This is a genomic window from Sedimentitalea sp. XS_ASV28, assembly GCF_041224545.1.
GTDB lineage: Bacteria > Pseudomonadota > Alphaproteobacteria > Rhodobacterales > Rhodobacteraceae > Sedimentitalea.
This window is the reverse complement of the sequence record NZ_JBGFGP010000049.1, coordinates 1-47,392: the sequence shown is the minus strand read 5'-3', so window position 1 is coordinate 47,392 and position 47,392 is coordinate 1. Positions and strand designations below refer to the sequence as shown.

Annotated in this window: 58 protein-coding genes; 23 read left to right on the top strand and 35 right to left on the bottom strand. The window is 60.5% G+C overall.

The window, feature by feature from the left end:
- The 7 genes from AB9K34_RS01545 to AB9K34_RS01515 all read right to left on the bottom strand — a co-directional run.
- A partial coding sequence (locus AB9K34_RS01545; protein ID WP_369952697.1) for a lytic transglycosylase domain-containing protein occupies nucleotides 1-1,086 on the bottom strand: 1,086 nt, incomplete at its 3' end.
- Nucleotides 1,083-1,292 (bottom strand): hypothetical protein, encoded by a 210-nt coding sequence (locus AB9K34_RS01540; protein WP_369952696.1) that lies wholly within the window; start codon nucleotides 1,290-1,292, stop codon nucleotides 1,083-1,085. The genes AB9K34_RS01545 and AB9K34_RS01540, both read right to left, overlap by 4 nt.
- A complete protein-coding gene (locus AB9K34_RS01535; RefSeq protein WP_369952695.1) occupies nucleotides 1,289-3,682 on the bottom strand; it encodes a type IV secretion system protein B4 in 2,394 nt (797 codons plus the stop codon). The genes AB9K34_RS01540 and AB9K34_RS01535 overlap by 4 nt, the downstream gene beginning before the upstream one ends.
- Entirely contained in the window at nucleotides 3,657-3,935 is a 279-nt protein-coding gene (locus tag AB9K34_RS01530; RefSeq protein WP_369952694.1) for a type IV secretion system protein VirB3, read from the bottom strand. The genes AB9K34_RS01535 and AB9K34_RS01530 overlap by 26 nt, the downstream gene beginning before the upstream one ends.
- A 131-nt stretch (nucleotides 3,936-4,066) precedes the next feature.
- On the bottom strand, nucleotides 4,067-4,348 hold the full coding sequence (locus tag AB9K34_RS01525; RefSeq protein WP_369952693.1) for a TrbC/VirB2 family protein: 282 nt from the start codon (nucleotides 4,346-4,348) through the stop codon (nucleotides 4,067-4,069).
- A gap of 16 nt (nucleotides 4,349-4,364) precedes the next feature.
- Nucleotides 4,365-5,030: a lytic transglycosylase domain-containing protein gene (locus tag AB9K34_RS01520; protein ID WP_369952692.1), complete on the bottom strand. Its 666-nt coding sequence runs from the start codon at nucleotides 5,028-5,030 to the stop codon at nucleotides 4,365-4,367.
- Nucleotides 5,002-5,316: a hypothetical protein gene (locus AB9K34_RS01515; RefSeq protein ID WP_050524067.1), complete on the bottom strand. Its 315-nt coding sequence runs from the start codon at nucleotides 5,314-5,316 to the stop codon at nucleotides 5,002-5,004. The genes AB9K34_RS01520 and AB9K34_RS01515 overlap by 29 nt, the downstream gene beginning before the upstream one ends.
- A 132-nt stretch (nucleotides 5,317-5,448) precedes the next feature.
- Between AB9K34_RS01515 and AB9K34_RS01510 the strand changes: the two genes are divergently transcribed.
- Nucleotides 5,449-6,027 (top strand): hypothetical protein, encoded by a 579-nt coding sequence (locus AB9K34_RS01510; RefSeq protein ID WP_369952691.1) that lies wholly within the window; start codon nucleotides 5,449-5,451, stop codon nucleotides 6,025-6,027.
- Here AB9K34_RS01510 and AB9K34_RS01505 read toward each other — a convergent pair.
- Nucleotides 6,021-6,221 (bottom strand): hypothetical protein, encoded by a 201-nt coding sequence (locus AB9K34_RS01505; protein WP_369952690.1) that lies wholly within the window; start codon nucleotides 6,219-6,221, stop codon nucleotides 6,021-6,023. The two genes, AB9K34_RS01510 and AB9K34_RS01505, sit on opposite strands and share 7 nt — an antisense overlap.
- A 77-nt stretch (nucleotides 6,222-6,298) precedes the next feature.
- On the bottom strand, nucleotides 6,299-6,508 hold the full coding sequence (locus tag AB9K34_RS01500) for a helix-turn-helix transcriptional regulator (protein ID WP_369952689.1): 210 nt from the start codon (nucleotides 6,506-6,508) through the stop codon (nucleotides 6,299-6,301).
- A gap of 476 nt (nucleotides 6,509-6,984) precedes the next feature.
- On the opposite strand from AB9K34_RS01500, the gene AB9K34_RS01495 reads away from it, so the two are divergent.
- The 5 genes from AB9K34_RS01495 to AB9K34_RS01475 all read left to right on the top strand — a co-directional run bounded on the left by AB9K34_RS01495 (nucleotide 6,985) and on the right by AB9K34_RS01475 (nucleotide 14,753).
- Nucleotides 6,985-9,243 (top strand): heavy metal translocating P-type ATPase, encoded by a 2,259-nt coding sequence (locus tag AB9K34_RS01495; protein ID WP_369952688.1) that lies wholly within the window; start codon nucleotides 6,985-6,987, stop codon nucleotides 9,241-9,243.
- Between the two features lie 12 nt (nucleotides 9,244-9,255).
- Complete coding sequence (locus tag AB9K34_RS01490) at nucleotides 9,256-9,666, top strand: hypothetical protein (protein WP_369952687.1); 411 nt, start codon at nucleotides 9,256-9,258, stop codon at nucleotides 9,664-9,666.
- 109 nt (nucleotides 9,667-9,775) lie between these two features.
- Nucleotides 9,776-10,174, top strand: a complete 399-nt coding sequence (locus AB9K34_RS01485; RefSeq protein ID WP_369952686.1) for a FixH family protein — start codon at nucleotides 9,776-9,778, stop codon at nucleotides 10,172-10,174.
- Nucleotides 10,171-11,607: an efflux RND transporter periplasmic adaptor subunit gene (locus AB9K34_RS01480; protein ID WP_369952685.1), complete on the top strand. Its 1,437-nt coding sequence runs from the start codon at nucleotides 10,171-10,173 to the stop codon at nucleotides 11,605-11,607. The genes AB9K34_RS01485 and AB9K34_RS01480 overlap by 4 nt, the downstream gene beginning before the upstream one ends.
- Complete coding sequence (locus AB9K34_RS01475; RefSeq protein WP_369952684.1) at nucleotides 11,604-14,753, top strand: efflux RND transporter permease subunit; 3,150 nt, start codon at nucleotides 11,604-11,606, stop codon at nucleotides 14,751-14,753. The genes AB9K34_RS01480 and AB9K34_RS01475 overlap by 4 nt, the downstream gene beginning before the upstream one ends.
- A 49-nt stretch (nucleotides 14,754-14,802) precedes the next feature.
- Here the strand turns inward: AB9K34_RS01475 and AB9K34_RS01470 are convergent, their stop codons facing one another.
- The 10 genes from AB9K34_RS01470 to AB9K34_RS01425 form a co-directional block, all read right to left on the bottom strand.
- Complete coding sequence (locus AB9K34_RS01470; RefSeq protein WP_369952683.1) at nucleotides 14,803-15,717, bottom strand: sialidase family protein; 915 nt, start codon at nucleotides 15,715-15,717, stop codon at nucleotides 14,803-14,805.
- Between the two features lie 87 nt (nucleotides 15,718-15,804).
- Nucleotides 15,805-16,146 (bottom strand): hypothetical protein, encoded by a 342-nt coding sequence (locus tag AB9K34_RS01465; RefSeq protein WP_369952682.1) that lies wholly within the window; start codon nucleotides 16,144-16,146, stop codon nucleotides 15,805-15,807.
- Nucleotides 16,139-16,597, bottom strand: a complete 459-nt coding sequence (locus AB9K34_RS01460; RefSeq protein ID WP_353628617.1) for a cytochrome c — start codon at nucleotides 16,595-16,597, stop codon at nucleotides 16,139-16,141. Before AB9K34_RS01460 ends, AB9K34_RS01465 begins: the two co-directional genes overlap by 8 nt.
- The gene (locus AB9K34_RS01455) at nucleotides 16,594-17,898 is read right to left on the bottom strand and encodes an ABC transporter transmembrane domain-containing protein (RefSeq protein ID WP_369952681.1); all 1,305 of its coding nucleotides are present in this window, start codon (nucleotides 17,896-17,898) and stop codon (nucleotides 16,594-16,596) included. Before AB9K34_RS01455 ends, AB9K34_RS01460 begins: the two co-directional genes overlap by 4 nt.
- Nucleotides 17,899-17,906: 8 nt before the next feature.
- A complete protein-coding gene (locus tag AB9K34_RS01450) occupies nucleotides 17,907-18,440 on the bottom strand; it encodes a plastocyanin/azurin family copper-binding protein (protein ID WP_369952680.1) in 534 nt (177 codons plus the stop codon).
- Between the two features lie 106 nt (nucleotides 18,441-18,546).
- On the bottom strand, nucleotides 18,547-19,263 hold the full coding sequence (locus tag AB9K34_RS01445; protein ID WP_369952679.1) for a copper-binding protein: 717 nt from the start codon (nucleotides 19,261-19,263) through the stop codon (nucleotides 18,547-18,549).
- A 46-nt stretch (nucleotides 19,264-19,309) separates the two neighbouring features.
- Entirely contained in the window at nucleotides 19,310-20,668 is a 1,359-nt protein-coding gene (locus AB9K34_RS01440) for a multicopper oxidase family protein (protein WP_110476940.1), read from the bottom strand.
- Between the two features lie 11 nt (nucleotides 20,669-20,679).
- Nucleotides 20,680-22,143: a TolC family protein gene (locus tag AB9K34_RS01435; protein WP_369952698.1), complete on the bottom strand. Its 1,464-nt coding sequence runs from the start codon at nucleotides 22,141-22,143 to the stop codon at nucleotides 20,680-20,682.
- Nucleotides 22,144-22,437: 294 nt separating this feature from the next.
- The gene (locus AB9K34_RS01430; RefSeq protein WP_369952678.1) at nucleotides 22,438-22,854 is read right to left on the bottom strand and encodes a hypothetical protein; all 417 of its coding nucleotides are present in this window, start codon (nucleotides 22,852-22,854) and stop codon (nucleotides 22,438-22,440) included.
- A 204-nt stretch (nucleotides 22,855-23,058) separates the two neighbouring features.
- Nucleotides 23,059-23,235 carry a heavy-metal-associated domain-containing protein gene (locus tag AB9K34_RS01425; protein ID WP_231024373.1) on the bottom strand — a complete coding sequence of 59 codons (177 nt, stop codon included), beginning with the start codon at nucleotides 23,233-23,235 and terminating at the stop codon, nucleotides 23,059-23,061.
- Between AB9K34_RS01425 and AB9K34_RS01420 the strand changes: the two genes are divergently transcribed.
- The 5 genes from AB9K34_RS01420 (at nucleotide 23,195) to AB9K34_RS01400 (ending at nucleotide 27,926) form a co-directional block, all read left to right on the top strand.
- Nucleotides 23,195-23,356 (top strand): hypothetical protein, encoded by a 162-nt coding sequence (locus tag AB9K34_RS01420; protein ID WP_369952699.1) that lies wholly within the window; start codon nucleotides 23,195-23,197, stop codon nucleotides 23,354-23,356. The genes AB9K34_RS01425 and AB9K34_RS01420 overlap by 41 nt on opposite strands.
- A 43-nt stretch (nucleotides 23,357-23,399) precedes the next feature.
- Nucleotides 23,400-25,706: a heavy metal translocating P-type ATPase gene (locus AB9K34_RS01415; RefSeq protein ID WP_369952677.1), complete on the top strand. Its 2,307-nt coding sequence runs from the start codon at nucleotides 23,400-23,402 to the stop codon at nucleotides 25,704-25,706.
- A 19-nt stretch (nucleotides 25,707-25,725) separates the two neighbouring features.
- Nucleotides 25,726-26,145: a Cu(I)-responsive transcriptional regulator gene (gene cueR / locus AB9K34_RS01410; protein WP_114865730.1), complete on the top strand. Its 420-nt coding sequence runs from the start codon at nucleotides 25,726-25,728 to the stop codon at nucleotides 26,143-26,145.
- A 121-nt stretch (nucleotides 26,146-26,266) separates the two neighbouring features.
- Nucleotides 26,267-27,139 (top strand): DUF305 domain-containing protein, encoded by an 873-nt coding sequence (locus tag AB9K34_RS01405; RefSeq protein WP_369952676.1) that lies wholly within the window; start codon nucleotides 26,267-26,269, stop codon nucleotides 27,137-27,139.
- 22 nt (nucleotides 27,140-27,161) lie between these two features.
- Nucleotides 27,162-27,926, top strand: a complete 765-nt coding sequence (locus AB9K34_RS01400) for a MauE/DoxX family redox-associated membrane protein (RefSeq protein WP_369952675.1) — start codon at nucleotides 27,162-27,164, stop codon at nucleotides 27,924-27,926.
- A gap of 103 nt (nucleotides 27,927-28,029) precedes the next feature.
- Here AB9K34_RS01400 and AB9K34_RS01395 read toward each other — a convergent pair whose 3' ends face one another.
- From AB9K34_RS01395 to AB9K34_RS01320, 16 genes are all read right to left on the bottom strand, one after another.
- The gene (locus tag AB9K34_RS01395; RefSeq protein ID WP_369952674.1) at nucleotides 28,030-28,767 is read right to left on the bottom strand and encodes a cytochrome c biogenesis CcdA family protein; all 738 of its coding nucleotides are present in this window, start codon (nucleotides 28,765-28,767) and stop codon (nucleotides 28,030-28,032) included.
- A complete protein-coding gene (locus AB9K34_RS01390) occupies nucleotides 28,767-29,258 on the bottom strand; it encodes a hypothetical protein (RefSeq protein ID WP_164193029.1) in 492 nt (163 codons plus the stop codon). The genes AB9K34_RS01395 and AB9K34_RS01390 overlap by 1 nt, the downstream gene beginning before the upstream one ends.
- Entirely contained in the window at nucleotides 29,255-29,950 is a 696-nt protein-coding gene (locus AB9K34_RS01385) for an SCO family protein (protein WP_369952673.1), read from the bottom strand. Before AB9K34_RS01385 ends, AB9K34_RS01390 begins: the two co-directional genes overlap by 4 nt.
- A 72-nt stretch (nucleotides 29,951-30,022) precedes the next feature.
- Nucleotides 30,023-30,283 carry a hypothetical protein gene (locus tag AB9K34_RS01380; protein ID WP_369952672.1) on the bottom strand — a complete coding sequence of 87 codons (261 nt, stop codon included), beginning with the start codon at nucleotides 30,281-30,283 and terminating at the stop codon, nucleotides 30,023-30,025.
- 40 nt (nucleotides 30,284-30,323) lie between these two features.
- Entirely contained in the window at nucleotides 30,324-30,605 is a 282-nt protein-coding gene (locus AB9K34_RS01375; RefSeq protein WP_369952671.1) for a hypothetical protein, read from the bottom strand.
- A gap of 81 nt (nucleotides 30,606-30,686) precedes the next feature.
- A complete protein-coding gene (locus AB9K34_RS01370) occupies nucleotides 30,687-31,199 on the bottom strand; it encodes a TlpA family protein disulfide reductase (protein ID WP_369952670.1) in 513 nt (170 codons plus the stop codon).
- Complete coding sequence (locus AB9K34_RS01365) at nucleotides 31,196-31,792, bottom strand: DsbE family thiol:disulfide interchange protein (RefSeq protein WP_369952669.1); 597 nt, start codon at nucleotides 31,790-31,792, stop codon at nucleotides 31,196-31,198. The genes AB9K34_RS01370 and AB9K34_RS01365 overlap by 4 nt, the downstream gene beginning before the upstream one ends.
- Entirely contained in the window at nucleotides 31,789-32,214 is a 426-nt protein-coding gene (locus AB9K34_RS01360; protein WP_369952668.1) for a cytochrome c, read from the bottom strand. The genes AB9K34_RS01365 and AB9K34_RS01360 overlap by 4 nt, the downstream gene beginning before the upstream one ends.
- A gap of 154 nt (nucleotides 32,215-32,368) precedes the next feature.
- Nucleotides 32,369-32,512 carry a hypothetical protein gene (locus AB9K34_RS01355; RefSeq protein WP_009815475.1) on the bottom strand — a complete coding sequence of 48 codons (144 nt, stop codon included), beginning with the start codon at nucleotides 32,510-32,512 and terminating at the stop codon, nucleotides 32,369-32,371.
- Nucleotides 32,513-32,569: 57 nt separating this feature from the next.
- Complete coding sequence (locus AB9K34_RS01350) at nucleotides 32,570-32,854, bottom strand: DUF411 domain-containing protein (RefSeq protein ID WP_369952667.1); 285 nt, start codon at nucleotides 32,852-32,854, stop codon at nucleotides 32,570-32,572.
- Between the two features lie 60 nt (nucleotides 32,855-32,914).
- The gene (locus tag AB9K34_RS01345) at nucleotides 32,915-33,037 is read right to left on the bottom strand and encodes a hypothetical protein (protein WP_369952666.1); all 123 of its coding nucleotides are present in this window, start codon (nucleotides 33,035-33,037) and stop codon (nucleotides 32,915-32,917) included.
- 24 nt (nucleotides 33,038-33,061) lie between these two features.
- Nucleotides 33,062-34,408: a multicopper oxidase family protein gene (locus AB9K34_RS01340; RefSeq protein ID WP_369952665.1), complete on the bottom strand. Its 1,347-nt coding sequence runs from the start codon at nucleotides 34,406-34,408 to the stop codon at nucleotides 33,062-33,064.
- A 740-nt stretch (nucleotides 34,409-35,148) separates the two neighbouring features.
- Nucleotides 35,149-36,105: a cation diffusion facilitator family transporter gene (locus AB9K34_RS01335; RefSeq protein WP_369952664.1), complete on the bottom strand. Its 957-nt coding sequence runs from the start codon at nucleotides 36,103-36,105 to the stop codon at nucleotides 35,149-35,151.
- Nucleotides 36,095-36,850 carry a transglutaminase family protein gene (locus AB9K34_RS01330; RefSeq protein WP_369952663.1) on the bottom strand — a complete coding sequence of 252 codons (756 nt, stop codon included), beginning with the start codon at nucleotides 36,848-36,850 and terminating at the stop codon, nucleotides 36,095-36,097. The genes AB9K34_RS01335 and AB9K34_RS01330 overlap by 11 nt, the downstream gene beginning before the upstream one ends.
- Nucleotides 36,851-36,945: 95 nt before the next feature.
- Nucleotides 36,946-37,524: a cation transporter gene (locus tag AB9K34_RS01325; protein ID WP_088726088.1), complete on the bottom strand. Its 579-nt coding sequence runs from the start codon at nucleotides 37,522-37,524 to the stop codon at nucleotides 36,946-36,948.
- Nucleotides 37,525-37,627: 103 nt separating this feature from the next.
- Nucleotides 37,628-38,056, bottom strand: coding sequence for a helix-turn-helix domain-containing protein (locus AB9K34_RS01320; protein ID WP_013959865.1), 429 nt, complete (start codon nucleotides 38,054-38,056; stop codon nucleotides 37,628-37,630).
- Nucleotides 38,057-38,263: 207 nt separating this feature from the next.
- Between AB9K34_RS01320 and AB9K34_RS01315 the strand changes: the two genes are divergently transcribed.
- The 12 genes from AB9K34_RS01315 (at nucleotide 38,264) to AB9K34_RS01260 (ending at nucleotide 47,257) form a co-directional block, all read left to right on the top strand.
- A complete protein-coding gene (locus AB9K34_RS01315) occupies nucleotides 38,264-38,830 on the top strand; it encodes an SCO family protein (RefSeq protein ID WP_164687448.1) in 567 nt (188 codons plus the stop codon).
- 5 nt (nucleotides 38,831-38,835) lie between these two features.
- Entirely contained in the window at nucleotides 38,836-39,258 is a 423-nt protein-coding gene (locus tag AB9K34_RS01310; RefSeq protein ID WP_090735045.1) for a disulfide bond formation protein B, read from the top strand.
- The gene (locus AB9K34_RS01305; RefSeq protein WP_369952662.1) at nucleotides 39,255-39,914 is read left to right on the top strand and encodes a DsbA family protein; all 660 of its coding nucleotides are present in this window, start codon (nucleotides 39,255-39,257) and stop codon (nucleotides 39,912-39,914) included. Before AB9K34_RS01310 ends, AB9K34_RS01305 begins: the two co-directional genes overlap by 4 nt.
- Before the next feature lie 23 nt (nucleotides 39,915-39,937).
- Nucleotides 39,938-40,405 (top strand): copper chaperone PCu(A)C, encoded by a 468-nt coding sequence (locus AB9K34_RS01300; RefSeq protein ID WP_009503840.1) that lies wholly within the window; start codon nucleotides 39,938-39,940, stop codon nucleotides 40,403-40,405.
- Nucleotides 40,405-41,031, top strand: a complete 627-nt coding sequence (locus AB9K34_RS01295) for an SCO family protein (protein WP_369952661.1) — start codon at nucleotides 40,405-40,407, stop codon at nucleotides 41,029-41,031. The genes AB9K34_RS01300 and AB9K34_RS01295 overlap by 1 nt, the downstream gene beginning before the upstream one ends.
- The gene (locus AB9K34_RS01290; protein WP_369952660.1) at nucleotides 41,028-42,401 is read left to right on the top strand and encodes a M23 family metallopeptidase; all 1,374 of its coding nucleotides are present in this window, start codon (nucleotides 41,028-41,030) and stop codon (nucleotides 42,399-42,401) included. Before AB9K34_RS01295 ends, AB9K34_RS01290 begins: the two co-directional genes overlap by 4 nt.
- Before the next feature lie 3 nt (nucleotides 42,402-42,404).
- Complete coding sequence (locus AB9K34_RS01285) at nucleotides 42,405-42,860, top strand: DUF411 domain-containing protein (RefSeq protein WP_369952659.1); 456 nt, start codon at nucleotides 42,405-42,407, stop codon at nucleotides 42,858-42,860.
- 12 nt (nucleotides 42,861-42,872) lie between these two features.
- Nucleotides 42,873-43,655: a ZIP family metal transporter gene (locus tag AB9K34_RS01280; RefSeq protein ID WP_013959873.1), complete on the top strand. Its 783-nt coding sequence runs from the start codon at nucleotides 42,873-42,875 to the stop codon at nucleotides 43,653-43,655.
- 28 nt (nucleotides 43,656-43,683) lie between these two features.
- Entirely contained in the window at nucleotides 43,684-44,142 is a 459-nt protein-coding gene (lspA, locus tag AB9K34_RS01275; RefSeq protein WP_188479591.1) for a signal peptidase II, read from the top strand.
- Nucleotides 44,109-45,722: an apolipoprotein N-acyltransferase gene (gene lnt, locus AB9K34_RS01270; protein ID WP_369952658.1), complete on the top strand. Its 1,614-nt coding sequence runs from the start codon at nucleotides 44,109-44,111 to the stop codon at nucleotides 45,720-45,722. Before lspA ends, lnt begins: the two co-directional genes overlap by 34 nt.
- Entirely contained in the window at nucleotides 45,713-45,880 is a 168-nt protein-coding gene (locus AB9K34_RS01265) for a hypothetical protein (protein ID WP_009503847.1), read from the top strand. Before lnt ends, AB9K34_RS01265 begins: the two co-directional genes overlap by 10 nt.
- Nucleotides 45,881-45,976: 96 nt before the next feature.
- Complete coding sequence (locus tag AB9K34_RS01260; RefSeq protein WP_369952657.1) at nucleotides 45,977-47,257, top strand: penicillin acylase family protein; 1,281 nt, start codon at nucleotides 45,977-45,979, stop codon at nucleotides 47,255-47,257.
- Nucleotides 47,258-47,392 lie beyond the last annotated feature (135 nt).

The following is a 47,392-nucleotide window of genomic DNA, read 5'->3' as shown; positions in this document are numbered from 1 at the left end:
GTCGCGCTCGGCCAGCCGGTCGGCGACGAGGTGCTGCGCGTAAGCCGCCTCGCGCTGCTGGTTGGCGGCCATCAGCCGGACGCGGAGATTGAGGATGCGACCGATCTCGGCCTTGGCGTAGGTGTTGAGCTCCCAGGCCGCTTTGGCATTGGGCTGGGCATCGATCTGCAGGATGATCGCGCGCAGGCGGTTGATGACCTGCTCGGTCGTTGCCGAACTGTCGGCGGCGTAATAGACGTCCGCCTCGGAGATGCTGGCATATTCGGCGAGTGCGAAATCCGAGGGAGAGAGCGTGCCGAGCGCGTCAGCGCCGCCGACCACTGCCAAGTATTCGTTGTAGAACTTCGAGATGTTGCGGACGTAGCCTTGGGTCTCGGCAAAGGGTGGCACGCCGCCATACTCGATCACTCGGCCCGGCCCCGCGTTATAGGCAGCCAGCGCATGGGGGATATTGCCGAAGCGGCCCAGCTGCGTGGTGATGTAACGCGCGCCGCCGCGGAGGTTGTCTTTCACGTCATAGCGGTCGACTCCAAGATCGGAGGCGGTGCCGGGCATGAGCTGGGTCAGCCCATAGGCGCCGACCGGGCTTTCTGCGGCGACGTTGAAGCGGCTCTCCTGCTTGATCAGGGCCTGGAAGAGGCAGCGCCACTGGGTGGCAGAAAGGCCCGCGCGGGCCACACCGGGGGCACCTGCGAACTCGCCCGCGACCTCGACGATCATCATCTCGACCGTCTCGCGGCCCTCGCCGAAGAGACGGCTGTTCATGGGACTGAGATCGGTATTGGGATAGACCGTTGCCACCCCGAAATCCGCATTGCCCTCGAGCGCGCGGATATCGAAGCCGGGGCCGGTGATCGCGGCGGTCATCTCCTCAAGCACGCGCAACTGGTCGGCCTGGACATCGGCCAGTGTGGACTCCGTCCGATCCTTGTCCTGCTGGACGCCGAGATCTTCGGCCAGTGCCGTCACCCGTGCAATGGCGCGCCCGATCGCGGAATTGTCCTGCGTCGGCACCCCTTGGGCATGGGCGGGCAGGGCGCCAAGGCCGAGGCAGAGCCCGGCGGATATGATCGCGGCGCGTCTCATTCCGGACGGGGCAGGGGCTCGAATGTGCAGTCGGGTTTGGCCATTGCGTGAGCCGGTGCGCCCATGGTCGAGAAGGACAGGGCGGACCTTGTCACCTGCGGCTCGCCATTGCGTCCGAAGCAGGGCGAGGTTTTCTCGGTGTATTTCTCGCAAGCGGCGAGCAGGCCTGCGGCGGCGCAAAGCACGAGGAGAGGTTTCAAACTCATATCACTTGTCTCCAGAAATCGGGATTGGCGCGCCAACCGGCGGGCACACGGGCCTCGCCGGTGGCACCGCCACCAAGGATGGGAAGGAGGTTGCCCAATGCGGAGAGGTCCGCATCGACGAAGACGCTGTCGCCCGCCGAGCGAACGAGCGCGATGCGTTGGCCGATGGTCGGCTGCACGAGAAGGGCAGCCTCCTTGGCGTTCACGCGCAGGAAGTCGTAATCGGAGATCGTGGCGCGGTCGTTCGGGAAGAGGATCTGGGTTGGCACCGTCTCGACGATGGTCTTGCCGACGCGGCTGTCGCGCAGCTGGCTCGGATACTGCGTCATCATGATCACGACGCAGTTCATCTTCCGAAGCGTCACCAGCCAGTTTTCCAACCGTGCTCCGAAATACGGATCGTCGAGAAGCTTCCAGGCCTCGTCGAGCACGATGATGGTGGGGCGGCGGTCTTCGACCACGCGTTCGATCTGGCGGAAGATGTAGGAGAGCACCGCCATGCGCTCGGTGGTCATGTCGAGGATCTCGGTCATATCAAACCCGACGATGTCGCCCGTGAGCTTGAGGCCCGCGCCGCGCTCGGGTTCGTCGAACACCCAGCCATAGCGCCCACCCGGGGCCCATTCGGCGACGCGAGACTGTAGCTCGCCATCGTCATCGAGCGACTGAAACAGGGTCTCGAAACTGGCGAAGCGTCGGAGCGAGCCCTCGGCATGGGCATTTTGCAAGACCGCGCTTTGGATGTGTCGTGACTGCTCGCCCGTGAGGGTTCCATTGCGTGTGAGAAGTGTCGCAAGCCAATCCGAGAGCCAGGCGCGGCCCCGTTCGTCGATTTCGGTATCTAGGGGGTTCAAGCCCGAGGGCACCCCGGCGCGGATTTCGTTGTATCGGCCGCCGAGGGCGCGCACGGCCATCTCGAGGCCGCGATCCTTGTCGAAGAAGAAAAGCCGCGCGCCGACCCGCTGCGCTTGGGCTGCGAGGAAAGCGGTGGTCAGTGTCTTGCCGGTGCCGGTGCGCCCCAGAACCAGCGTATGGCCAACGGTCGGTTCCTTGCCGGGGCTGCCGGCCTCGTGAAAATTGAACCGATAGCCCGAGGTGCCGACCGTGGGCAGGACCGAGATGGTCTGACCCCAAGGGGATTGGTCAGGACCGCGCCCTTCGACGCTGCCATGCAGGGCCGCGAAGTCGGCGAAATTGATCGAGGAGATCGGGGTCTTCCGCGCCCGGTAGCCGAAGTTACCTGGGGATTGCGCAAAATACGTGGCTTTCAGCGCCATGTTTTCGCGCACGATTACCGACATGATCTCCTGGCCGACGCGTTTGATCTGGGCGGCGGCCCGTTCGAGCGTGTCGCGGTCCGGGGCATAGACGGCGACGGAGAGGTGATGATCGCCAAAGGCGATGCGGCCCGCTTCCTGGTCGTCGGCTGCTTGCCCGAGTTGTTCGCGCAGGGACACGGCGGCATCGTCGGAGGCATGCATCTGGCGGATGATCCGCTGGATGCGTTCGGCCATGATGTTGTTCGGGATTGGGCTGAAGGAGTTCGTCAGCACGATGTCGAGCGGCAGATCGAGCGCGTCGAGTAGCGTCACATCGGTCAATGCCGGATAGGTCTTTATAGAAAAGAGTGCGCCGTATTTTACCCGACCAGTTACGGCGTCGGTCAGGGTGACAACGTCGCCATCAAAGGTCGCGCGGCAGTTGCTCAAGGTATGCGAGATGGGCAGGGCGCTCTGCCCGAAGGCGATGGGGGAGAAGCTGCCGGCGTTCAGCGTATTGAGATAGCCCAGCCATTCGCCGCCCGACTTTGTGAGCCGCACGGGATTGGCCGCGGCAAGCGCCACTTTGAAGAAGCCCAAGACCTCGTTCAGCTCCTGCATCCGCGTCGCGCGGTCCTTGACCCAAGCCTTTCGGGCCAGCGCGCGCAGGAGCGGAATGCGGGCGGAGATATCGGGGCGTCGGATGACGCTGAGATAGAGTTGGCGCTTGGCAGGGCGGAGGTCTTTGACATGGGCCTGCCAGCGCGCGTCGATCGCGGCGGCGAAGCTGTCTCCCTCGATGGGGCGCATTCCGAGATCCTGCGGCACGGAGATGCGGTGGATGTAGAAACCGAAGGCGTTGCCGGTCTGGGCGACGATGGCCGCGACCGCGCGTTTGAGCGCGTCGAGCCGGGCGTCCTCAGTGGTCATCGGGTTCAGACCATCAAGGCGCAGGGTCGCCAGGAGATCGCCCTCGCGCAGCACCATCACATCGTCATCGGCAAGCGCGAAATACGGCAGATGCTCCGCGAGATAACTTTCCCGCGCGAACGCCCCGCCGCCAGTCTGCAGCAGAGCGGTTCCGTGAGTGGAAAGAGTGCCTGCATCAAGTGCCAAAGCTGTCGCCTCCATTCAGGGCCCGGTTCTTCGTCGGTCGCACCGATCCATAGGAGACGCGCAGCACCTCGAAGAAATGCGGCTCGCGGTCAGCGACGAACCAGAGGATCGGATAGGCAACGAGACCTACAGGCAAGAAGACCAGCGACTTGGTCCAGATGAACGGCAGAACGACCCCGGCTGCCAGCGCCACGAGGTATCCGACAGGGAGACCCAGATACTTGGGCGGACGGGCGAGGCCCAGAAAGAGGGGGGATTGTTGGGCCATTTAGTGCGTGTTTCGCTCAGCAAGAAAAGTGTATCCGGAGGCGGGTCCGAGGCAGCGTTTGCGAAGCACAACGCGTTCGGACCTGCCGAAGGATGCCTTCTTGCGAAACACGCACAGTGCTTTCCGGGTCATCACGAGAAACCTGCCACAATCGTACCGGCCGAGAAGATCAGCACGATCCCGATGATGACTGAGGCGAACCAGCCCCAGTTGAGGCGCCCCATCATACACATGAAACCGGTGCCGATGACCGCGAGCGTGGCGACAGCGATCCCGATCGGGCCGGTCAGCGCGGCCTCGACGGTTTCCAGCATAGTCTGGATCGGTGACAAGTCTTGCGCGAGAGTAGGCGTTGCGAAAGCCGCCAGGGTTGTGGCGACAGGCAAGAGGCGGCTGAGGCGATGTCGAAGCATGCGAAGTTCCCTTGTTTTACTGAAGATCGATGAGGACGGGCGCGCGGGCAGGCACGCGGGTCGCGACACGGATGTCCGGCGCGGAAACGAATGTGCCCGCCAGGCGGGACCGGATCCGGTGGATGCGCGCGATATATTCGCGGGTCTCGGTGAAAGGCGGGATGCCGGAATATTCGACCACCCGGTGTGGCCCGGCATTATAGGCCGCGAGCGCCAGGTCGATGTCCTTGAACGTTCCGAGTTGTGCGAGCAGATAGCGCGCGGCGCCGTCGAGGTTCTGGGACGGATCGCGCGGATCGACCCCCAAGACGCGGGCCGTGTCCGGCATGAGCTGGCCGAGACCATAGGCACCCTTGGGGCTGACGGCGGTCGGGTTGTAGCTGCTTTCGGCCTCGACCAGGGCCTGGAAAAGGACCAGCCAATCGTCCGCGTCGAGGCCGACCTGCCGTAAGGCGCGGTTCCCCTCGTGGCGATCTGCGGTGGCGCGGATTAGGGAGAGGATGTTGTCGCGTCCGGAAGGCGACGTGAGGTCCAGCGAAGCCAGAACGACTTCAGCCTCAGTGCTATCATCCAGCCCTGCCCAGGCAGGTCGTTCGCCATGAAAGGACCAGCCGGATGTCCGGGCCGTGCCGTCGCGGCCGAAGGCGATGACGTCAGCCGCGCTCCTCGAGGGTGAGCTCATAGTCAGGACCAAAGCGCAAGTCGCGCCCGTCACCGAACTCGAGATGATGTTTGAAGAGGCCCGGCCATATATTGAAATACCGTGGCTCCGGCCCGTGCGGGGTGATCCGGGTCGAGACCAGAATGGCTTCCGGCTCGCCCTCGCGCAGGTAGATGCACTGGTAGCGCGGCTTGCCATCGTCCGTGAACCCCACGAGTTCATACCGGCAGCGGAACGCGATGCCCTTCTCGGACAAGTCTTTGACACCATCGATGGTGATCAGGATCTGGTTGCGCGCTATCGGCATGTTCGGACTCTCCCCACGAGAGCCCTTCTACTTCACGACACTAAGGCCATAAAGCCATATGGAGTCAATACGACATATTGCATAAAAATACATATTGCACGATAGTCTGCGCAACTTTTGCGGGAGAGCGACATGAAGCGACAGGCGATGGCAGTGGCGATGGGAGTGATGGCGGCATTCGGAGCCCCTGAGAAGGCGCAGGCCTATGACATCGACTGCGCCATCATGCTCTGCATGGCGGGTGGCTTCCCGCCGAGCGCGGTCTGCGCACGGGCCTATCGCACTATGATCCGCCGCATCTCGCCCTGGCCAAGCCTGCCGCCCTTCGGGGTCTGCACCTTTGCTCATGTGCCGGTCGAGCTGGGCGGGCCCGGCGGCGAGGGCGAGCTCGATACCAACCTGCCCGAATACGAATGGCTGAACCGGACCCATGTGATCTGGTTCACCGGGCGCTCCTACGAGCCGCGCGACGAACCGCGTCAGTGGGACTGGTCGATCCGTTCCTGCGACCGCGAGAACTGGACCTGCCGCTACATCCAGCGGGTTTACGGATCCCACACGCCCTGGCCCGCGACATTCATCTCGGAAAGCGGTCAGGAGATCGCCTACCCAAGCGGTGGTGGCCTATGGCACTTCTATTCCCGCAGCATCATGGTCGAATACGGCGACTACGAGGGCAACATGGGCCACTCGGAGTGGTTCTCCTACTGATCCGGAGCGCCCGATACCTTCAGAGAGACCGGGCGCAGGTCGGCAAGGTCTGCATCAAAGCGTTCTGGATCGACATGCCAGCGGCGGCTCACCGAGCCATTATTCCAACGGTAATCGGTGAACAGGTGGATCTCCTGTGTTCCGTCGTTCAGAAACCCTTCCTGGAAAGGCCAGCCTGTCTTTCTCTTCGCCATGTACCCGCGCCACTCGTACCGTTCTTGCCGTTCGTGTCTTTCGTGTTGGGGACGGGATCAAAGCCGCAGGAAACGGACTAGCGTTTCGCGAAGAGCTCTTCGGGATCGACTTTGAGCGCCCTGGCGATGCGTTCGAGAAGGTCGAGGGAGGCCGCGAACTTGGCGTTCTCGACCTTGCCCATATGGCCGCGGCTCACGTCGGCCCGATGAGCAAGCTCCTCCTGGCTGAGGCCGCGGGCGCGTCTCAATTCCTGGATGTTCAGTGCTACACGGTCCCGCAAGTTCATGCCCGCGAAACGGACATGATGCGCGAAATATCGCCACGCGATATATGTTACATTCGGAGGTGCAGAGAAGAATTCTTGGAACGGCGCGAGATCGCCGTAATGGGATGCCTGCCGAAACGCAGGTCACGGGATGATCCGTCTCGCTAACATTATGGGCCGTTCAATCGTTCTTTCGGAAAAGGGCGGCACCGGCAATACCGGTGCCGCCAGTCGGTCGTCCACAGGGAGGTAATAGAGGACGAATTCTACACGGAAATTTGGGGTCGGCCAAAAATCGCATAATGGAGTTTATGTAATATATTAGTAGTATCAATCAGCTTTCCTTCGCTAATCAGCAATCCAAGCTTGACCTTCCAGTTGCTGGAAGCCCCATCTTAGGAGTTGGCATCATTTTGGAGGGCTAGAGCATGATACAGGTAACAGAACCGCACCCGCGAGAGCGGTCATCCGATCAGGCCAAGGATCCAGTTTGCGGCATGTCCGTCACTATGTCTCCGGAGGCCCGTCAGGCGGATTATGACGGTGAAACCTTCTACTTCTGCTCCGATAAGTGCCAGACCAGGTTCGAGGCCGATCCGATCTACTATGCCTCAGGTACGGCATCGGATCACAGCATGACCCCGAAAGCCGGGACGCAGTACACCTGCCCAATGCACCCCGAGATAGTTCGTGACGAGCCCGGCGCCTGTCCGATCTGCGGCATGGCACTTGAACCGATGGTGCCGTCGGATGAACCCAGCGAAGAACTGACCGACTTTACCCGCCGAATGTGGATCAGTGCCGCCGCGGCCGTTCCTCTGGTTATCCTGACTATGGGAGAGCTGGTCGGTTTGCCGGTCCGGGACTGGATCGGACATCGGCTGGCGACACACATCGAGTTTGTGTTGGCGACGCCGATCGTGCTGTGGGCGGCGAAGCCGTTTTTCGTGCGGGGTTGGGCGTCGATCGTGAACCGCTCACCCAACATGTGGACGCTGATCGCGATTGGTGTCGGCGCGGCATATCTCTATTCGCTGGTCGCCACGTTCCTTCCTGGTGTGTTTCCGGACGAGTACCGAATGGGCGCGGGTGTCGGCACCTATTTTGAAGCTGCCGTCGTCATCATCACTCTGATTTTCGTCGGGCAAGTACTGGAATTGCGGGCGCGGGAACGGACCGGCGATGCCATCCGGGCGCTGCTCGATCTGGCCCCGAAAACCGCGCGACGCATTCTGCCCGACGGTACGGAATACGACGCACCGCTGGAAAACATCGTTGAGGGAGATCGCCTGAGGGTTCGCCCAGGTGATGCGGTCCCCGTTGACGCCAAGGTTGTTGACGGAACGTCATCCATCGACGAGAGCATGATAACCGGCGAGCCGTTGCCGGTCGAAAAAGGTCCGGGCGATACGGTCACCGGCGGCACAATCAATAAGAACGGCTCCCTTGTCATAGAAGCCGCCCGTGTAGGTGCCGACACGATGCTGAGCCAGATCGTCGAGATGGTTTCGAACGCGCGGCGATCCCGTGCACCGATCCAGGGGCTCGCGGACCAGGTTTCTTCCTATTTCGTGCCGACCGTTGTCGTGGTCGCCATCCTTTCCTTCGCCGCTTGGCTCGGCTTCGGGCCCGAACCGGCACTCGTCTTTGCTATCGCCTCGGCGGTGTCAGTGCTGATCATCGCCTGCCCCTGTGCTCTGGGTCTGGCGACCCCGATTTCGATCATGACGGCCGCAGGTCGCGGTGCGCAGGCGGGTGTCCTGATCAAGGACGCCGAAGCGCTGGAACGCATGGCCAAGGTCGATACGCTGATCGTCGATAAGACCGGCACCCTGACCGAAGGCAAGCCGACGCTAACCGATGTGAACGCTTTGGACGACGAGTCCGAAGAAACCATTCTGACCCTCGCGGCTGCCTTGGAAAAAGGCTCCGAGCACCCGCTGGCAGAGGCCATCGTCGAAGGCGCGAAAGAGAGAGGTATCAAAGTCGGCAATGCCGAGAACTTCGAAGCCGTGACCGGCAAGGGTGTGAGCGGAACCGTCTCGGGCCGCGCCGTCGCGCTTGGTAACACCGCGATGATGCGCGACATGTCCCTCGACACCTCCGCAGCAGAGGAGGCAGCAGATGTTCTGCGAAGCGAAGGCAAGACGGCCATGTTCGTGGCCATAGAAGGAAAACTGTCCGGCATCGTCGCCGTCGCCGACCCGATCAAGGAAACGACGGCCGAGGCCATCAAGCAATTGCACGAGGCGGGCCTGCGGATAATCATGGCTACGGGTGATAACGAACGCACAGCAAGGGCCGTGGCGCAGCGTCTTGGCATCGACGAAGTACGAGCCGGCGTTCTCCCGGAAGACAAAAAGGCACTGGTGGACGAGCTTCACGCGAATGGCAAAAAGGTCGCCATGGCCGGCGATGGTGTCAACGACGCGCCTGCCCTCGCTGCAGCGGATGTCGGCCTTGCAATGGGTACGGGTGCGGACGTGGCGGTTGAAAGCGCGGGCATCACTCTCTTGCGCGGCGATTTGAACGGTATCGTCAAGGCACGGACGCTGGCCGTGGCGACGATCCGTAACATACGCCAGAACCTGTTCTGGGCCTTTGCCTACAACACGCTCGGTGTGCCCTTAGCTGCGGGCGTGCTCTACCCGGTATTCGGGCTGTTGATGTCGCCCATGTTCGCCGCCGCCGCAATGAGCCTCTCGTCGGTCTCGGTCATCGCGAACGCGCTCAGACTACGGCGATTGAGGCTTTAGACGATCCGCGTATTGAGCGTGAAGCTGGACGACACTTCTATTTCAGCAAAACGTGTATTGCTGATCTATGAGAACTTCAGCATAGCATGTTGCATGTTATTCAAAACGCGCCTTTTTCTGGTTGCTCTGTTGGTTGGCGCTGTTCTGGTGCAATTCAATCTTGCGTTCATTTCAAGTGTGGACCCAGCGCCTGCTATGGCTATGCAGAGCGATTGCTGCCCGAACGACTGCCCGGACATGCCGGAATGCGACGCTGCCTGCATTTCTACGACGCAATGTCGTGTGGCCCCGATCGTGGCCGAGCTCGAACGAGTGATCCTGGCGAACCTGCCTCGGTCCGGACGTGCCGGGTACGTGCGGACTGAGGCAACGGCGATTCTGCAACAGGCAGACGGCGGATTGCAAAGACCGCCCAAAGCATAGCGGTTCTGGTGCCTGCCGCACCAACAGCCGCGCGCCGATGTAACGTTTAGACCAGTTCCAGGTCGATACGATGGTCGGCGTTCCCGTTGCCCGTCAATACAGGCGTATCATGCCCCGTTATATTCACAGCGCCCTTGCTGCCCTCGTTGTCGCGGCCCAGCTTTCCGTGCCGGTGGCACAAGCCTCTGCATCTGATTACATTCTCGTTCTTGTCCAGACGACTTATGCCTTCGGAGACGATGCGGTTCTAGAAGTTCGTCTGATTGATACCCGCACCAATGCGCCCGTGGAGGGCGCCGTCATCTTTGCCACAAGGCTGGATATGGCGCCGGACGGGATGGAGACGATGACTTCACCGGTCTTGGCGTTACCCGGCGAAGAGCCGGGTCTCTATCGCTTCTCTGCCGATCTGACGATGGACGGAAACTGGCGCTTTTCCGTTGCGGCCAAGGTGCGGGGCGAGATGCAAACCGTTCAGGCACAGATCGTGATCGAGGTACAGCCATGAGCGCCTTTGGCAAACTGGTGCTGATCGCCGTCGTTGGCAGCGCGGCTGGATGGGTTGGCCTTGCGGCGGGCGGCAAAGGCTGGACGCCTGCGATGCTGACGGATGTGGCGCAGACGCAGCTCACAGCACTTTTGGGACGTGAAGCTGACGCGATGCCGGCCGAAATCCGATCGGCGATGGGCCCGATTATCTACTATCGACACCCTGACGGTCTTGCCGAATGGTCCGCGGTTCCGACCGACACCGTCGATGGCAAGGCGTTTCTGCCGGTGCTGGCAAGCGAAGATGTGTCGTTTGACCCAGAGGCGCCCAACCCCCTAGAGGCGAAAATTGGCGAACGAACCGTTCTCTACTACCGGCATCCGATGGGCCTGCCTGATACGTCTCCGGTGCCAAAGCAGGATTCCATGGGCATGGACTACCTTCCCGTTTTTGCCGATGAGGCAAACGATGCCGGATCGGTGACCGTATCGCCCGGCAAACTACAGCGCACCGGCGTACGTACGTCAGTTGCGGTGCTCAAGCCCATGGCAACGACGGTTCGAGCGCCGGGGATCGTCGCGCTAGATGAGCGTCGAGTTAGCGTCATTTCATTGCGTGCGGATGCTTTCATCGAAGAAGTTGAGGATGTAACGACCGGATCAATCGTTGAAGCGGGCGAACCGCTGGCGATGCTCTATTCTCCGGATATCGTCTCGGCGGCCGCACAGTATGTTTCGGACCTGCGAAGTGGTGAAGGGCGCGTGGAAGGCAGCCGTCAAAGGCTGGCAAACTTGGGTGTTCCCGTGTCAGTGATCGACAAGATCGCGGCGGACAGGCGTGCGCCGGTGCAAATCAGCCTGATGGCACCGCGGTCGGGCGTGGTTCTGGAACGAATGGCCGTCGAAGGCATGATGTCCGAGGCTGGCGAAACGCTGTTTCGTATTGCCGATACATCGGTTGTCTGGATCATGGCGGACGTGCCGGAATCTGCGCTCGCGGGCCTTTCGGATGGAAACGCTGCGACGATCACCTTCCCAGGCCTACCGGGCGAGACCTTCAGCGGTATCATCGACAAGATCTACCCTGAGGTCGATATGCAGACCCGGACGGCACGCGTCCGCGTCGACCTGTCCAACCCTGAGGGTCGCTTGCTTGTCAACATGTTCGCTGATGTGGCTTTGGCGACAGGCGACGGTGCGCCCGTGGTGCAGGTGCCGGAAACGGCGGTGATCGACACCGGCGATCGCCAGGTGGTGATCCGCGATATGGGAGAGGGGAAATTCGCCCCGCAGGATGTGGTGCTGGGGCGGCAGGCCGCCGGGATGGTGGAAGTCCGCGAAGGTATTTCCGAGGGCGACCGGATCGTCACCACCTCGACCTTTCTGATCGACGCGGAGAGCAACCTGAACGCAGCCCTGGCTGCGCTGACCGCCCCGGAGGCAGTCGAATGATCGCGCGTGGCATCGAATGGTCCGCCCGCAACCTTGTTCTGGTGTTCTTTGCCACGGCCCTTATCATCGCCTCAGGGGTCTGGTCACTACGCAATTTGCCGATCGACGCTATTCCCGATCTGTCGGACGTGCAGGTGATCGTGCTGACCGACTATCCGGGACAGGCCCCGCAAGTGGTCGAGGATCAGGTCACCTATCCGCTGACCTCGGCCATGCTGACGGTGCCGCGATCCCGCGTGGTGCGGGGCTTTTCGTTCTTCGGCATCTCTTTTGTATACATCATCTTCGAGGACGGAGTTGACCCGTACTGGGCGCGGTCGCGCGTGCTGGAATACCTCAACGCTGCTGCGGCTCGCCTGCCCGATGGGGTGACACCGGCCCTTGGTCCGGATGCAACGGGGGTGGGCTGGGTCTATCAATATGCGATCACCGGCGAGAACCTGAGCCTTGCTGAATTGCGGTCGTTGCAGGATTGGGTAGTGCGTTTCGGGGCCAGCCGCGCAGAGGGCGTGTCCGAAGTGGCCAGTGTCGGTGGCTTCGTTAAGCAATACTCGGTCACAGTTGACCCGGTCCGAATGCGCGCGCAGGGGATCACGCTGTCTGATATCGGCAAGGCCATCTCCGAGAGCAACATGGACACCGGCGGGCGCACGGTGGAGCTGTCCGAGTTCGAATTCATGGTGCGCGGACGCGGCTATCTGGCGGGGACCGAGGATATCGGCAACATCACCCTGCGCAGCATTGGCGGGGTGTCGATCAACCTGAAAGACGTCGCACGGATCGAAATCGTCCCCAACGAACGCCGCGGCATCGCCGAGTTGAACGGTGAGGGCGAGGTCGCCAGTGGCATCGTGCTTCAACGGGTCGGCGCAAATGCGCTGGATGTGATCGAAAACGCCAAGGCCGAACTGGACGTGGTGGCCCAAAGCCTACCGGATGGAGTCGACATCGTGCCGGTCTATGACCGCTCCGACCTGATCCTGTCGGCAATCGAGACGTTGAAAACAACGCTGCTCGAAGAAAGCCTCGTCGTGGCGGGGGTCACGATCATTTTTCTGTTGCACGTCCGCTCCGCCCTCGTGGCGATCATCATGCTGCCTCTCGGATTGCTGATGGCCTTCACGGCAATGAAATTTCTCGGAATCGGGGCCAATATCATGAGCCTCGGCGGCATTGCCATCGCCATCGGCGCGATGATCGACGCGGCCATTGTGATGATCGAAAATGCGCACAAACACCTCGAACGGGCCGCCCCTGACAAGCCACGCATCCAGGTGCTGATCGAAGCGGCAAGCGAGGTCGGCCCCGCGCTATTCTTCAGCTTGCTGATTATCACCGTCTCGTTTCTGCCGATCTTTGCGCTGGAAGGACAGGAGGGACGTATGTTCGGCCCGCTGGCCTATACCAAGACGTTTGCAATGGCGTCGGCGGCGTTCCTGTCGGTGACGCTGGTGCCTGCGTTGATGGTGGTTTTCGTGCGGGGTCGGATCATCCCTGAACACAGGAATCCGGTAAACCGCGTGCTGATCGCGGTCTACCGCCCGATTATCGGCGCCGTGTTGAAGGCTAAGAGCCTCACGATCATCGTGGCCATTGCGGCACTGGTAATCACCATCTGGCCCGCGCGCCAGCTGGGGTCTGAATTCATGCCCGTCCTGAACGAGGGCACACTCATGTACATGCCGACCACGCTGCCAGGGCTGTCGGTCACCAAGGCCGCCGACTTGATGCAGAACCAGGACCGCATCATCAAGACCTTCCCCGAAGTGCTGTCGGTTTTTGGTAAAGCAGGCCGCGCGCTGACTGCAACCGATCCAGCACCGACGGAGATGTTCGAGACGATCATCCAGCTCCGCCCGGAAGACGAATGGCGTCCCGGTGTGACCATTGAAAGCCTGCGACAGGAAATGGATGCCGCGCTGCAATTTCCCGGCGTATCGAACGCCTGGACGATGCCGATTCGGGCACGCATTGATATGCTGTCCACCGGTATCCGCACACCAGTGGGGATCAAGGTCTTCGGTTCCAGCCTGACCGAGATGGAAAAGGTCGCCCGTGAGTTGCAAGCCGTGGTCCGCACAGTGCCTGGAACGACCAGCGCCTATGCCGAACGGGTGATCGGCGGCTATTACCTTGACATCACCCCGGATCGTACAGCGCTCGGCCGCTACGGTCTGTCGGTGCAGGATGTGCAGGAGGTGATCGGCATGGCATTGGGGGCCAAGGCCATCACGCAGACCGTCGAGGGCCGCGAGCGCTACGACGTCGCAGTGCGCTATCCGGCGACACTTAGGTCCGATCCGGAGGCCATCGGACGCGAGGTTCAAGTGGCGCTGCCGGGCGGTGGCACAATTCCACTTGGGGACGTAGCCACCATCGAACGCACCCGTGGGGCCACGTCGATCCGCACCGAAAACGGACAGCTTGCCGTCTATATCTTCGTCGATATCGTCGGACGCGATCTCGGTGGCTACGTGGCCGAAGCGCAGGCGGCGGTCGCGGCTTCCGTCACCCTGCCACCCGGCTATTCTTTGGGCTGGAGCGGGCAGTTCGAGTACCTTGAACGTGCGAAACAGCGGCTGGCCACAGTTGTGCCGTTAACGCTGGCGCTGATCTTTCTGCTGCTTTACCTGAACTTCCGCCGTCTGACGGAAACGCTGATCGTGATGCTGTCGCTGCCCTTCGCGCTGGTGGGCGGCATTTGGCTCATGTGGTTCATGGGCTTCAACATGTCGGTTGCGGTGGCCGTCGGGTTTATCGCGCTGGCCGGGGTGGCGGCTGAAACCGGTGTGATCATGTTGATCTATCTCGATCAGGCGTTGAATGAAGCGCGTGACCGCGCGGGCGGCCGCGACCTGACCCGCGACGAACTCTACGCCGCGATCATGGTGGGTGCAGTAGATCGCGTTCGCCCCAAGATGATGACAGTTGTCGCAATCATGGCCGGCCTAATGCCGATCCTCTGGGCGCATGGAACTGGGTCCGAGATCACGCAGCGCATCGCAGTGCCGATGATCGGAGGTATGGTGTCGTCAACCTTGCTAACCCTGATCGTCATTCCGGCGGTTTATGCCATCCTCAAAGGCTGGAGCCTCAAGAAGGCCGGTACAGCGCCTGATTTGGCCCTCGGGCAGGCCGCAGAATAAGGGCAACAGCATTAAGGAGGCATTGGGAATCGAGATGAATGCTTGAAACCTATGGCGTCAGAGCGACTTCAACGACGCGAATGGTGGTACTGCCGTCCGCGCCGCTGATTGGTTGCGTCCAGGCCACAAACGCCCCGGTTCCGCCAAGCGCCATCCTCGGAAAACCGACCGATCCGCCGCCTCGATTGATGTGGAGCGCCTGAGGCGCGACACATCCGGCATCTGGCGTTACGTGGCACATGACGATCGCTTCACCGCCTCCCACATATTCGATCCAGAGCGCCAATGCGCTGCCATCTGCAAATTGCAGGACGTCCACCCGACCTGCGGCTGCGCCGAGGTCAATGCGGAGCGGTTCGTCGAACTGCGCACCGCCATCGTCCGAAAAGGCGATACGAACCTTCGGCTCGTTCTCGGCTGCCGTGAACCAGATAACGGAAATCCTGTCGCCCATGGTATCAATGGCCGGGCCATTGACGGGGCATCCGGCGATTTCCCATCCGTCGTTATGGATCGAGGCGGGCTCCGTCCACTCCCCGTCGGCCTGCCGGACAGCCGATATATCGCGAATTTCATCGGCGGTTCTGTCACGATAGACCGCCACGATGTCGCCTGATGCAGTCCGCGCTGCAGAAGTCTGGCAACAGGTACAGGTGCGCACATCCAACAAGCTTTCTGCATTCATCGTCCCGTCGGAGTTGATCTGCCGCGCGCGCAACTGCATCGCATTCTCGAAGCTCTCGCCTTCTGTCTGACTGTCATACTCGCGGCCATCCAGCCATACAGCCGTCAATCCGCCGAACTGGTCGGGTACCAACGAAACAAAACCATGCTCGCGTTGAGATCTGTCATCGTGAGGAACAAGCGGGTCCGTCCAGCTTCTGCCTTCATCTTTGGAAAAAGCGATATTGACGTCGTATTGGTAATCGCCCGGTCCATTCAGCTCTAGCCATTGTGCCGCCAAACCGCCACCAGCAAGCGCCACTACCGAAGGGAAGTCGGCCCAGTTGATGTAAGTCTTTGACGATACATTAATTGTGCGGACGTCCGACTACTCACTGCCGTTGAGGATGGCCATGCGAACTTCCGCTTCGGTTCCGCTTTCTTCGGTCCAGCTCAGCAAAACCCTGCCATCCGACAAGGGTGGGAGTGATGGTTCGCGAGCATTGATGCCAACAGGTGATCCGCGGTCGGTCAATCTGAATAATCCGGTTTCCTCCGCGTATGATGCGGTGGACGAAGCGAACAATGCACCAAGGATCAGAGTCGACGCAGCAGAACATTTAATCATGAACAGAATTTTCCCACCGTTATTGCTTTTCTGTGGCAAACCAAATGCTGATTGACCGTGCGCCAACTCCCATTCTTTTGACCGACGAAAATGCTTAGTCAATTCCGTTGGCCCGCTGCAAAGCTCGAATGTACGCCACGATAGCAAGGATGTCTGAGCGCGTCACGCCTTCAACCGCTGGCATGTTGCCAAATTCCCAGTGGTGCGCCCGAACTCCATTCTGCGCTGCGAGGACAAACGCCATGTCGCCGTGGTGGCTGGGTTCATAGATCTTGTGAACAAGCGGAGGAGCGACGCCATCTTGGCCCTGCGCGTTTCGGCCATGGCAAGCGGAACAGACCGCATCATAAGCGCTTGCGCCGATTTGCTCCTGCTCTGTGAAACTGTTTGGTAGCTTGACAGTAGCGAGAGCACCCGCGGGAAGCGCGATGCTGTCCTGCCTCTGGGCGCCCGTCCGAGTGTGGCTCGGTTGCACAATGAACCATACTGCTGCAGCGACGGCGACCAGAGCAAAAAATATCGCTGCCCATTTCATACTATCAAACTCTCTCATGATGTTGCGATGGCCCCCTGCCTTTTTAGAGACGAAGCCGGGTATCTCAGTTGGGCTTGCTCGAATTGACTGACCTCCTGCGGCATGGTGTTGTCTGCTTGAACAATTGCGGATTGCTGGATCGATTTGTTGAAAAAGGTCGTGATTTCGTGGTACCGGATCCGCGTGTCTTCCAGCGTCTGATAGTAATTGAAGAGTTCTTTAAGCGGTGCCGAGAAGTCTTTGTGTGCGGCTAGGACGGCCACCAGGGCACCGAGTGTAATACGCCCTTCGATGACGAAATATCCTCCCAATGAGTAGAACAGGAATGGGGTCAGCGCGGTTAGAAAATTGTTGAGGGCCTTGATGAAGAACTTCAGGCGGAAAATCTTCCTGCGGACGTGCTCAAGCTCTCTAAAACTCGCTCCGGCCGGTAGCAGTCCGGTCGGATTGACCTGCCGTTCATGCAACTGTTCGCTAAGCTGTCTGCCGAGCTGTCGGACTTCCTTGATTCTTGTACGTGAAAGGGCGTTGACACGCCGCTGTAGCTTGGGCAGCAGCACGAGCTGGATTGGCAGCACCGTCAGTGCGGCGGCACCCAACACAGGGTCCTGAACGAACATGAAAAACAGGATCGTCAACAGTGTACCACCTTGTAGGATTGGCAGCGTGAGGACATCTGCCGCGAAGCCACCTATGGGCTCAACTTCCTGTGCGAGAATAGGGACGATTTCACTCTGGTTTCGGGAGTCGGGATCGCTGCGCCATTGCCGATAGACCAGCAACCGGAAGCGCCGCAGAAAACGCTCAGCTACAAATCCCTTGAACACGTTAAGGCCATATTTGTTTAGCCCATTCAGGATGATCGCCAAAAGGTAGAGACCACAGAGAAGCATAAGGAAAACGACCTGATCGACGTCTCGTCCCAAAACGGCAACGGGGAAATGATCAGAATCCAAAGCGTTGTTTACGATCTGCTTTGGCAGTTCGAGGGTCAAATATAGAATAGGCATCGCGATGAGGCTGACTACAATCATCAATGCCTGCTGCCTTCTGGAGTAGCGCAGGACTGTGCTGAAAAGACTGCCTTCAAGCCCCCGTATGGGTTCGGGGTGGAACGTAGAGGTGTGACGGCGCTTCCAAAGCTTGAAAATGCCGCGAATAGCAAGATATGAGCCGACAGTGATCAGTAGCGAGGGTGCCAAGACCAGTATCAGATGAATGAACGGGTGAACCCAGTCTGGCGTCGCATCGCTGTAGTCGTACCCGAACGCGGCAGATACGTTGTGTACAAGCACGTGATACCTGTCCAGGAGTGACATCAAAAACTCTAACCCTTGGATTTCGGCGCAAGGTGATCGTGCACGATGATGACGCCCCACATGCCCGCTTCCCGGTGGCCGGGTATCAAGCATACGAACTCCAGGTTCGTCATATCGGAGAACTCCCAGATCAGCTCGGCATTTTGTCCACTTGGGATCAAAACCGAGTTGGCGCGATCATGTTGCATATCGGGGTGTTCGCGCATCCACTGCTGATGTTTCGCAATTTCGTCAAAGGAGCCGAGAAAGAACTCATGATCCAGAGCGCCTGTATTTCCGATCAAGAACCGAACGACCGATCCCTTTTCAATCTGGATCGCGTCCGGCTCGAAAAGCATGTAGCCGCTTTCTGTCTCCCTGATGGATATTTCGATCGACCTGTCGAAAGTGGAGCCATCGCCGGGTTTCCCGATCGGATCATGGCCAGGCACTTCGAAGGCCCGCGCATGAGGCTGCTGACCCTTGCCACTGGAAGCGTCCACTGACAAAGCCGGAAAGATGAGTGCAAGGGCGGTGGTGCAGGTTTTCAGGAAATTCATCATGCTCGGCTACCTCCGTAGCGCTTGATTTTACGGGATATTCTTGCTTGCAGAGTAACGCCTCAAAAAGTTGGGGCCGGGGTGATTGCCCCGGCCCCACTAACTGTCATCACTTCATCTGTGTGACGGTCAGTTTTCCCTTCACGCGGTCTGCGACGAATTCGATGTCCTGACCTTCGGACATCTTGGCAATCATTGCCTCGTCGGCGCGGAACACCATGGTCATCGCGGGCATGTCGAGGTTGACCAGCGGGCCGTGGATGATCGTGACCTTGCCGGCCTTGGCGTCGATCTTTTTGACCTTGCCAGTCGTGTATTCCACATCCGCCTGTGCCATCTGATCGCCAACTGCGACCTCGCGGTGCATGCCGGACTCGTAATGACCCGGAATCAGACACGCGGCTTCGAACGTACCGGCATTTGCAAACGTCCAGACGACCTCGCCCGAGGCACCGGGATCAAGACGGATTCGGTTCGGGTCGTCGTGCTCCATATCCATCTTGGCCATTTCGATCTTGTGCTCGGCGTTGCGCTCGACTGTATCAAGGACGAATTCATGCTCTAGCTCACCCTTGTTTGTGATTTTGAAGCGGATCGTTTCACCCTCCTTGATGGTCAACTCTTCGCTCTCGATCAGCATTTCGCCTTCGTCGTTTTCGAGCAGGGTGACATCAATTGTGCGGTCCACATTGGCGGATTCACCCGGCATGCCGATCATCATTTCGGCTGGCTTGGCCTCACCGTGCCCGCCATCATGTGTGCCTGCGGCAAATGCTGGTGCCGAAAGCACCAACGCGAAGCTTGTCGTCAAAAGAAGATTTCTCATTTCATTGTCCTGTAGGTTGGTTTGGTTGGAGTTGACGAAGGGCCGTTCAGCCCTTCGAGTTTGGTTTTGGTGTGAGAATGGTCTTGGGACTGTTGTTCGAGGCGAACTCGGGCAATTCGCCAGTCCATTCGTAGGCCATCTCGCCCGGAGGATTTTCGTACCAGCCGGGATCGGAGTAATCGTCCGCGTCGATGCCGTCCCGCACCTTTACGACCGAAAACATGCCGCCCATCTCGATGGGGCCGTAGGGCCCCCAACCCGTCATCATCGGGATCGTGTTGTCAGGCAGCGGCATTTCCATTTTCGCCATGTCCCCCATGCCGGACATGCCCATGGGCATGTATTCCGGCTGGAACTGACGGATCTTCTGGGTCAGCGGCTTCTTGTTGACCCCGATGAATGTCGGCACATCGTGACCCATGGCATTCATTGTGTGGTGCGACTTGTGGCAGTGAATCGCCCAGTCACCCAGATGGTCTGCGACGAACTCATAGGCGCGCATCGCGCCCACGGGGATGTCGATGCTGACCTCCGGCCATTGCGCTTCTGGCGGCACCCAGCCACCATCCGTGCAGGTGACCTTGAAGTCATAGCCGTGCATGTGGATCGGGTGGTTTGTCATCGTGAGGTTGCCGACGCGTACTCGCACCTTGTCGCCCTTGTTCACGACCAGCGGATCGATGTCGGGGAAGATCCGACTGTTCCACGTCCACAGGTTGAAGTCCGTCATCGTCATGATGCGGGGCACGTATGTGCCGGGATCGATGTCAAAGGCATTCAGCATGATCAGAAAATCGCGATCCACCGGCATGAAGGTGGGATCCTTGGGGTGGACCACGAACATGCCCATCATCCCCATCGCCATCTGGGTCATTTCGTCGCCATGGGGGTGGTACATGAACGTGCCGGACTTCACCAAGTCGAATTCGTAGACAAACGTTTTTCCTGGCGGGATGCTGGGATGACTCAACCCGGAGACCCCATCCATGCCCGAGGGCAGGATGAGCCCGTGCCAATGCACCGTGGTGCCTTCCGGCAGCTTGTTGGTGACGTAGATGCGGACCCGGTCGCCTTCGACTGCTTCGATCGTTGGACCGGTGGACTGGCCGTTGTAACCCCACAAATGCGCAATCATGCCGTCTGCAAGTTCGCGCTCTACCGGTTCGGCGACGAGGTGAAATTCCTTGACCCCGTTGTTCATCCGGTGCGGCAGGGTCCACCCGTTCAGCGTGACCACAGGTGTGTAGTCCGGCCCTGACGACGGACGCGCCGTAATCGCCGTTGCCGCACTGTCCATCTGCGCGGCTTCGGGGAGGCCCATGTTCAGGGTTTGACCCCAGGCTTTTGAAGAGACCAGCGTTGCACCTGCGGCGCCGGCTCCGAGTAATTGACGTCTGTTCAACATGTCAGTTCCTTTCAGTGTCCTGCGCCGCCACCGGCGGCAAGCGTTGCGCCTTCTCCACCAGCACCACCGCCGCCTTCGCCGCCGCCATAGATCGCGGCGGTCAGATCGGCCTGTGCCATATAGAATTCGCGTTTTGCATTTGCCGCTTCCAGGGATGCGCCAAGTTTCTCGCGCACGTCCGTCAGCAGCTCGAAAGTGTTGGTGATCATGCCGTTGTAGGACAGCAAACCCTCTTCTTCGACGGTCGTGCGTAGCGGCACCAGAACGTCGCGGTAGTGGCGCGCGATTTTGTATGCGGCATGATAGGAGGCTTCAGCACCCCGCGCTTCGGACCGGACGTTCACGGCCTTCTCTGCGAGCACGTTGGCCGCTTGTAAGTAAGACAACTCCGCCTTGCGCATCCGGGCTTTGCCGGTGTCGTAGATCGGGATCGCGAACTCCACTTCCACCTGAGGGGTGGTCACGGTTTCCGTTTCTCCGTCCTCAATTTCCCGCTCCGCCTCGAACCCGGCAATGAACTCAAGATCGCTGACAATGCGGGTCTGATCGGTCAGCCCGAATGCCTTGGCCTGCGCTTCCAGGCCAAGTTTGGCAACACGCAGATCCACCCGGTTTCGGAGCGCCTTGGCCTCGATGTCGGTCACACGGCCGACAGAACGCGGCAGTGCAGGAAGGGCATCTGGCACATAGTAATCGACTTCGGTGCCCCAGAGGCCCATCAACCTGGTCAAAGCCTCCTTGGACCGAGTGGCGTTCAATCGTGCCTGTGCAAGTTGCCCCGCCAGTTCGGCATTGAATGCCTGTTCGCGGGCCTGCCCAGCTTTGTTGAGTGCGCCGGTCTCACCCAACCGCATAGCCAGTTCCGAGCCGGCGTCAGAGGTCGCTTTTGCGCGCCGCAGATAGCTCACGGCCTCGAAAGCGGCGACTGCATCGACCCATGCCTTTCGCGTCTGATTGGCCAGCGCGAGTGTGTCGTTCACGGCATTGAGCTGAGCCTGCCGGAAGCTTGCATCAGCAATGGCTATGCGCTGTTTGCGCGTGGTGGCATCGAGGACGTTCGACCGGATCAGCCCTTCGATCGCCCTGTAGGCACCGAGCTCAGGCGCACCGATTCCCAAGACGCCAATTGAGACGATCGGGTTTTCCGGCGTCGATTGCTGCCAGGCCTCAGCGGCCGAGAGGCCAACATTGGCGTAAGACGCTTGCAGACCCTTATTGTTCAGCAGCGCAACCTGGACCGCCGTATCGGCCGAAATCGTCTTCTGATGCACCATGCTGTGCACCTGTTTCTTGAGAGCTTCGTTTTCGGCCTGCGTTTCCGCAAACACGGTCCGTTTGCCGATCGCTGGTGTAATCTGGCTGGCCACATTGGCAAAACCGGCCTTCGGTTCGGTGTAGCTTACCGGTACTGCGGTAGCGCAGGCACCCAAGAAAAGTGGAAAGCCAAGAACCAGCGGAATCTTAGATACCCGCATCAGTTGCCCTCCGTCTGCTCTTGATTGACAGACCGCCAATCACGGGGGCCGGTCGGACCACGATAGGTGTAGCCAGCCAATGGATCTTGATAGTTGATCGGAGACGAAACGGTCGCGTTGACGACAGCCTGTTGTGTCGCAACGGAGGGCAAAGGGGTAGGCTCATAGGCGCATGCGCCAAGCCCGAGGGCCGAAGCCCCCATGAGTAGATGAATTTTCATGAAGGTATCCTGATTGATGAACGATGTCTCACGCAGAGTCTGCGCAAGGCTCACACCCGGATTGGGCGCCGTTTCAGATCAGGAATCGAGGGGGCCGCAGAAACCCTGATGTTTCGACGGAATGCGCCTGACCGCTCAGGATCATATATTCTTTCGCAGCAATAAGATCCGGGAATACCAAGTCTGCGTCTGGAATGACGACAGAAATGCATATTCCGTTACAACACTGAGTTGATTGATGCTCTGTTTCACCCATGTCGGAGGATATGTCATCCACGTCAACTGTCGCCGGGTGTTTCATGTGGTCGGCGTGGATGTCAGTTCCCTGACCAACTGTCGGTTCGCTGAGAAGGGAGCTGATCGATCCAGAATGCTGACCATCATGCATTCCTGAGGCCGCGTGTGCCGCAGAAGGTGGAGACAGAACCAATGCCAACGCAAAAGCGAAGCAAGTGAGGAATTTCACCCATACCGAAGTGGCGACCCGCATTCTCATGAACGGCAACATGGACGTTTTGACAAATTAGTCAACGCTTACAGCGCGGGAAGGTTTGGCACAATCTAGCGAGGCAGGCGAATTCTCGCTGCGAGCGCTCAAAACTGTTGCGCAATAGATACATAGCAACGTTCACCAGTCAGACAGAAGACGCGAAAATGGTAGTGAGTACTTCAGTAGTGACTGGAAGTGCCGGGACTAACTCAGTCTTTGCGATCCGTAGCCCGCATCGTGAATCGCTGCCTTCAGAGCGCTTTCATCCAATGCGCTATCTACCTCGACGGAACGCGCAGTTAGGTCACAGGTGACAGTCGCGTGTGGGTCTATCGTCACAATGGCCTTCTCTATCGACGCGGTGCAATGTCCGCAGTTCATGTCCGGCACGCTGAACCTGATCATCACGATCTCCTTCTTGCTGCTGCTACCTAGGGCGTTCCCCTATGGGAAGGTCAATGCCCGAAAAAATTCCTCGATGCACCTGTTGACCTTCCAGTGAATGGAACCCTTATGTGAGGGAGGATCAGAATCAGGAGATTTCCATGTCCGGTCCGCACAACGTCCGAATTTCCCTTCAAAACATGTCCTGCGCCTCTTGCGTCGGGCGGGTGGACAAGGCGCTGGCGGCGGTGCCGGGCGTGCTGGACGTGAACGTCAATCTGGCATCGGAAACTGCGACGGTAACGTATCTCGAAGGCTCGGTTGCGGTTGCGGACCTGCTGAAGGCGGCGGGTGATGCAGGCTATCCCGCGACCTTGCCGCAGGACAGCGCGCCGGAAGACACGAGTGCCCGCAAGGATGAAGAGGCGCGGACGCTGGCTCGCAGGACCGCGCTGGCGGCGGCCCTCGCCCTGCCGGTGTTTCTGCTGGAAATGGGCGCGCACCTGATCCCCGGCATGCATGGTCTGATCGGCGACACGATCGGCCATCGGGCAAGCTGGCTGATCCAGTTCGTCCTGACCACGGTGGTTCTGCTCTGGCCGGGGCGCAGCTTCTACACGCGCGGGTTTCCAGCCCTGCTCAAGCGTGCGCCGGACATGAACAGCCTTGTCGCGGTCGGCACTTCTGCCGCCTATCTCTATTCTCTCGTGGCGCTATTCGCGCCCGCGCTGCTGCCCGAAGGGTCGCGTGCCGTCTATTTCGAGGCGGCGGCAGTCATCGTCGTGCTGATCCTGCTGGGCCGGTGGCTGGAGGCGCGCGCCAAGGGCCGCACCGGCGCAGCGATCCAGAAGCTGCTGGGCCTTCAGGCCAAGACCGCCCGCGTGCTGGTGGACGGAGAGCCTGAGGACGTGGCCATCGAGCGCATCGCCGCAGGCGACATCCTGCTCGTGCGCCCCGGAGAGCGGATTGCCGTGGACGGCGAAGTGACCGAAGGCAGCGCCCGCGTCGACGAGAGCATGATCACCGGCGAGCCGGTGCCTGTGGCCAAGTCGGTGGGCGATCCCGTCACCGGCGGGACCGTCAATGGTTCCGGTGCCTTCCAGTTCCGTGCGACACGCGTGGGAGCGGATACGACGCTGGCGCAAATCATCCGTATGGTCGAAGAGGCGCAGGGTGCCAAGTTGCCCATCCAGGGTCTGGTGGATCGGATCACCCTGTGGTTCGTGCCCGCGGTCATGGCGCTGGCGCTGCTGACGGTGATCGTCTGGCTGCTGGTCGGGCCATCGCCCGCCTTGTCCTTTGCGCTGGTCGCCGGAGTATCGGTGTTGATCATCGCCTGCCCCTGCGCGATGGGGCTGGCCACGCCGACCTCAATCATGGTCGGCACCGGCCGTGCCGCCGAAATGGGTGTGCTGTTCCGCAAGGGTGACGCCCTGCAACAGCTTTCGACCGTCGATGTGGTCGCGCTGGACAAGACCGGCACGGTGACCGAAGGACGCCCCGAACTGACCGATCTGGTGCTGGCCGACTGCTTTGAACGGGCCGAGGTGCTGGCTCTGGTCGCGGCGGTCGAGGCGCGGTCGGAACATCCCATCGCCGAGGCCATCCTGCGGGCGGCGAAGGCCGAGGGCGTTGCCCGGCACGACGCGCAGAAATTCAAGTCCATCACTGGCCACGGTGTCCGGGCAGAAGTCGCGGGCCGGGACGTACTGGTGGGCGCCGACCGTTTGATGGCTCGCGAAAGGCTGGACATCGGCGCGTTGGTCGACGAAGAGCACCGCCTGGCCGAGCGGGGCCGCACCGCGCTTTACGCCGCCGTCGACGGACGCGTTGCCGCCGTCATCGCCGTGGCAGATCCGGTGAAGCCGTCCAGCGCGGCCGCCATCCGGGCGCTGCACGATCTTGGCCTGAAGGTCGCCATGATCACCGGCGACAAGCGCGAGACGGCAGAAGCCATCGCGCGGGAGACGGGCATCGACCACGTGATCGCGGGCGTGCTGCCGGACGGCAAGGTCGCGGCACTGGATGAACTGCGTGGCACGGGCCAGCATATCGCCTTCGTCGGCGACGGCATCAACGACGCGCCCGCGCTTGCCCATGCGGACGTGGGCATCGCCATCGGCACCGGCACTGACGTCGCCATCGAATCCGCCGACGTGGTGCTGATGTCGGGCGACCTGCGCGGCGTGGTCAACGCGCTGGAAATATCGCGGCGCACCATGCGCAACATCCGCCAGAACCTGTTCTGGGCCTTCGGCTACAATGTCGCGCTGATCCCGGTTGCGGCGGGGGCACTTTACCCGGTGTCGGGCCTGCTGCTGTCGCCGGTGCTGGCGGCGGGGGCGATGGCGCTCAGCTCGGTCTTCGTGCTGACGAACGCACTGCGCCTGCGACGCGTGCGCCCGGCGATGGACGAGGCGGCGAAGGCCGTGACCGACCCCCGCCTGTCCCCCGTTCCGGCTGAATGAAAACAAGGAGAAGACGATCATGAATATCGGAGACGTGGCCGACCTGTCCGGCCTTCCCGCGAAGACCATCCGCTACTACGAGGATATCGGCCTGGTCGAGCCGCTACGCAGTGCCAACGGCTATCGAAGCTTTCGGCAGAGCGATGTGCACAAGCTGGCGTTTCTCGGGAGGGCGCGCGCGCTTGGCTTTACCATCGAGGATTGCCGGAGCCTGCTGAAGCTCTATGCCGATACCGACCGGGCCAGCGCCGAGGTCAAGCAGATCGCCGAAGAACATCTCGACCGGATCGATCGCAAGATTACGGAGTTGACTGAGATGCGCGCAACTCTATCGCACCTTGTCGATGCCTGTGCAGGTGACCACCGCCCCGATTGTCCGATCCTGGCCGATCTGGCGATGGATGAGAAATCGCCTTCGGCCACCAAAGCCGCAATCTGACGACACTCCAAAAACTTGGCGCGGCAGCGACGCCGCTATCTTGGGAACGGATTTCGGAACATTCCAGCGCAGGAAAGTTGTTCCGTCCTCAGCTTTCACAATTTCGGGAGAGGAGGATTCCATGTCCTACGGCCGCTTTTTCGCGATGATCGCCACATCTACCGTCGTCATGTTCGGTCTGATGTATCTCAACACCTATCTCTGGACGCATGTGTTCTGGTCCGAAACGCGGGCCTACATGGCCCTGCTGATGGGGGCCACCATGGCGATCATCATGCTGGGCTACATGCTGTCGATGTACTCAAGCAAGATGGTCAACGCCGCGATCTTTGTCGGTGCCGCTGTGGTCTTTGCCGCGTCGCTATGGCTGGTGCGCAGCCAGGTGACGGTCGGCGACACCAACTACATGCGCGCGATGATCCCCCACCATTCCATCGCGATCATGACCTCCAGCCGCGCCAATATCTCCGACCCGCGCGTGCGCAAGCTGGCGGATGAGATCATCTATGCGCAGGACAAGGAAATCGCCGAGATGCGTTATCTGGTGAACGACATCGACGCCAACGGTGACGCCCCGGCGCAGGCAGACAGCGGGCCGGCACAGATCGTGAGCCTCGACGAGGCGCTCTCCACTGCGGAGATCGCCATCCTCGATCTGGAATTCCTGACCCGGGAGGACATCGCACAACTCTTTCCCGCCGGTGCGGAATGCACATTCACCTACACCACCACCAGCAAGCCCGCTCTGGCGATTGGTGGCGTGGATGGCGGCAGCGTGGCCCTTGCCAAGATCAGCGGCGATCTGGTGCGGCTGAAGGTCGGCGACGCCGGAACCATCTGGGGCACGGAAGGTATATCCGTGGCGCTGAGCGCGCCGGACGAAACCGGTGCCCTAGAACCCAGCCCCGGGGAGTTACAAGAGGCCGACCTCGTGCTTGAACTCGATGCCGGCCTGCGGGCGGGCTATCGCGGCTTCTACGGTTGCGGTGCTTGAACTGGAAACTGGAGGAAACGCCATGCCGAAAGACACAACCAAAACAGCCACGCTCTACCGGATGGTCATGCCCGATCATCTTTGCCCCTATGGCCTGAAGTCCAAGGACCTGCTCGAACGCGAAGGGTACGAGGTCGAGGATCATCACCTGACGACACGCGAGGAAACAGACGCCTTCATGGATGAACATGGCGTCGAAACCACTCCGCAGACCTGGATCGGCGACAAGCGGATCGGCGGCTATGACGATCTGCGGGTCCATTTCGGCCTCGACGCACCGGAAAGCGAACGCTCGGACAAATCCTATCAACCGGTGATCGCGATCTTTGCCATCGCGTTTCTGATGGCGCTCGGCCTGTCGTGGTACAGCTTTGGAACCATCCTCAGCCTGCGCGCGCTGGAATGGTTCATCTCGATCTCGATGTGCTTGCTTGCAGTGCAGAAACTTCAGGACGTCGAAAGCTTTTCGACCATGTTCCTGAATTACGACCTGCTGGCGCGCCGCTGGGTGCGCTACGGCTATCTTTATCCCTTCGGAGAGGCCTTCGCCGGCATCCTTATGGTCGCCGGGGCGCTCACCTGGCTTTCGGCTCCCGTGGCCCTCTTCATCGGAACGGTCGGTGCAGTTTCGGTCTTCAAGGCGGTCTATATCGACAAGCGCGAGTTGAAATGCGCCTGCGTCGGGGGGAACAGCAACGTGCCACTAGGGTTCGTCTCGCTCACCGAGAACCTGATGATGATGATCATGGGTATCTGGATGCCGATCCGGGTCTACCTGATCGGCTGACGGCCCCGCGGCCTCTATAGGGGCGCGGCGTGTACGACCTTTTTGAGTGGGGGAGATGATCCCCACTTATCAGCCATCACGCCAAGAGCTGGTTCGAGATTCGTCACCCGATCGTCGCTAGAAAGGGAAACGTCCCCAGCAGCCAATAGGCAAACCGGGACAATTGCCCGGTCATGATGGCAACTCCCATTATGATCATGGCAACACCCGCGCCCTTGTAGAGCCAGCGACCGGCCCTGCCGATCTGCCTTACCCGCGCGGCGATGGCGTCGGTGAACAGCGCAGCCAGCAGGAAAGGCACCCCCAGACCAGCGGAATAGATCGACAGCAGCCAGATGCCGTCCGACATGCCGCCGGAGGTCGAACTGAGTGTCAGGATCGCGCCGAGGATCGGTCCGATGCAAGGTGTCCAGCCAAAGGCGAAGGCCAGTCCCAGCACGTAGGCCCCAAACGGGCGACCGCCGGGAATGTCGAGATTGAAACGGGTATCGCGCGAGAACGCATTGAGACGAAAGACACCCAGCATGACCAGTCCGAACAGAATGATGATCGCGCCGCCGAGATAGTTCAGCTCGGTGCGCCATGTCAGCAGCAGGGATCCGAGCGCGCTGGCCCCGGCCCCGAGGGCGACGAAGACCGTCGAAAAGCCCAAGACAAAGCAGGCACTCAACCCGAGCGCCCCGGCGCGCGCCCGCAAGCCGACCGACCGCGTCATGCGCAAATCCGGCTGCCCTGCGATGTACGAGACATAGCCCGGCACAAGCGGCAGGACGCAAGGCGACAGGAACGAAATGGCCCCCGCCAGGAAGGCCGCGAAGATGCCGATGCCGGAGATGTCCATCACGCGTCACGCTCGGTGCTGAAGGGCCACACGGCCCACCAGAACGCGACCAGCGGGACCACGATCCATTGCAACACAGGTGACAGGCCCGCATCGAGGACCGGAATGATTGGCATCAGGTCCGAATAGGCCCAGGCGGCGCGGATCACGATGTTGAGCCATTCGCTGAACAGCGTGTATCCGAGCCCGAACACCACCGTCAGGACGGTCACAGACCGCCGCGTCGAGGCGACCAGGGGCCAGCCCCTGCCCGACAGCATGAGGGCAAGCATCAGCGCGCTCATGGCGATCAGGATATCACCACCCGTGCAATGGACGGCTGCGAAGACAATCTCACCCCAGGTGCCCTCGTTCCATATCGTGTAGAGCGGCATATGCGCGAACTCCCAGATCAAGTTGGCCGGGATGATCACCGCAAAATACCGACGCAGAGCTGTCAGGGAAATTCCGTCTGTCGAGGACAGCCTGACGCCAGTCGCGACGACACTCATTGAAACACACCTGTCAGCCGGTCCCACCAGCTGGGCTCCCGGCGTCGATGCTGGGCGTTGTTGGTCAACTCGCTGACATAGAGGATCAGGTTCACGTTCTTGAAGTCCATGCCATGGAATTTTGCAGCGAACCGCCCGCCGATGTCCACGACATGGGTGACCGCTCCGTGCATCATCATGTCGCTGTCGGCGGTCATCGTGAACTCCAGCCCATATTCCCGCGCCAGAAGGCGCGTCGCGTCATTGGCCTGATCGGATCGTTTGGTCAGAATGACCCAGTTGCTCGGATCGAGCCCATGCCGGTCCGCGTAATCGCGCAGCACGTCCGGCGTGTCATTCACCGGATCGGTGGTGATCGAGATGAACTGCACAAGATCCTTCATCGGACCGTCGTTGATCGAGGCCTGAATGGCCGCGATCTTGTCCGTATGGAGCGGGCAGATATCCGGGCAGTCGGCGTAGATGAAATGCAGGATGACCACCTTGTCGCCGAAATCCGACAGGCGCACGGGATTCCCCTCGGAATCCTGCAGTTCGAAACCCGGAGCCTGCGCTGCATCGATGGCTTGGAAGTAGGGCTCCATCTCGAACATGCGCGCATCCAGGTTTTCCCCCGGATGATTGGCGAAGGCCGGAGACGAAATCGTGGCCGCGAGTATCGCTAAAGCGGCGCGCCGTGTCAGTGCTGTCAATTCTTGTATCCTTACAATAAATGCCTGCCGATCCGTTTATCGACAGACATTTGGGCAAATCTAGCCGTCAGACTATTCCGACGGCATCATGCCGCCGTCCATATTCTCGGTCATGGACGCCATCATCTCGGTGCAGGCTTCCATCATGGGTTTCATTTCGGCCATCATCTTCATCATGCCCATCATGTCGCCGTCCATCATGCCGCCTTGCATGGCCCCCTCATTCTGCATCATTTCGCCCGTTTCCGGCGTGGTCTGTTCCTGGGCGCTGACGGCAAATGCACTTGCGGTAAGGGCCGTCGCAACGACGAAAGTTGTAAGTGTTTCTCTCATGGTTTTCTCCTTGGGTTGATCGTGTGGTTATCGAAAGAACTCAGTCGGGAGACGCCCCGTCCGGCGAGTTGGAGCATCCCTTTCCAGACCCGCCCTTCATGCACAGACCCAGGCCGCACATCGCGGCACAGGGGGCCAGCGAGACCAGAACAGGCGCGAGCCCGATCGCGGTGAGCCATCCCCAGTTCAGGGCCATGCCGCCCCCCATCACGGTTGCCGCACCGACGAACAGCAATCGTCTGCGCGTCAGCCACCGGGGCCAGTTGCCTGCGCTTTCAATGTCGGCGGCACCCGCAATGCTGGAAGGTGATATGTCGGTCATCCGAAAAATCCTGTCGATGTTAATGAGATAGTCATTCCAGTAACTGGAAGGTCAAGGGTGAGGGAACGTCTTCTGGGGAACTCATTCGATAAATCCGCGCAGAAAGGACACCATTTCGGGGTCGTCCCATTCGGCTGGTCCGACCAGTCGCCCGAGCTCCCGCCCCTGCGCGTCGATCAGGATCGTCGTCGGCAGGCCAACGGTGCGCAGCGCGGTCATCGAAAGCATGGTCTGGTCGACATACATATTGAGATTGGTCACACCGATCTCGTCGTAGAAACGCCGAACGATTTGTGATCCGGCCCGGTCGATGGAAAGGGCAACCACTTCGAAGTCGTCGCCGCCAAGTTCCGCCTGAAGCGCATCCAGCGTCGGCATCTCTTCGCGGCAGGGGACGCACCAGGTTGCCCAGACATTCACGAGGATCACTTTGCCGCGAAAATCTTCCATGTCTCCGCGGCTGCCGTCATCTTTCTCGTAGCGCACATTGGCGACAGGCTTTGGGGTGTCATGCAGTGCAAACCCCTGCGGCCCGGCAAACGCCGCGCCGACGGACAGTGCCCAGGCGACTAGCGCCGGTTTCAGAATTTTCATGGCGTTGTCTCCTTGGCGGATTGGGTTTTGAGGTAACGGACGATCGGCAGCAACGTATCCTGCAGGATCGCTCGCGTGATCGGACCGACATGGCGGTAGGCGATGGTGCCATCGCGCGCGATGATGTAGGTTTCGGGAACGCCGTAGACGCCCCATTCGATGCCCGCGCGTCCGTCGATGTCGGCCCCGATGCGCGCGTAGGGATCGCCGAGCTCGTCGAGCCAGGCGCGCGACTGCTCGGGTGGGTCTTTGTAGTTGATCCCGTAGAGTGGGACCTCGCCAGTCGCTGCCAATTCCATGAACAGCGGGTGTTCGGCACGGCAGGGCACGCACCAGGAGGCGAAGACGTTCACCAGCGAGACATGGCCAATCAGATCCTGCGTCGAAAGACCTTCCTCGCGGCCGAGCACCGGGGGCAGCGCGAATTCCGGCACTGGTTTATCGAGAAGCGCCGACGGCAAGTCGTCGCCACCCCTGAAAAGCCCCCAACCGAACAGGACCATGAGGGCAAAAGCTATCAGCGGCACCAGCACGAACCCGGAGATACCGCGTCGCGACACAGGGTCGGCATTTCCCTCGACCTCTTCCGTCATGGCTGCGCCTGCTCATCGGCAACGGATCGGTTTTCCTGCGACGCGCGGATCCGGTCGGACCATGTGGTTTTGATGTAGTCGAGGATCGCCGTGATCTCATCGTCTGTCAGCACATCCTCATATCCGGGCATGTCGCTTTCGTACCCGTTCCCGACAATCGCCGCCGGTCCGCGTTTCACGATGTCGAGCAATACGCGGTCGGGGTGATGCCAGGTATGGCCGGAGGCATCGTGCGGCGGGGCAGGCAACCTGCCGTTCGGCAATCGTGTGCGCCAATCTGGTTGCCCCTCCAGGTTTGCCCCATGGCAACTGGCACAATTCTCTTGATAAAGGCGCTCGCCCATGAGCACGTCGCTCTGCGCTGCTACTGGCAAAACCGTTGTGGCGAGCAGGACGGCAGCGAGCCTAATGGTGTTTTTCACGGCACTTCCACCTTCTTGTTGCGAACCACATACAGAGAATGAAAAGTGCCGCGAGCAGCGACAGGACAAGCAGGACGCAAAGCGCCCAGACCAATCCCATCGACAACAGGCTGTCGCCGCTGCTGGCACCCTCAATCCGCATTCTGGCACATTTCTATTTTCCGCTGTCCGAGCGGATGTATTTGACCAAGGCGATCGCCGCGAGCACCAGCACACCCACGATCAGCAACCAGACGAGGCCCATCGCAATCATCATGCCGCCGCCCATCATTCCACCGTCCATCATCATGCATTCCATCCATTGTTTTTCCTTGAAGCCGGTCTGACACGGGTTCGCACCAGACCGCGCGATTGATCATTCGACCGCATATACGGTCGGGCTCACACCTTCTTCGACGGTGTAAATCTTGAAGGGCTCCTGTTTCGCGCCGCCCATACCCGGCGACCCCAATGGCATGCCGGGAAGAGTCACACCGGCAATTTCCGGGCGCTCTTCCAGCAGCCTGTTGACGACATCAATCGGCACGTGGCCGCTGACGACGTAATCGTCCACAAAGGCTGTATGGCAGCATTGGAAGTCATCCCGGATGCCCGCATCGCGGCTGATCTGCGCCAGGTCGTGGGTCGGCTTCACCTCCACCGTGAAACCGTTCTCGCGCAGATAGTCCGCGTAGCTCTCGCAACATCCGCATTGTGGGTTCTAGTAGAGCGTGATCTCCTGCGCCGCGGCAGGCGCGGCATTCAGGCTCATCGCAAGGACGGCGACGGCACCTGCCGTGCCGAGGCTGGCAAATCCCAGTATCTTCTTTATCGGTTCATTCATTTTCATGGTCTAAGTGTGTGAGTTTCAGGTTTTGGTCGTGCCAGGTTCGACACGGATGACGCCCATCATGCCCGCCGCCTGGTGTTCCAGAATGTGGCAATGGAACATCCAGTCACCGGGATTGTCCGCGGCGAAGGCGATCTCGACCCGTTCTTCGGGCGCCATCAGGACGGTGTCCTGCCATTCGCGATACCGAGTCGGTTGTCCGTTGCGGGCGATCACACGGAACGAATGCCCGTGAAAATGGATCGGATGGTGCCAGGCGGTGCGATTATCCATCTCGAACACGTGCGACGTGCCCTGCGGTAGGACCGGCAAGGGGTCCATCATATGACCCGTCGCGGCTTCTCCGTTGATGAACCACATGTTGCCCTCGCGCATCTGGTCCATCATCGACCCCATACCGCTGCCCATCATCATCTGCCCCATCATTCCGCCGTTGAAGACGATCTGGTGCCGCGCGGCCGACGCCATGTCCGGTTCGGCCAGCGGGTTGGGCGGCAGGTCCATCGACCAGTCCGGTACCGCGTCCCGCAACCTGTCCGGTCCGTAGGCAAGATCGACCAGCCGGTATTCGAGCCCCTCGTAGAAGGTATCGATGACGGTCACGGCGTCTCCAGGCTTGCCGGGCATGTCGATCACCAGATCGACACGCATGGCCGGGCCGATCACAACGATGTTGCTATCAGGGACATGAGGCGTCACGGGCTGACCGTCCAAAGCGACTACGACAGGCTCAAGAGCCCCGAAATCCAGCCCAAAAATCCGCGCGTTCGCTGTGTTGATCAATCGCAGCCGGATACGTTCGCCGGACCGCACCGCAATGCGCTCCGGCATCTGACCGTTGATCGTCACGGAATTCCCGATACGACCGCCATGCATGGCGTCGTGGCGGCTGCCGAAGTCACCCGCAATCTGTCCGTCGCGGGTCATGCGCCAGTCGTCCAGCATCCAGGTCAGGTCCCGATCCACGCGGATCGGGTCCGCCTCCTCGACGATCAGCGGCCCGTAAAGGCCGCGTCCGACCTGTTCGGAACTGCGCTGGTGCGGATGGTACCAGAACGTGCCCGCATCCAGCGCATCGAATTCGTAAAGGAATTCGCCCGCGACGGGGATCGGGTCCTGCGTGAGGAACGGCACCCCGTCCATCGCATTGGGCGTGCGGATGCCATGCCAGTGGATTGTGGTCCCTTCATCCAACCCATTCTGAGCCAGAACCCGGATACGGTCGCCTTGCCGGACCCTGATTTCAGGTCCGGGGACGGATCCGCTATAGCTCCAGACATTAGTCGGGCCGTATGGCAACGGTCGCAGGGCGGCCTGTCCGGATGCCGCGCGTAGCACGAAGGGGTCCCCTGTTGGATCGGCCATCGCCATTCGTGCAGGTGACAGAGCGGATAGAGCTGTGAAGGCGGCACCGGTGTGCAGCACGTGCCTTCGTGAAATCGGTCTGTGGAGGATCATCGCAACTGCCTTGATCTGAAAGGGTCGCACTCAGCCAGCTTCGGCCAAGGCAACAATCAGGCCTCGCAGCAGGCGAGGCCGGTTTCAGGTTCAGACAGGCAGTTTGGGAGGGAATGGATCAAGCGACGGATTCGTGCCGAGTGAGATCAGAGGTTCGGCACCCCGGACGGCAGTACCAAAAGGCCTCGTGAGCCGCGCTGACGGCATCTTGGCAAGGAAGCCAGAAGTACCGCTGGAGCCGCAAGGAACAGGACACCCACCTTCACAGGCAGTGCCCTCAGCAAATCCGGTGGGATCGCACCCGCCGCAACGGCCATCCGCGCTTTCGGTGGGTTCCATCTGCGCCATAGCCGTGATTGACATACTGGCCGACGACATATCCGGCGCAGTCACTGCACCGAAGGTCAGCATGAGAATCAAAACAAGGCGAAAAACGCAGGTCATACAGTTACTGCTACAACTTTCCAGCAAGGGGAGGTCAAGTGACATTCTGTAACTTGGACGTGATACCCCTGTAGTGTATCCGCCTCAGACCTTCGCTACTGCCCTTCGCAGCCAGTTGCTCATGCAAAGGTTCATCAGTCCACTTGACGTTGGTCGACGTCAACTTGCCGTCGCAAATGAGGAAATGCTATCCTCATGCTCGGTCAGCTTTTTTCGTGAGTATGAGTTTCCTCCCCATCTCTCGAATTACCGTGACCATAGAGATCGGCGTTCTGATGAGCGCGATCCTCGTGCTCGAATTCGAGGCTGGAATGGCTGATGCCGAATTCTCCCTTCAGCCGCTTCTTGATCGCGCTCTTGATCTCTTCAATCTTCGACCACCCCTCGGCTGCCACGACGACATGGCAGTCGAGCGCAGCCTCGTGCTCTTGCATTTGCCAGAGATGGACGTGGTGGACGTCGGCGACGCCTTCGACTTTCCGCATCGCTTCGACGACGGCCTCGTTGTCGATGTCCGGCGGGCTCCCGAGCATCAGGGTTCGGATTGGGCCGCCTATTTCAGTGAAAGACAGATACAGAATGTAGAGCGCGATGCCGATCGTGATGGCAGGATCAACCCAACGCATGTCGTAAAGGATGATCAGTGACCCACCGACGATAACCGCGACCGAAGCAAGCGCGTCCGACAGGTTATGCAGGAAAAGCGCCCGAATGTTCACGCTGCCCTTCTGCATCGAATAGGTCAGCATTGCGGTCAGCGTGTCGATCACAAGCGCAATTCCACCGAGAATGACGACGGTCCACCCCATGACTTCGGGTGGATCAATCATGCGCATGCCGCCTTCGTAGATCAGGTAGAAGCCGATCACGATCAGGGTCGTGTAGTTGATCAGGGCCGCGACGATTTCGACCCGGCCATATCCGAAGGTCATGCGCTCATCGGCCGGTCGGCGCGCGATCTTGCGTGCGGCAAAGGCAATGACAAGCGAAGCCATATCGGAAAAGTTGTGCAGCGCATCTGCTATCAGTGCCAAACTACCCGAGAATATGCCCCCGACGATCTGCGCAACGGTAAGAAGCCCGTTCGCCCAGATCGCGATGGCAACCCGCCGATCGCCAGAATCCGGATCGATATGGGCGTGCCCGTGGTCATGTGGCATTGGCAGGCTCCTCATGCGCGTGTGTCGCGCGTCGGTCAATCTTCAGGCGACCGCTGCGCAAACCACGTACGCGCGCATTCATCCAGTGGCGTATGATATGACGGTAAAGGGCACCACGCAGCCATCCAAAGGATTGCCCATGGGACGAATAGAATGCGTCCGGCGTATCAAACACGCCGAAATCCTGCACGATGCCGGTTTTCTGAATGTAGGTATCTTCTCCGTTCCAGGCGACGGGAGGCGCGCCAAGGCAATCCGTGCCCGCGCCATAACCGCAGAGACTTTCTGTGTCCGAGAATGACGTTTGCAGGACATCGAGGAAAGCGTCATCCAGGATGAAGCCTTCAAGGTTGATCCAGGAATCTTGAAATTCGATCTCGACCCATGAGTGGAGAATTTCCTGCGGAGCAAGCGGATACACCAGCTCAGGGACAACACCGCGCTGCAAGCCCTTGTGGATCGTAAACCCATGCAACCGGCAACGAATGCCGACACCACGCAGCAGCGCCATCAAGAGCGTGCCTTTGGTGTTGCACTGCCCGTAGCCGTCGGAAAACACTTCGGATGCGGGGATGTCGTCAGCTCGATTGTATCCGAACTCGATTTCATTCCGAACGAAATCATAGACGGCTCCGATCCGATCGTGTTCGGATAAGCCGCGCCAGCTGCGGTTCCCAATTAGATGCGCAAGAGGCGTGGCATCAAAATCCAGTAGTTTGGTGGGTACAAGTAGGGGGTCGGTCATATGCAACGGGTCGCTCCTCGAATCGTCTTGGAACAAGACTAATTGCTATAGTCACTGTAGCTTCAACCCTTTCTTTCAGAAAGAATCTCCCGCAACTATTTGTCCGTGTGAACCGCTTTGTGGTGTTCGCCGTGTGCGTCGCGCAGGATGTCGATACCGCCCCAGGCCGCGATCCCGGCGACAATCACGCCGACGACGAGGTCCGGCCAGTTGGTTCCTAGCCAGGCGACGAGGCCGCCAGCCACGACTATTCCGAGGTTCGCGGCGAAATCGTTGTAACTGAAGGTGTTGGCCGCGCGGATGTTGACGTCCGGATCTTTGAGCTTAGCGAGCAGCCAGACGCAGACTGCGTTGATAGCCGCCGCGATCAGGGCCATTGCGATCATGATCGTCCCGAGCGGATCTGACCCGCCGATGTAGCGGCGCCATGCATCGTAAAGGATACCAGCGGCGAACAGAATCAGCAGCCCGCCGGAAACGTTCGCAGCCCCGCGTTTCCATTTGTCGGATCGGGACAAAGCGAAAAGGCTGATCGCGTAGACGAAGCTGTCGGAGAGGTTATCGAGCCCGTTGGCGATCAGGGCACTTGAGTCGCCGAAGGCGCCTGTTGCGAAAAAGGCCACGGCCAAACCGATATTGAGCGCAAGAACGATCCAAAGCGTCCGTCTCTCCATTGAATCTTGTCTAGCGGCCATTTTGTGGTTCCAGCTTGTGTTGTACGACACATTAACTTTTGCGGCTGATCTGCGTTCCAGCCGGAATGTTGGCTGAATTCCTTCAGGCCCCGATTTCCTCGTGCTCGGTCAGGCATTCCGAATGGTCCCGCAACACCTCAAGCACCTTGCAGTCTCCGGTCCGCCCGCCGCTGCATTCGTGAACCATGCGTTTCAGTTCCGTGCGCAGCGCCTTCAGGCGGGCCATGCGCTGCTCCACCTGTTTGAGCTGGCGACGCGCGATGGCATCTGCCTCGTCGCAGGGGCGGTTGGGATGGTCGCTGAGGTCGAGCAGCTCGCGGATCGCATCGAGCGAGAAACCGAGTTGCCGCGAATGGCGGATGAAGGACAGTCGGTCGAGCTGTGCATTGTCGTAGCGCCTCTGTCCGCCTTCGGTCCTGCCAGGTTCGGGCATGAGTCCGATCTGTTCGTAGTACCGGATGGTCTGCACTTTTGTGCCAGTCTTCTTTGACAGAGTACCGATCGTGAGCATTTTCGCCTCCATGAAAAAGATACAGTTTGTGTAGGTTTTGCCGTCGGAATAAACAAGTGTCGGATTCACAGACGCGTGAGTTCAAGCTATACCATGATTTCGTGCTTGAACCTCTAGCGGCTAGAGGATGTATCCGCACATGCAATAAGAATCAAAAACAGGCGAACAGGATTGTCCCTTACATCGGCACAGAAGTTTCTTTGGGTTTTGGCAGGCGTGGCAGCGCTTGCCTTCGTATGGCTTTTGCTATGGTCCGATTATCGTGCCGATAGCGCCCGAACTGACGCCGAGCCGCCTTTTTTCGCTGAGTTCGAACTGACGGACCACCAGGGTATGGTTCAAACCGAGGAGGACTTTGCGGGGCGCTGGATGCTGGTTTTTTTCGGCTTTACCAACTGCCCCGACGTCTGCCCGACGACCCTATCTGAGGTCGCGGCGGTGATGGACGGTCTGGGCGACGATGCCGCCAAGGTCCAGCCGATTTTCATAACAATCGACCCTGAACGAGACACGCCCCCAGCACTCGCCGAATACGTCCCGCTGTTCGATGCGGGCATCATCGGGCTGACGGGCACGCCGGAACAGATCGCCGCCACGTCCGAGACGTTTCCAATCTTCTTTGAGCGCGTCGAAGAGGCCGCAGCGCCGGATGGGTACACCATGGGCCACACGTCGCATCTGTTCCTCTTCGACCCCGAAGCAGGTTTTGCCGACTCATGGCCCTATGGCACCTCCGCCGAAGAGATCCTCGCCGATCTGGAAGAGAGGATTTGACCGACATGAACCGCATATCCGGAGAAACAGCCCTCGGGCTGGCGTGGATCATCGCGCTCGTCGCCTCGCTTGCCGTGCTTTTCATCGGCGAGGTGCTGGGGCAGACGCCGTGCGTGCTGTGCTGGTTCCAGCGCGCCTTCATGTTCCCCTTGGCCATTGTCCTCGGGCTCGGCCTTTGGTGGCGGGACGGCCGCGTGGGACGCTACGGCATCGCATTGGCGCTTGGCGGCGGCGCAATCGCCCTCTGGCACATGGGGCTGTACGTCGGTCTTGTTCCCGAACGCATCCAGCCCTGCACGGCCACCGGCCCCTCTTGCACCGATGACAACCAACTGGTCTTCGGCATCCCGATCCCGCTGATGGCGCTCGCCGCCTTCGCGCTGATCGGGGCGCTGTCGGCCCTTTCATTGAAGGACACACGAACATGAACCGACGCGGCCTGATCCTGTCCGTTCTCGCCCTCGGCGTCGCCGGTTTCGGCGGAGCCACCTGGTTTGCAACCCGCCCCGGCCCGGTGGCCGAAGCGGAGCCTGTTGCGCCGGAACTCGCGGACGCGATGATCCGCCCCTACTCGCCCATCCTCGGGCCTGCGGAAGCGCCCGTCACGATCGTCGAATTCTTCGATCCGGCCTGCGAGGCCTGTCGCGCCTTTCATCCCATCGTGAAGGACATCATGGCCGAGCATGGGGATGCTGTCCGCGTCGTGATCCGCTACACGCCCTTCCACGGCGCGGCATCCGAGGAAGCGATCCGCGTGCTCGAGGCGGCGCGCATGCAGGACGTTTACGTGCCGGTGCTTGAGGCCGTTCTGCGGGAACAGCCGAGATGGGCGTCGCACGGTGCCGCGGCGCCTGGCCTGATCCTTCAGATCGCCGCCACGGCCGGACTCGATGCCGAGGCCGCGCGCACGCAAATGCTGGCACCCGATGTCGTGGCGATCCTGAACCAGGATCGTGCTGACGTCGAGACCGTGGGAATTCGCCAGACGCCCACATTCTTCGTGAACGGCAAGCCGCTCGATCCATTCGGGGAGGCAGAATTGCGTCGTCTGGTGGCCGCCGAAGTCGCTGCCGCGCAAAGCTGAATACAAAGGGCAGGATCAGAACGATGAAAAAGTATATTTTGACCAGCACACTGGCGGCGCTTTTGACCCTTGGAGGGTTCTCAGCGCCCGCGCTGGCCGGACCCGAGGATGTTGTCGTCGAGAACGCGTGGTCCCGCGCCTCCATCGGGATGAACCGTCCCGGGGCCGCTTACATGACGATCCGCAACACTGGCGACGAGCCAGTGACGCTGATCGGCCTTACAACACCTCTCGCGATGATGCCCGAAATTCACGAGACGAAGACAAATGCCGAAGGTGTGAGTTCCATGAGCCCGGCGGGGGAGATCGCGATCGCCCCGGGCGAGAGCGTCGCGCTCGAACCGGGGGGCCTGCACGCAATGCTGATGCGGCTACAAGAACCGATGACGGAAGGGGACACCTTTCCGCTGACCCTGCTTTTCGACGACGGAGGCGAAGTGACGGTCGAGGTGCCGATCCTCGGAATCGCCGCGCGGGGGCCAGAGGACTGATGCGGCGACGGGCGATCCTGGGGTACGGCGTGGCTGGTGTCGGGGCGGTCGCCCTGATGCTCTTCGTCGGTTGGTGGCAGGTCGATGGACCCGGTGGACCAGAACCTGTCGGGCAGCGGCCTGTGGCCCTGACCGAGATGGATTTCCGTCTGACGGATCATGAGGGCAACGCGGTCGGGCCGGAAACCCTGATCGGTCGCCCGACGATGGCGTTCTTCGGCTTCACCTACTGTCCCGATGTCTGCCCGACCACGCTCTCGGACATTTCGGGATGGCTCGACGATCTGGGAGACGAGGCCGACGAGATGAACGTGGTTTTCATCACGGTCGATCCCGAGCGCGACACTGTCGAAACGATGGCCGAATATGTCGGCTACTTCCATCCTGGGATACGTGGCTGGACGGGACCGGAAGAGCAGATCGCGCGCGTCGCGCACGGCTTCCGCGCCACCTACGAGCGGGTGCCGACGGAGAGCGGCAATTACACGATGAACCACACCGCGAGCGTCTTCCTGTTCGCAGCCTCTGGGCGGTTCGTCACCATGATCGACTATCACGAACCCAGAGAATTCGCGGTGCCGAAAATTCGCCGCGCGCTGGAAGAAGAAATGGAGGGGGCGACATGAGGCTCAGAACTTTGGCGGCGGGTGTCGCAATTGCGGGGACAGTTTCGGGAGCGGCTATCGCCATCTCTGATTTCATATCGAAAGAACCCGTGCCGCCGGAACTTGCCCAGGCAGGTAATTGGATGCCCCAAGGTCCTGAAGCCCCCCAGAACGTTGACATCCCCGTGACGCTGCCCGTGACGGTATGGGCAGAAGATGCACCCGACGTCGGCCCCCTACCCCTTCTGCAGGTCGCGTTTGCCGACGTGCCGGTACGGGCGATCGAGCCACCGCTGTCGACGTGGTCGCGCGACATTGCGCCTGGCGAGACGCTCGATTTCTTGCTGTCCGAAGCCGGTCTTGCGGCACCTGAAAGAGCCGAAGTTGCCCTCGCGCTTGGCGCGGAATACGATCTGCGACGGCTGCGGCCGGGGCATTCGGTCACTGTTGTCTCGACCATGGACGGCAGCACCCGCACCGTCTCGCTCGCCGTCGAGGACGGGGTGCGAATCGAGGTGCTTTTCGGCGAGCAGTTGTCCACCCAGGTCTTAGCTCCGGACCCGGAGATCGTAACCCTTGCCGGCGAAGCCGTGATCGACAGTTCGATCTTCGCGGCACTCGACGAAGCCGGCATACCCGCCCGTTTTTCCGTGGACCTTGCGCAGATGCTGGGTGGGACCGTGGATTTCCACCGCGAGATGGCCGGTGGCGAGACACTGAGGCTTCTCTGGCGCGAGGCGCGTGTGGGTGAGGAGAGGATCGGACAGCCCGAGCTCGCCTTCGCCGCACTGGAGATCGGCGGTTCGCTTTACGAGATCGTATGGCCGGACGACGGCAGCGGTCAGGCGACGATCTACGTCGATGGCGAGGTGCTGCGCGTCTTCGCACAGCCGGTCGAGGGTGCGCGCCTCAGCTCGGTGTTCGGACGCCGCACGCATCCGGTCTACGGCAACGTCCGGATGCACACCGGCGTCGATTTCGCAGCGGCACGTGGGACACCGGTTCAAGCGACGGCACCGGGGCGGGTCAGCTTCATCGGCTGGCGCGGCGGCTATGGTCGCGTGGTCGAGATCTTGCACGGCTCCGACACCATGACGCGCTACGCGCATCTGAGCGCCGTGCCGGAAGACCTGGCACAAGGCCAACGCGTGGCGGCGGGAGATGTGATCGGCCGCGTCGGCGCGACTGGCACGGCGACAGGTCCGAACCTGCACTACGAAGTCCTCGTGGATGGGCGCCCGACTGACCCTCTCTCTGACGACCGGCTCGCCGAAGCAGCCGAGAGCGAAGCGGATGATACCGCCGCGCTCTCGCGTCTGGCCGAGGCGCGGGCGTTTCTGAATGAAAACCTCGGCAGCGAGATTGCCGAAACGACAACCGAAAGGCTCTGACCCATGAAACGCATGACCCAAGCTCTGGCCATTACGCTCGCCCTTTTCCCGGCGGCCCAGGCCCTCGCAGAGGCAACGGCGATCGACGTCCGCAAGACCAACGGTTGCGGCTGTTGCGTGTCTTGGATGAACCATCTCGAAGAAAACGGTTTTGCGCCGACCGGCCAGGACATGTTCGGTGGATCGCTGGTTCGCTTCAAGCTCGACAACGGCGTGCCGCAGCGCATGGTCTCCTGCCACACCGCGCTCATTGATGGCTACGTGATCGAGGGCCATGTCCCGGCCGCTGACATCCGCCGCCTTCTCGAGGAGCGCCCGGACGCCGTCGGCCTCGCCGTTCCGGGGATGCCCTATGGCTCGCCCGGTATGGGGCCTGAAGATGACCGCGAAGCCTATGATGTCTTCCTCATCCGCGAGGACGGGTCGACGGAAGTCTTTTCGAGCTACGCCGAAGGATAATCTGGCCCGCCCATGGAAAATCTGTCCCCGATAATGCTCGGCTTTCTCGGAAGTCTCGCCGCCGGTTCGCTCACGGCAGTCGGAGCAGCTCCCGTGCTGTTCGGGCGCATCCCGTCCCGGGCCACGCGCGATCTGTCGCTCGGCTTCGCTGCCGGTGTCATGCTGTCAGCCTCGTTCTTTTCGCTGATCATCCCGGCATTAGATGCCGCAGAGCCGATGTTCGAGAACGGCGCGATGCCTGCGGCCATCGTATGCGTCTCGATCCTTCTGGGCATGGGGGCTGTCGCCCTGATGAACGAAAAGCTGCCGCACGAGCATTTCAAGACGGGACGCGAAGGGCCCGAAGCGGCGTCATTGCGGCGGGTCTGGCTGTTCATCATCGCGATCACGATCCACAACTTTCCCGAGGGTCTCGCGGTCGGGGTCGGGTTCGGTTCCGGTGGCATGGAAGGTGGCCTCCCACTCGCCATCGGCATCGGCTTGCAGAACGCGCCCGAAGGATTGGCCGTCGCGGTGTCGCTGCTGGGCGAGGGATATCCGAAGCTGCGCGCCTGGGGCATTGCGGCGCTGACTGGCATGGTCGAGCCGATTGGCGGTCTGCTCGGGGCCGGCATCATCACACTGTCGGAACCGCTGCTTCCATGGGGTCTGGCCTTTGCTGCGGGCGCAATGCTCTACGTCATTAGCCACGAAATCATCCCCGAAACCCATCGCAGCGGCCATCAGAACAGGGCGACGCTCGGTCTCGCAGTCGGGCTCGTTCTGATGCTGTTCCTTGATGTCTGGTTGGGATGAGGCAATGTCACTAAACAAGGTATCTCCGATGATCGGCGTCTTCGCAGCACTTGCTGCGTTCGCGATCGATCAGATCACCAAAGCCATTGTCGTTGCGAATGCCGTCACTTTAAGCGCCGGGATTCCCGTGTTTCCGGGATTCAACCTCGTCTTTTATCGTAATGACGGCGTGACTTTCGGGATGTTGGGCGGCGCGCCGTGGTGGAGCCTCATCGCTCTCGCTCTTGCCATCTGTGTTTGGCTGGGGGTTATGCTGTTTCGCGCCGAAAATGCGGTCGAAACACTTGCCTATGGCGCGATCATTGGCGGAGCCTTGGGCAATGTTATCGATCGTGTGCGGTATCGGGCTGTAACAGACTTTCTCGATTTCTACATTGGCACAACACATTGGCCTGCCTTCAACATGGCCGATATATTTGTTGTCAGTGGCGTGGGGCTCTTGCTCGCCGCGCCATGGATCAGCGTGCGGCGTCCGATCAAATCGTGAAGCCGGAAATTCTGAACCGCATAGCACTGCGCCACCGTTTGCTTTCGCGGATGACGCTTGGTTTCGTCGCCGGGGCGCTGACCGTTCTGACTTTCCCGCCTTTCTCGCTTCTCCTGCTTGTTCCCGTTGCCTATTCCGCGTTGTTTGTCGGTCTTCGCGATCTCTCCTTCGGGCGCGCTTTCCTCGTCGGCTGGGCGTTTGGTCTTGGCCAGTTCGGTTTCGGGATTTCGTGGATCGCGGAAAGTTTTTACGTCGAGGCCGAGCGGTTCGGGACGATGGCGATCCCGGCCGTCGCGGGATTGTCCGCAGGTCTCGCGATTTTCCCGGCCATTGCCGCCGCGCTTTTCGCCGAAATCACGCGGCGCGGAGCCATGGGCAGTCTCTTGGCCTGCCTCGCGTTCGCGACCTCCTGGACCGTGGCAGAGTGGTTGCGTGGTCACGTTCTGACAGGGTTTCCATGGAACCTCGCCGGCTACGCACTTGTAGACTACGCCGCCCTTCGCCAGACCGCCGCCTGGGTCGGAAGCTATGGGCTAAGCTTTCTCACCGTGTTCGTTGCGGTACTCCCCGGCGCGGCTGTCATGGCGTCCGGGCGGCAACGATTGACCGTTTCGCTCATGGCGCTGGCCGGCATCGCGGCTATTTGGGCCGTCGGGACGCTTCACCTCCAGTCGGATACACAACAGCCACCCGGTGTCGACCTGCGCATCGTTCAGGGCAACATTCCCCAAGGGGAGAAATGGGCGCCCGAGAACCGCGAGGCGACCTTCGCGCGCTATCTTGAGCTTTCAACCCGGCCCGGCGATTTCGACGTTCTTCTCTGGCCGGAAACCGCCTTTCCGGGTTTCCTCGATGAGGATACGGAGGCACGGGATCGCATTGCCGCTGCGCTACCGGACGGCAGGGTGCTGCTCACAGGTGTGCCGGACCGTGTACCGAGCGAGGATGGCACCCGATATTTCAACACGGTTCAGGCATTTGACGAGACCGGCGAGATCCTGACCGACTACGCGAAACACCATCTCGTACCCTTCGGCGAATACGTGCCATTCCGTGGCTGGTTGCCCATCGAGCGGCTCACGGCGGGTCTGGGCGATTTTACGCCCGGACCGGGCCCGCGAACGCTTGCGCTTCCGAGTGTGCCGCTGGTCGCCGTGGCGATCTGCTATGAGATCATCTTCCCAAGCCATGTGGTCGACGACCTGTTCAGGCCGGACTGGATTTTCAACGCGACAAACGACGCCTGGTTCGGCACCAGCATCGGACCCGAGCAGCATCTGGCTTCCGCACGGATGCGCGCCGTAGAGGAAGGCCTTCCTGTCATCCGAGCCGCGAATACGGGCATCTCCGCGGTCATCGACGCGAACGGTGACCTCGTCGCGCGGCTCGGCAACGGAGAAACCGGTGTAATAGATGCGGCTCTGCCCTCTGCTCATCCGTCAACGCTCTATGCGCGCTTCGGCGACTGTGCGCTGCTGGCTCTCATCTTCACTACTTGGGCCGTGGGACTGGCTGCAGGTCTGGTCGGCACACACCGGTGCAACAAGAGAACAAGAACGGAGAAAAAGTCATGCTGGTAATCGCGGGCATTGTCGCGGGTGCGATCTGGGGTGGATATCTGGCGCGACGCCGAAAAGGAAACCGGCTGGATATCCTCCAGTATGCGGCGAGTTCGGCGATCGCCTTCGGTCTTCTCACCTATTTCGTTTCGGTGGTCCTCTTGCGCATCTTTGCATGAGAAGGGTTTCGAAACGGCACCGACGTGAGACGTCTTTTCAACATATTACTGTACGGGTTCTTGGCGATCTGTATCACGGCATCGGTTGGTTCCGGGTTGGTCTATTTTCTGCTGAGCGCATCCGTTCCCGACTACAACGAGGACTTCTCGGTAGCAGGCTTAGGTGGACCGGTCGATATTCTGCGAGATGCCTCGGCAATCCCGCACATTACCGCGAGTTCCGCCGCGGATGTCTATTTCGCGATCGGCTTCGTTCATGCGCAAGACCGACTCGGTCAGCTGTTAAGGGCAAGGCGAATGGCCGAAGCTTCTTGGCCATCCGATGAGACATTGTCCGTTGCGCCAGCGGTCTCAGACGCGCTCGAATCCTATGCCGCCGGCGTCAATGCGTGGCTCGAGCTGGTGTCGGCGGGAGGGCGCGGCAGAGGCTCGCCGGAACTGTTGATCGCAGACGAACGGTCGATCGATGCCTGGACACCTGGCGATAGCCTGAGGATTGCCCGGTCTTTCCTGAATGGCCTGCGACCGGAAAGCGCACGGAAAGGAACGCCGAGCTTATCAAGTGCAATTATACCGTCGGATCGACCAAAAGTGCTCGAACTATTTGCGACTGATCCGCAGCAGCGCCTCGATGCATGGGCGATAGACGGTGACCGAACCGCTGCCGGGACACCAATTCTCGCCGCCGATATCAGCGGTTCCCTGTCGCTGCCCTCGGAATGGTATCTCGCCGATCTTCAGTTTTCGACAGGGCCGGCCATAGGGGCCACGATGCCGGGCGTACCTTTCGTTATTGTCGGTCGCAATACGCGCGTCGCCTGGGCCTTCCGGTCATTTCCCGTGCCAGACGAGGAGGCACCAAGGGGGCCGTCACCCGTGCAGGCGGCAGGTTTCCTGACGATGCTGGAGCTGTTCACGCGTTCGGCCGACGCGACCGATGCCATCGGAGTTGCCGCAGACATGTTGCCGAAAGGCATGGAGGCATTGGCCATTGACCGAGAGACCGTTGCCCGATGGCCAAAAGAGGAAGCCGTACGAGCGTTGTCATTTCGCGACATTCGACTGGCGGAGCTTGAAGCGCGGCAATCGATCTTCTCGACTGAAGGCGCCATCGGTGTTCAAAGGGACACCGTAAGTACCGTGGCGCGAACCCTGCTGCCCCTGATGGCGAAGGAGCTTTGGTTCGTGCAGTCCAGAGACAGCATCGAAGGCACCGATGCGAACGACCTTCGTCGTGAACTACTGGACAGGCTTGCGTCGTGGAATGGCGACATGGATCGCTATTCACCGGAACCTCTGCTGTTCTGGACTTGGCTCCGGGCTTTGCAGCAGCGCATTTTGAAAGACGAATTTCCGGCAGCGCAGCAACTCTGGTGACCTGCCCCCCTTCGGTCCCTCGTTCATAACGAGAGTCTGCGGGTTTGATCTTGATAATCATGGGTTTCGGTTTGGGCAAGCGCGCCGGGCGCGGAGCCCTCAAATTGCTCAAGCGCTCGGCGCGCTTGCAGTGGC

Coding starts and splice junctions, on each gene's coding strand:
- AB9K34_RS01540 (WP_369952696.1), bottom strand. CDS start 1,292: ATGAGTTTGAAACCTCTCCTCGTGCTTTGCGCCGCCGCAGGCCTGCTC.
- AB9K34_RS01535 (WP_369952695.1), bottom strand. CDS start 3,682: ATGGAGGCGACAGCTTTGGCACTTGATGCAGGCACTCTTTCCACTCAC.
- AB9K34_RS01530 (WP_369952694.1), bottom strand. CDS start 3,935: ATGGCCCAACAATCCCCCCTCTTTCTGGGCCTCGCCCGTCCGCCCAAG.
- AB9K34_RS01525 (WP_369952693.1), bottom strand. CDS start 4,348: ATGCTTCGACATCGCCTCAGCCGCCTCTTGCCTGTCGCCACAACCCTG.
- AB9K34_RS01520 (WP_369952692.1), bottom strand. CDS start 5,030: ATGAGCTCACCCTCGAGGAGCGCGGCTGACGTCATCGCCTTCGGCCGC.
- AB9K34_RS01515 (WP_050524067.1), bottom strand. CDS start 5,316: ATGCCGATAGCGCGCAACCAGATCCTGATCACCATCGATGGTGTCAAA.
- AB9K34_RS01510 (WP_369952691.1), top strand. CDS start 5,449: ATGAAGCGACAGGCGATGGCAGTGGCGATGGGAGTGATGGCGGCATTC.
- AB9K34_RS01505 (WP_369952690.1), bottom strand. CDS start 6,221: ATGGCGAAGAGAAAGACAGGCTGGCCTTTCCAGGAAGGGTTTCTGAAC.
- AB9K34_RS01500 (WP_369952689.1), bottom strand. CDS start 6,508: ATGAACTTGCGGGACCGTGTAGCACTGAACATCCAGGAATTGAGACGC.
- AB9K34_RS01495 (WP_369952688.1), top strand. CDS start 6,985: ATGTCCGTCACTATGTCTCCGGAGGCCCGTCAGGCGGATTATGACGGT.
- AB9K34_RS01485 (WP_369952686.1), top strand. CDS start 9,776: ATGCCCCGTTATATTCACAGCGCCCTTGCTGCCCTCGTTGTCGCGGCC.
- AB9K34_RS01480 (WP_369952685.1), top strand. CDS start 10,171: ATGAGCGCCTTTGGCAAACTGGTGCTGATCGCCGTCGTTGGCAGCGCG.
- AB9K34_RS01475 (WP_369952684.1), top strand. CDS start 11,604: ATGATCGCGCGTGGCATCGAATGGTCCGCCCGCAACCTTGTTCTGGTG.
- AB9K34_RS01460 (WP_353628617.1), bottom strand. CDS start 16,597: ATGAGAGAGTTTGATAGTATGAAATGGGCAGCGATATTTTTTGCTCTG.
- AB9K34_RS01455 (WP_369952681.1), bottom strand. CDS start 17,898: ATGTCACTCCTGGACAGGTATCACGTGCTTGTACACAACGTATCTGCC.
- AB9K34_RS01450 (WP_369952680.1), bottom strand. CDS start 18,440: ATGATGAATTTCCTGAAAACCTGCACCACCGCCCTTGCACTCATCTTT.
- AB9K34_RS01445 (WP_369952679.1), bottom strand. CDS start 19,263: ATGAGAAATCTTCTTTTGACGACAAGCTTCGCGTTGGTGCTTTCGGCA.
- AB9K34_RS01440 (WP_110476940.1), bottom strand. CDS start 20,668: ATGTTGAACAGACGTCAATTACTCGGAGCCGGCGCCGCAGGTGCAACG.
- AB9K34_RS01435 (WP_369952698.1), bottom strand. CDS start 22,143: ATGCGGGTATCTAAGATTCCGCTGGTTCTTGGCTTTCCACTTTTCTTG.
- AB9K34_RS01430 (WP_369952678.1), bottom strand. CDS start 22,854: ATGCGGGTCGCCACTTCGGTATGGGTGAAATTCCTCACTTGCTTCGCT.
- AB9K34_RS01420 (WP_369952699.1), top strand. CDS start 23,195: ATGGCCTTCTCTATCGACGCGGTGCAATGTCCGCAGTTCATGTCCGGC.
- AB9K34_RS01425 (WP_231024373.1), bottom strand. CDS start 23,235: ATGAACTGCGGACATTGCACCGCGTCGATAGAGAAGGCCATTGTGACG.
- AB9K34_RS01415 (WP_369952677.1), top strand. CDS start 23,400: ATGTCCGGTCCGCACAACGTCCGAATTTCCCTTCAAAACATGTCCTGC.
- cueR (WP_114865730.1), top strand. CDS start 25,726: ATGAATATCGGAGACGTGGCCGACCTGTCCGGCCTTCCCGCGAAGACC.
- AB9K34_RS01405 (WP_369952676.1), top strand. CDS start 26,267: ATGTCCTACGGCCGCTTTTTCGCGATGATCGCCACATCTACCGTCGTC.
- AB9K34_RS01400 (WP_369952675.1), top strand. CDS start 27,162: ATGCCGAAAGACACAACCAAAACAGCCACGCTCTACCGGATGGTCATG.
- AB9K34_RS01395 (WP_369952674.1), bottom strand. CDS start 28,767: ATGGACATCTCCGGCATCGGCATCTTCGCGGCCTTCCTGGCGGGGGCC.
- AB9K34_RS01390 (WP_164193029.1), bottom strand. CDS start 29,258: ATGAGTGTCGTCGCGACTGGCGTCAGGCTGTCCTCGACAGACGGAATT.
- AB9K34_RS01380 (WP_369952672.1), bottom strand. CDS start 30,283: ATGAGAGAAACACTTACAACTTTCGTCGTTGCGACGGCCCTTACCGCA.
- AB9K34_RS01375 (WP_369952671.1), bottom strand. CDS start 30,605: ATGACCGACATATCACCTTCCAGCATTGCGGGTGCCGCCGACATTGAA.
- AB9K34_RS01370 (WP_369952670.1), bottom strand. CDS start 31,199: ATGAAAATTCTGAAACCGGCGCTAGTCGCCTGGGCACTGTCCGTCGGC.
- AB9K34_RS01365 (WP_369952669.1), bottom strand. CDS start 31,792: ATGACGGAAGAGGTCGAGGGAAATGCCGACCCTGTGTCGCGACGCGGT.
- AB9K34_RS01355 (WP_009815475.1), bottom strand. CDS start 32,512: ATGGAATGCATGATGATGGACGGTGGAATGATGGGCGGCGGCATGATG.
- AB9K34_RS01345 (WP_369952666.1), bottom strand. CDS start 33,037: ATGAATGAACCGATAAAGAAGATACTGGGATTTGCCAGCCTCGGCACG.
- AB9K34_RS01340 (WP_369952665.1), bottom strand. CDS start 34,408: ATGGCCGATCCAACAGGGGACCCCTTCGTGCTACGCGCGGCATCCGGA.
- AB9K34_RS01335 (WP_369952664.1), bottom strand. CDS start 36,105: ATGCCACATGACCACGGGCACGCCCATATCGATCCGGATTCTGGCGAT.
- AB9K34_RS01330 (WP_369952663.1), bottom strand. CDS start 36,850: ATGACCGACCCCCTACTTGTACCCACCAAACTACTGGATTTTGATGCC.
- AB9K34_RS01325 (WP_088726088.1), bottom strand. CDS start 37,524: ATGGAGAGACGGACGCTTTGGATCGTTCTTGCGCTCAATATCGGTTTG.
- AB9K34_RS01320 (WP_013959865.1), bottom strand. CDS start 38,056: ATGCTCACGATCGGTACTCTGTCAAAGAAGACTGGCACAAAAGTGCAG.
- AB9K34_RS01310 (WP_090735045.1), top strand. CDS start 38,836: ATGAACCGCATATCCGGAGAAACAGCCCTCGGGCTGGCGTGGATCATC.
- AB9K34_RS01305 (WP_369952662.1), top strand. CDS start 39,255: ATGAACCGACGCGGCCTGATCCTGTCCGTTCTCGCCCTCGGCGTCGCC.
- AB9K34_RS01300 (WP_009503840.1), top strand. CDS start 39,938: ATGAAAAAGTATATTTTGACCAGCACACTGGCGGCGCTTTTGACCCTT.
- AB9K34_RS01295 (WP_369952661.1), top strand. CDS start 40,405: ATGCGGCGACGGGCGATCCTGGGGTACGGCGTGGCTGGTGTCGGGGCG.
- AB9K34_RS01290 (WP_369952660.1), top strand. CDS start 41,028: ATGAGGCTCAGAACTTTGGCGGCGGGTGTCGCAATTGCGGGGACAGTT.
- AB9K34_RS01285 (WP_369952659.1), top strand. CDS start 42,405: ATGAAACGCATGACCCAAGCTCTGGCCATTACGCTCGCCCTTTTCCCG.
- AB9K34_RS01280 (WP_013959873.1), top strand. CDS start 42,873: ATGGAAAATCTGTCCCCGATAATGCTCGGCTTTCTCGGAAGTCTCGCC.
- lspA (WP_188479591.1), top strand. CDS start 43,684: ATGATCGGCGTCTTCGCAGCACTTGCTGCGTTCGCGATCGATCAGATC.
- lnt (WP_369952658.1), top strand. CDS start 44,109: ATGGATCAGCGTGCGGCGTCCGATCAAATCGTGAAGCCGGAAATTCTG.
- AB9K34_RS01265 (WP_009503847.1), top strand. CDS start 45,713: ATGCTGGTAATCGCGGGCATTGTCGCGGGTGCGATCTGGGGTGGATAT.